The 46,405-nt window shown below is 70.7% G+C and carries 40 protein-coding genes and 1 pseudogene; 23 read left to right on the forward strand and 18 right to left on the reverse strand.

What is annotated here, in order from left to right; translation table 11 throughout:
• The first annotated feature begins 128 nt into the window (after window positions 1-128).
• Entirely contained in the window at window positions 129-749 is a 621-nt protein-coding gene (locus CRP55_RS49350) for a hypothetical protein (protein WP_097329049.1), read from the forward strand.
• Here CRP55_RS49350 and CRP55_RS49355 read toward each other — a convergent pair.
• A complete protein-coding gene (locus CRP55_RS49355) occupies window positions 742-2,256 on the reverse strand; it encodes a sensor domain-containing diguanylate cyclase (protein ID WP_097329050.1) in 1,515 nt (504 codons plus the stop codon). The two genes, CRP55_RS49350 and CRP55_RS49355, sit on opposite strands and share 8 nt — an antisense overlap.
• 184 nt (window positions 2,257-2,440) lie before the next feature.
• Between CRP55_RS49355 and CRP55_RS49360 the strand changes: the two genes are divergently transcribed.
• Window positions 2,441-4,879 carry a LamG-like jellyroll fold domain-containing protein gene (locus tag CRP55_RS49360; protein ID WP_179855691.1) on the forward strand — a complete coding sequence of 813 codons (2,439 nt, stop codon included), beginning with the start codon at window positions 2,441-2,443 and terminating at the stop codon, window positions 4,877-4,879.
• A 99-nt stretch (window positions 4,880-4,978) separates the two neighbouring features.
• Window positions 4,979-5,950, forward strand: a complete 972-nt coding sequence (locus tag CRP55_RS49365) for an endonuclease/exonuclease/phosphatase family protein (protein WP_218855184.1) — start codon at window positions 4,979-4,981, stop codon at window positions 5,948-5,950.
• On the opposite strand, the gene CRP55_RS49370 is transcribed toward CRP55_RS49365, so the two are convergent.
• The 3 genes from CRP55_RS49370 to CRP55_RS49380 form a co-directional block, all read right to left on the reverse strand.
• Window positions 5,943-9,266 carry an NACHT domain-containing protein gene (locus CRP55_RS49370; RefSeq protein ID WP_097329052.1) on the reverse strand — a complete coding sequence of 1,108 codons (3,324 nt, stop codon included), beginning with the start codon at window positions 9,264-9,266 and terminating at the stop codon, window positions 5,943-5,945. The genes CRP55_RS49365 and CRP55_RS49370 overlap by 8 nt on opposite strands.
• A gap of 154 nt (window positions 9,267-9,420) precedes the next feature.
• The gene (locus CRP55_RS49375) at window positions 9,421-10,182 is read right to left on the reverse strand and encodes a PP2C family protein-serine/threonine phosphatase (protein ID WP_097329053.1); all 762 of its coding nucleotides are present in this window, start codon (window positions 10,180-10,182) and stop codon (window positions 9,421-9,423) included.
• A gap of 101 nt (window positions 10,183-10,283) precedes the next feature.
• Window positions 10,284-12,044, reverse strand: a complete 1,761-nt coding sequence (locus CRP55_RS49380; RefSeq protein WP_097329054.1) for a glycoside hydrolase family 6 protein — start codon at window positions 12,042-12,044, stop codon at window positions 10,284-10,286.
• 189 nt (window positions 12,045-12,233) lie between these two features.
• On the opposite strand from CRP55_RS49380, the gene CRP55_RS49385 reads away from it, so the two are divergent.
• The gene (locus CRP55_RS49385; RefSeq protein WP_097329055.1) at window positions 12,234-12,839 is read left to right on the forward strand and encodes a hypothetical protein; all 606 of its coding nucleotides are present in this window, start codon (window positions 12,234-12,236) and stop codon (window positions 12,837-12,839) included.
• Window positions 12,840-13,091: 252 nt separating this feature from the next.
• Here the strand turns inward: CRP55_RS49385 and CRP55_RS49390 are convergent, their stop codons facing one another.
• Window positions 13,092-13,700 (reverse strand): hypothetical protein, encoded by a 609-nt coding sequence (locus CRP55_RS49390; protein ID WP_143235514.1) that lies wholly within the window; start codon window positions 13,698-13,700, stop codon window positions 13,092-13,094.
• A 106-nt stretch (window positions 13,701-13,806) separates the two neighbouring features.
• Between CRP55_RS49390 and CRP55_RS49395 the strand changes: the two genes are divergently transcribed.
• The gene (locus CRP55_RS49395) at window positions 13,807-14,004 is read left to right on the forward strand and encodes a hypothetical protein (RefSeq protein WP_143235517.1); all 198 of its coding nucleotides are present in this window, start codon (window positions 13,807-13,809) and stop codon (window positions 14,002-14,004) included.
• Window positions 14,005-14,058: 54 nt separating this feature from the next.
• On the opposite strand, the gene CRP55_RS49400 is transcribed toward CRP55_RS49395, so the two are convergent.
• Together CRP55_RS49400 and CRP55_RS49405 are read right to left on the reverse strand one after the other, a co-directional pair.
• On the reverse strand, window positions 14,059-14,568 hold the full coding sequence (locus tag CRP55_RS49400; protein WP_097329058.1) for a hypothetical protein: 510 nt from the start codon (window positions 14,566-14,568) through the stop codon (window positions 14,059-14,061).
• Window positions 14,569-14,654: 86 nt separating this feature from the next.
• A complete protein-coding gene (locus tag CRP55_RS49405) occupies window positions 14,655-15,440 on the reverse strand; it encodes a hypothetical protein (protein WP_143235518.1) in 786 nt (261 codons plus the stop codon).
• 470 nt (window positions 15,441-15,910) lie between these two features.
• Here CRP55_RS49405 and CRP55_RS49410 point away from each other — a divergent pair, with 470 nt between their 5' ends.
• From CRP55_RS49410 to CRP55_RS49425, 4 genes and pseudogenes are all read left to right on the forward strand, one after another.
• Window positions 15,911-17,473, forward strand: a complete 1,563-nt coding sequence (locus CRP55_RS49410; RefSeq protein ID WP_245923982.1) for a translation initiation factor III — start codon at window positions 15,911-15,913, stop codon at window positions 17,471-17,473.
• Window positions 17,470-18,939 (forward strand): NADH-quinone oxidoreductase subunit NuoF family protein, encoded by a 1,470-nt coding sequence (locus CRP55_RS49415; RefSeq protein ID WP_097329061.1) that lies wholly within the window; start codon window positions 17,470-17,472, stop codon window positions 18,937-18,939. Before CRP55_RS49410 ends, CRP55_RS49415 begins: the two co-directional genes overlap by 4 nt.
• A complete protein-coding gene (locus CRP55_RS49420; RefSeq protein ID WP_097329062.1) occupies window positions 18,936-19,454 on the forward strand; it encodes a TlpA family protein disulfide reductase in 519 nt (172 codons plus the stop codon). Before CRP55_RS49415 ends, CRP55_RS49420 begins: the two co-directional genes overlap by 4 nt.
• Window positions 19,455-19,457: 3 nt before the next feature.
• Window positions 19,458-20,318: pseudogene (locus tag CRP55_RS49425) on the forward strand (cytochrome c biogenesis CcdA family protein); the annotation flags it as partial.
• Here the strand turns inward: CRP55_RS49425 and CRP55_RS53745 are convergent.
• Window positions 20,226-20,471 (reverse strand): PspC domain-containing protein, encoded by a 246-nt coding sequence (locus CRP55_RS53745; protein WP_179855695.1) that lies wholly within the window; start codon window positions 20,469-20,471, stop codon window positions 20,226-20,228. The pseudogene CRP55_RS49425 and the gene CRP55_RS53745 sit on opposite strands and share 93 nt — an antisense overlap.
• Before the next feature lie 150 nt (window positions 20,472-20,621).
• On the opposite strand from CRP55_RS53745, the gene CRP55_RS49430 reads away from it, so the two are divergent.
• Complete coding sequence (locus tag CRP55_RS49430; protein WP_097329064.1) at window positions 20,622-21,185, forward strand: winged helix-turn-helix domain-containing protein; 564 nt, start codon at window positions 20,622-20,624, stop codon at window positions 21,183-21,185.
• A gap of 509 nt (window positions 21,186-21,694) precedes the next feature.
• On the forward strand, window positions 21,695-22,909 hold the full coding sequence (locus tag CRP55_RS49435) for an MFS transporter (protein WP_097329084.1): 1,215 nt from the start codon (window positions 21,695-21,697) through the stop codon (window positions 22,907-22,909).
• On the opposite strand, the gene CRP55_RS49440 is transcribed toward CRP55_RS49435, so the two are convergent.
• Window positions 22,896-23,615 (reverse strand): PP2C family protein-serine/threonine phosphatase, encoded by a 720-nt coding sequence (locus tag CRP55_RS49440; RefSeq protein ID WP_097329065.1) that lies wholly within the window; start codon window positions 23,613-23,615, stop codon window positions 22,896-22,898. The genes CRP55_RS49435 and CRP55_RS49440 overlap by 14 nt on opposite strands.
• 200 nt (window positions 23,616-23,815) lie before the next feature.
• Between CRP55_RS49440 and CRP55_RS49445 the strand changes: the two genes are divergently transcribed.
• Window positions 23,816-26,185 carry a Tex family protein gene (locus CRP55_RS49445; protein WP_245923986.1) on the forward strand — a complete coding sequence of 790 codons (2,370 nt, stop codon included), beginning with the start codon at window positions 23,816-23,818 and terminating at the stop codon, window positions 26,183-26,185.
• Here CRP55_RS49445 and CRP55_RS49450 read toward each other — a convergent pair.
• A complete protein-coding gene (locus CRP55_RS49450) occupies window positions 26,169-27,848 on the reverse strand; it encodes a serine/threonine protein kinase (RefSeq protein ID WP_097329066.1) in 1,680 nt (559 codons plus the stop codon). The two genes, CRP55_RS49445 and CRP55_RS49450, sit on opposite strands and share 17 nt — an antisense overlap.
• A gap of 55 nt (window positions 27,849-27,903) precedes the next feature.
• Here CRP55_RS49450 and CRP55_RS49455 point away from each other — a divergent pair, with 55 nt between their 5' ends.
• The 6 genes from CRP55_RS49455 (at window position 27,904) to CRP55_RS49480 (ending at window position 31,821) form a co-directional block, all read left to right on the forward strand.
• Window positions 27,904-28,440: a GNAT family N-acetyltransferase gene (locus CRP55_RS49455; protein ID WP_097329067.1), complete on the forward strand. Its 537-nt coding sequence runs from the start codon at window positions 27,904-27,906 to the stop codon at window positions 28,438-28,440.
• A 31-nt stretch (window positions 28,441-28,471) separates the two neighbouring features.
• Window positions 28,472-29,734 carry a hypothetical protein gene (locus tag CRP55_RS53750; protein WP_097329068.1) on the forward strand — a complete coding sequence of 421 codons (1,263 nt, stop codon included), beginning with the start codon at window positions 28,472-28,474 and terminating at the stop codon, window positions 29,732-29,734.
• Window positions 29,735-29,815: 81 nt separating this feature from the next.
• Window positions 29,816-30,247 carry an Rrf2 family transcriptional regulator gene (locus CRP55_RS49465; protein WP_097329069.1) on the forward strand — a complete coding sequence of 144 codons (432 nt, stop codon included), beginning with the start codon at window positions 29,816-29,818 and terminating at the stop codon, window positions 30,245-30,247.
• Window positions 30,244-30,873, forward strand: coding sequence for an NIPSNAP family protein (locus tag CRP55_RS49470; protein ID WP_097329070.1), 630 nt, complete (start codon window positions 30,244-30,246; stop codon window positions 30,871-30,873). The genes CRP55_RS49465 and CRP55_RS49470 overlap by 4 nt, the downstream gene beginning before the upstream one ends.
• 10 nt (window positions 30,874-30,883) lie before the next feature.
• Window positions 30,884-31,270 carry a VOC family protein gene (locus CRP55_RS49475; protein ID WP_097329071.1) on the forward strand — a complete coding sequence of 129 codons (387 nt, stop codon included), beginning with the start codon at window positions 30,884-30,886 and terminating at the stop codon, window positions 31,268-31,270.
• Between the two features lie 83 nt (window positions 31,271-31,353).
• A complete protein-coding gene (locus tag CRP55_RS49480; RefSeq protein WP_097329072.1) occupies window positions 31,354-31,821 on the forward strand; it encodes a PepSY domain-containing protein in 468 nt (155 codons plus the stop codon).
• A 49-nt stretch (window positions 31,822-31,870) separates the two neighbouring features.
• Here the strand turns inward: CRP55_RS49480 and CRP55_RS49485 are convergent, their stop codons facing one another.
• Together CRP55_RS49485 and CRP55_RS49490 are read right to left on the reverse strand one after the other, a co-directional pair.
• Window positions 31,871-33,121, reverse strand: a complete 1,251-nt coding sequence (locus tag CRP55_RS49485) for a HAMP domain-containing sensor histidine kinase (protein ID WP_097329073.1) — start codon at window positions 33,119-33,121, stop codon at window positions 31,871-31,873.
• A complete protein-coding gene (locus tag CRP55_RS49490; RefSeq protein ID WP_097329074.1) occupies window positions 33,118-33,798 on the reverse strand; it encodes a response regulator transcription factor in 681 nt (226 codons plus the stop codon). The genes CRP55_RS49485 and CRP55_RS49490 overlap by 4 nt, the downstream gene beginning before the upstream one ends.
• 102 nt (window positions 33,799-33,900) lie before the next feature.
• Here CRP55_RS49490 and CRP55_RS49495 point away from each other — a divergent pair, with 102 nt between their 5' ends.
• Complete coding sequence (locus CRP55_RS49495; protein ID WP_179855693.1) at window positions 33,901-34,320, forward strand: hypothetical protein; 420 nt, start codon at window positions 33,901-33,903, stop codon at window positions 34,318-34,320.
• Here the strand turns inward: CRP55_RS49495 and glgB are convergent.
• From glgB to CRP55_RS49515, 4 genes are all read right to left on the reverse strand, one after another.
• Window positions 34,317-36,422 carry a 1,4-alpha-glucan branching protein GlgB gene (glgB, locus tag CRP55_RS49500; protein ID WP_097329087.1) on the reverse strand — a complete coding sequence of 702 codons (2,106 nt, stop codon included), beginning with the start codon at window positions 36,420-36,422 and terminating at the stop codon, window positions 34,317-34,319. The two genes, CRP55_RS49495 and glgB, sit on opposite strands and share 4 nt — an antisense overlap.
• A 71-nt stretch (window positions 36,423-36,493) precedes the next feature.
• Window positions 36,494-37,804 (reverse strand): maltokinase N-terminal cap-like domain-containing protein, encoded by a 1,311-nt coding sequence (locus tag CRP55_RS49505; RefSeq protein WP_097329075.1) that lies wholly within the window; start codon window positions 37,802-37,804, stop codon window positions 36,494-36,496.
• Window positions 37,801-39,582 carry a maltose alpha-D-glucosyltransferase gene (gene treS / locus CRP55_RS49510; RefSeq protein WP_097329076.1) on the reverse strand — a complete coding sequence of 594 codons (1,782 nt, stop codon included), beginning with the start codon at window positions 39,580-39,582 and terminating at the stop codon, window positions 37,801-37,803. Before treS ends, CRP55_RS49505 begins: the two co-directional genes overlap by 4 nt.
• 40 nt (window positions 39,583-39,622) lie before the next feature.
• The gene (locus tag CRP55_RS49515; RefSeq protein ID WP_097329088.1) at window positions 39,623-41,590 is read right to left on the reverse strand and encodes an alpha-1,4-glucan--maltose-1-phosphate maltosyltransferase; all 1,968 of its coding nucleotides are present in this window, start codon (window positions 41,588-41,590) and stop codon (window positions 39,623-39,625) included.
• 358 nt (window positions 41,591-41,948) lie between these two features.
• Here CRP55_RS49515 and CRP55_RS49520 point away from each other — a divergent pair, with 358 nt between their 5' ends.
• The 3 genes from CRP55_RS49520 (at window position 41,949) to CRP55_RS49530 (ending at window position 44,022) form a co-directional block, all read left to right on the forward strand.
• Window positions 41,949-42,524, forward strand: a complete 576-nt coding sequence (locus tag CRP55_RS49520) for a hypothetical protein (RefSeq protein ID WP_097329077.1) — start codon at window positions 41,949-41,951, stop codon at window positions 42,522-42,524.
• 108 nt (window positions 42,525-42,632) lie between these two features.
• Window positions 42,633-43,136, forward strand: a complete 504-nt coding sequence (locus CRP55_RS49525; protein WP_097329078.1) for a sigma-70 family RNA polymerase sigma factor — start codon at window positions 42,633-42,635, stop codon at window positions 43,134-43,136.
• On the forward strand, window positions 43,126-44,022 hold the full coding sequence (locus tag CRP55_RS49530; protein WP_097329079.1) for a hypothetical protein: 897 nt from the start codon (window positions 43,126-43,128) through the stop codon (window positions 44,020-44,022). The genes CRP55_RS49525 and CRP55_RS49530 overlap by 11 nt, the downstream gene beginning before the upstream one ends.
• A 213-nt stretch (window positions 44,023-44,235) precedes the next feature.
• On the opposite strand, the gene CRP55_RS49535 is transcribed toward CRP55_RS49530, so the two are convergent.
• Together CRP55_RS49535 and ppgK are read right to left on the reverse strand one after the other, a co-directional pair.
• On the reverse strand, window positions 44,236-44,697 hold the full coding sequence (locus CRP55_RS49535) for a PPOX class F420-dependent oxidoreductase (protein ID WP_097329080.1): 462 nt from the start codon (window positions 44,695-44,697) through the stop codon (window positions 44,236-44,238).
• Window positions 44,697-45,491: a polyphosphate--glucose phosphotransferase gene (gene ppgK / locus CRP55_RS49540; RefSeq protein WP_097329081.1), complete on the reverse strand. Its 795-nt coding sequence runs from the start codon at window positions 45,489-45,491 to the stop codon at window positions 44,697-44,699. The genes CRP55_RS49535 and ppgK overlap by 1 nt, the downstream gene beginning before the upstream one ends.
• 222 nt (window positions 45,492-45,713) lie before the next feature.
• On the opposite strand from ppgK, the gene CRP55_RS49545 reads away from it, so the two are divergent.
• The coding region (locus tag CRP55_RS49545) for a SigB/SigF/SigG family RNA polymerase sigma factor (RefSeq protein WP_097329082.1) at window positions 45,714-46,405 on the forward strand (692 nt) is incomplete at its 3' end.

Below are 46,405 nucleotides of genomic sequence, written 5' to 3' on the forward strand. Positions count from 1 at the left end.
GCCCGCGCCGCCCCGCCCAGCCCGCGTCACCCCGCCCAGCCCGCGTCACCCCGCCCAGCCCGCGCGGGGCGCTGCACTCCGGGCGCATTTCACGAAATTTCGGGCGAAAGGCTGGCATCGTCGGCGGGGTGAAGGGACTCAGCCGGGCGGCGGCCACCCGCGGCGTCGAACAGCGCCTCGAAGCCACCCTGCACGCCCACGCCGGCCTGCGCCTGGTCCCGGTCCCGGCCGCCTTTCTGCGCCCGCCACCCGGCCCCGGCGCCCGCATCCTCCGCGGCGGCCACCTGCCCGACCTCGGCGACACCGCCGGCACCATCTTCGACGAGATCCGCCACTTCTGGGAGGAGTCCGGCTGCCGCGTCGAGGACGGCCCCGGCCCCGACGGCCGCGTCCTCGTCGTCCACGACCCCGCCGGCTACGTCATCACCCTGGCCCACCTGCCCGGCGACGCCGACCCGACCCTCACCGTCGCCTCGCCCCGCGTTCCCGCCGAAGTGATCGACCGCGGCCTCCTCGCCGGCCTGCTGGCCGGCATCGCGCTCGGCTGCGGCGGCCCGTGCCTGTGCTCGCTCGGCCCGATGACCGCTTTCCCGTCCCTGGCCGGCCTTTCCGCCCCCTATTGGGGTTGGGTCCCGCTCTATCTGCTCGTCGGCGCTTCCGCCTGGCTTCCCGAGACCCGCCGGTTCGGCTTCGGCTTCCTGGCCGCCGGCGCCATCGTCGGCGTCTCGGTGGCCGGCATCTTCAGCTGACCTGCGGGCGTGCCCGGCGCTTGCCGCCGCCGTACTTCTTGGTGTCTCGTTTGGCCTCGTACATCGCCGCGTCGGCGCCCTTCATCAGGGCCTCGTAATCCGTCGCGTCCTCGGGGAACAGCGCATATCCCACGCTGCCGCCCACTGTCACCTGCTGGCCTTCGATGGTGAAGGGCTCGCGGAGGCGGTCGCAGATGCGGTCGGCCACCGCCGCCGCCACCGTGTCGTCGGGGTCGCGGGTCAGCAGGATCGCGAACTCGTCCCCGCCCAGCCGGGAGACCACGTCGTCGTCGCGGACCGCGCCCAGCAGGCGCTTGGCCACCTGCTGGAGGAGCACGTCGCCGGCCTGGTGGCCTTCGGTGTCGTTGACCTGCTTGAAGCCGTTCAGGTCGAGCACCATCAGCGCCACCTGGCCGCCGTGCGACGCCGCGTCGGTGACCACCCGCTCGGCGCGGTCGATCAGGTAGCTGCGGTTCGGCAGGCCGGTCAGGGAGTCGTGGAACGCCTGGTGGCTCAGTTGCGCGACGTGCGCCTGGGCCGCCTGGCGCATACCGGCGCTGTCGACGATGAGGGTGCCCTCGACCGACAGCTGCTCGGCGAAGATGCGGTCGCGGAAGGTCCATTCCCGTGGGGCCGAGGAGTCGCCGCACAGGATCATGCCGACGGGTCCGCCGGTCGACATCAACGGCATGGCGATGTACGACTTCATGCCCATCGAGCGCACCGGGCCGTTCGGCAGCACGTTCGCCGTGGCGGCGTCGTTGACCAGGGAGACCTTGCCGTCCTTGATCGCCTGCCAGATCGGGGTCTGCGCGATCGCCTGGCCGAGCACGGTGGCGAGGGCGCTGTCGTCGCCGGGCAGGTTGACCCCGTGCACGTAATCGATCTTGCCCGCCGCGTCGATCAGGAAGACGGCGGCGTGCTCGGTGCGGAAGCCGTCGGCGGCGGCGCCGGCCAGGATGCGGCCGGCCGCCTCGACGCTGGTCGCGGCCATGCCCTCTTCGAACAGGCGGCGGATGATGGCGGTGTTGTGCGAGACCCACTGCCGCTGCTTCTCGGCGGCCAGGCCCTGCAGGGTGGTGGCGAAGTGCAGCGCGAGCACGGCGAGCACGTCGGGGCGCAGCTCGTCCAGGTTGCTTCCGGTCAGCAGCAGCACGCCGACGGTCTGCCCGCCGATGCGCAGCCGGATCGGCATCTGCTCTCCGGTGACCTTGGGGGCGGCGCCGGCGGCGAGGCGGAAGACCTTGCCCGCCGTGAGGGTGTCGCGCTTGCCGGGCTCGCCGAGCTGCGCGGTCGGGAAGAGCAGACCGGTCTCGGAGTCGAGTTCGAAGACCGTGGCCGCGGTCAGGCCGGCCGCCCGCTCGAGGTGGGTTCTGGTCAGGTCGAGGACGTGCTGCACCGACGGGGTGTCCTTGGTCATGAACGCGACCAGGGCAGCGAGCAGCGCCTCTTGCGGCTCGTCGACGGGCTCCGGCCCCAGAGGCCGGATTTCGCTGCTCACGCTCATGCCCTTATGAGTCGGCACCAAAGGGCGGGGCTTGATAGGCCGGGGGAGTGCGAGCCGGGTGCACCTCGGTTCCTGCCTCTTCGGGCAAACATCGACGCTCATGAGTCCTTGACGCTACCTGTGAAACATTGTTGAAATGTGTTGGCTCATGGCGTAACACGAGCGACCGAAGGGATCATCGCGCGTGAGAAGACATGCCCTGCTAGCCGCCCTCCTCATCACCGCCTCTCTCGGCCTGGCCGCCCCCGCCAGTGCCGCCCCCACCTGGCATCCCGGCATCCCGCCCCTGGCCACCCCCTGGACCAGCAAGGTCGGGCCCACCAACGCCCTGCCCGAATATCCCCGGCCGCAGCTCACCCGCGACAAGTGGCAGAACCTCAACGGCGTGTGGGAGTTCGCCAAGGCGGACGTCGGCCAGGCCGTGCCCGCGGGGCAGAGCCTCGGCGAGCGCGTTCTGGTGCCGTACCCCATCGAATCTGCCCTTAGTGGCATTCAGAGGCACGAAGACCGCATGTGGTACCGCCGGACCTTCACCGTGCCGGCGAACTGGAAGGTCGGGCAGGGCAACCGCCTGCGCCTGAATTTCGGGGCCGTCGACTACGACGCGAAGGTCTATGTGAACGGCACGCAGGTCGCCACGCACCGGGGCGGCTACGACGGCTTCGACGCCGACGTCACCGACGCGCTGATCGGCACCGGCCCGCAGGAGTTGATCGTCTGGGCCGAGGATCTCACCGACGCCACCGGCCAGCCGATCGGCAAGCAGCGCCGAACCGGCGACCGCGGCATCTTCTACCAGGGCAGTTCCGGCATCTGGCGCACGGTCTGGATGGAGCCGGTGCCCACCGCGAACATCACCGAGTTGGTCTCGACGCCATCTTTGTCGGCTTTGCGCCTCAAGGTGAACGCCACCGGGAGCGGCTTGACCGTCAAGGCGGTGGCGCGTGACGGCTCGCGCGTCGTCGGCACGGCGACGGGCGCCGCCGGCAGCGAGCTGACCCTGCCGATCACCAAACCAAAACTCTGGACCCCCGACAATCCTTTCCTGTACGACTTGACGGTCACCCTGCTCGACAACGGCCGCACGGTCGACACGGTCGGCTCGTACTTCGGCCTGCGCACGGTCGGCACCGCCAAGGGTGCCGACGGCAAGCTCCGGATCACCGTCAACGGCAAGATCCTGTTCAACATGGCCAACCTCGACCAGGGTTTCTGGCCGGACGGCCTGCACACCGCGCCGACCGACGCCGCCCTGAAGTGGGACCTCCAGCAGGACAAGGCGATGGGCTTCAACGCGGTCCGCAAGCACATCAAGGTCGAGCCGGACCGCTGGTACTACTGGGCCGACAAGCTGGGCCTGCTGGTCTGGCAGGACATGCCGTCGTCGAACACGGGCCCGATCCCGCCCGAGTGGCGCGACCAGTTCGAGGCGGAGCTGCACGAGATGGTCCGCGAGCATTCGTCGTGGACGTCGATCGTGGCCTGGGTGCCGTTCAACGAGGGCTGGGGCGAGTGGGACCGGGCCGCCACCGGCCGCATCGCCGACTCGGTCAAGGCTCAGGACCCGTCCCGCCTGGTCAACGCGCACAGCGGCGTGAACTGCTGCAACTCGAAGGGCGACTCCGGCCGCGGCGACGTGATCGACTTCCACCAGTACCTCGGCCCGGCCTCCCCGGCGCCGTCGGAGACCCGTGTGTCGATCGACGGCGAGCACGGCGGCTACGGCCTCAAGACGTCCAACCACATGTGGTTCGGCGACGGCCAGGCGTACGAGATGGAGCCCGACTCGGCAACCCTGACCGCCAAGTACGTCGGTAATCAGGAGGAAGTGCTCACTTCGGCGCAGTACTGCGGCATCAGCGCGGCCATCTACACGCAGCTTTCGGATGTGGAGGGCGAGCTCAACGGCTTCTTCACGTACGACCGGCAGGTCACCAAGATGGACCTGCGCAAGGTCAAGGCCATCAACCAGAAGATCATCCGCTCCGCCGACGGCTCGGGTGCTTCGGTGCCGCAGCCGCCGGCCGGCACGCCGGGTCTGACCGGGATCGCTTTCTGGCCGCTCGACGGCTCGTACGGCAGCCTGACGCCGGCCGGATCATTTGTTGACGGGCACAACGGGCAGGGTGTGGCGCTCAACGGCTCGTCGGAGTTCCTCGACGCCGGCGCGCCGCTGCTGAACACGGCCTCCGACTATTCGGCCGCCGCCTGGGTCAGGCTCGACAAGGCCGACGGCGCCTTCCAGACGGTGATCAGCCAGGACGGCCCGCAGAACAGCGACTTCTTCCTGCAGTACTCCGGCGCCGACCAGCGTTTCGCGATGAGTTTCGCCGGCGTCCGCGCGCTGGCGTCGTTCAAGCCGACGGTGGGCCAGTGGTACCACTTGGTCGGCGTCAGGGACACGGTCAAGGGCGAGTTGCGGTTGTACGTCGACGGCACGCTCGCCGGCTCGGTCAGCGCGTGCCTGCCCCAGGCCGCCCCGACCGGCAACACCGTGATCGGCCGCGGCAAGTACGGCGGCAACCCGGTCGACTACCTGGACGGCACCGTCGACCAGGTCCACCTGTACGACCGCGCCCTCTCGGCCGCTGAGATCACCTCCCTGTACGAATCCGGCAACTGACCCTGGCTCATGGAGGCGGGTCGCATCGACCCGCCTCCATGCTGGTGGATCTAGGACATTCACCTCCTGTTTTCGCAGCTCAAGGCCTAGATTCGGCCCATGCGCATCGCGACGTTCAACCTGGAGAACTTCGACGAGACCCCGGCCGGCGTCAGCCCGTCGCTCGCCGCCCGCATCGCCCTCATGCGCCCGCAGATCAAGCGGCTGCGCGCCGACATCGCCTGCTTCCAAGAGGTCCACGGCCAGGAACGCCCCGGCCAGCCCCGCGACCTGCACGCCCTGCGCGAGCTGCTGACCGGCACCAACCTCGAAGGCGCCGAACTGGTCAGCACCAAACCGAAGGACGACGGCGTCTACAACGAGCGCAACCTGGTGGTAGTCACCCACCTGCCGGTGCTGGCCCGCCACCAGCTCCGCAACGAGCTGGTCAAGGCCCCCACCTACCGCCGCCTGACGGCCAACCCACCCGACCAGTTCCCCATCGAGATCAACGTCGAGCGCCCCATCCTCCACGTGGAACTCAACGTCGGCGGCACCCCCCTCCACGTCATCAACGTCCACCTCAAAAGCAAGATCCCGTCAGACATCCCCGGCCAGACCATCGACGCCTACACCTGGCGCAGCGCCGACTCCTGGGCCGAGGGCAGTTTCATCTCCTCCATGAAGCGCATGGCCCAGGCCCTGGAGGTCCGCCGCCTGGTCGACCAGCTCCTGGACGCCAACCCCGACGCCCGCATCGTGGTGGCCGGCGACTTCAACGCCACCCCCGACGAGGTCCCCGTCCTGGCCATCCGGGGCCAAGTGGAGGACACCGGAAACGGCGCCCTGGCCGGCCGGGTCCTGGTACCCATCGAGACCTCCATCCCCGAGTCCTCCCGCTACACCCTCTTCCACCAGGGCAAGGGCGACATGCTCGACCACATGCTGGTCACCCGCAACATGCTGGCCCACTACCGAGGCTCAGAAATCCACAACGAACTCCTCCACGACGAGTCCCAGTCCTTCGCCACCGACACCAAGTTCCCCGAGTCCGACCACGCCCCCGTGGTCGCCACTTTCGACTTCAGCTGACCTCCCTCACCTCGGCGGAGTGATCCGTCCTCACCACGGCGGAGTGATCCGTCGAAATCGCGCGCTGCCAGCGCTCCGTCAGCTCGGGGAACGCGGCCCAGCCGGCACGGTTCCGCCGCCAGGCGACCGTGATCCCGCGCTCGGCCAGGAGCACCCAGGCCAGGGCGATCACCTCCGGATCGTCGGCGCTGGGGTCAGGCAGCAGAGGGGAGAGCAGCGCGGCGAGGCTCGCTCTGTCAGCCTCGCCGCCGTCTTCCGTCCGCATGAGGAAGGCGATGGCGCAGTTGGCGACGGCCGCGGGATCGGCCCGCCCGGCGAGCGTCACCTGCATCGAGTCGTACCGGCTCAGGACCTCCAGGGCCGTGGCCACGGTCGCCCGCGTGTCGGTGGCGAGCCGGTCGAAGATCAGCCGGAGATAGTCCGGCCGGGAGTCGGCCGTCAGCCGGGCGGCGGCGTCCATGCCGCACAGGTAGGCGTCCCGCCGCTCGTCCTCCGTCACGTCGAGCAGCGGAAGGGTCCACACTCGCATCAGCAGGTTGGCGGCGGAGACATAGCCCGTCTTCGGGAATCCCAGGTAGAGGTTCACCGTCTCGCCGAGGCGGTCGAACAGCGGCTCCACGGTGTGCATCAGCACGTCGTCCAGGTTTCCGCACTGGAGATACTCCTTGCGGATGAGCTGCGCGGCCCCGTGCTGCGCATAGACGTCCCGCCGGCCGTCGGTGTAGCGCAGCCCGTAGGTCCAGGCCGGGTCGACCGGCGGCGGGGCGATTTCTTCCCGCGCCAGCCCGAGCCGGAAGCCTCGCTGCTCGCCCTCCCACGTCCGTTCCAGGCCGAGGACTGTGCTGATGCCCGACCACTCGTCGCTGGTGAGCTGGGAGCGCCACAACAGCACTTCCTGGTGCCAGACCCCGACGGGGTCGGTGACCGGGCCGAGCAACTCGCGGGCGGTGAGGTCGCCCGACAGACAGGTGGCCAGCAGGACCAGGTTGGCGCCGTAGGCGGCGTGCCGGGCGGGAACGGACTGGTGGCGTGGCTGGTAGACCCCGTACGTGCGGGCGGGGCGGGGGAGATGCGCGGCCCGGAAGAGGCGGATGACCAGGCCGGCCAGGGGAACGCGCTGTTCCGGGGTGAGGGCGGCGGTGTTCTCGCCCAGGAAGGTGAGGATCGGCAAGCGGTTGGACAACGGGGCGAAGGACAGCAGCGCGTGCAGCCTGTCGTCGTCGGCGGGGGCGGCGCTCAACGAGAACTCCGAGACCGCCTCGCGGGCGGCTATCTCGCGGAGGGCCCGCCAGACGATCCAGGCGACCAGATATTCGCCGAAGGTGGCGTGGAGGAACTCGTAGGTGCGCAGGTCGGCGCCGTCGCGCGAAGCCTGCGAGTGATGGATGAAGAAGAAGCGGCCCAGTGCTTTCTCGGCGGCGGTCAGCGGGGCGCGCATGTCGGAGCGGCTCATCGGAGAGGACGGGACCAGCAGGGCGGCCAGGTCGGTCTCCAGCTCGGGCTCGGTGATCCACTGGGTGCCGCGGTTGAACATGGCCAGGCCCACGACCGCCAGCCGGTGCAGCTCCTCGTCGACGGCCCGGGCCAGGCCGCGATCGTCGAGGTCGGGACGGTGCTTGGTGACCTCGCGGGTGGCGAAGTTGCGCAGCAGGCGACCGTACAGCTCGCCCTGGCCCAGGTCGCCCGTCAGGCGCTGGAGGGCGTTGCCGTCGGCGTCGTACAGAGCCAGCATCAGCAACAGCAGAGGCTGGCCGGCCAGGTCGCGGTGGCGCAGGACCGTCGGCGCGGGCAGGGGAGCCAGGCCCCGGGTGGTCAGCCAGCCGGCGTTGGCGGCGTTCCACACCTGGAGCCAGGATTCCACCCGGGCGTCGTCGAAGGGCTCCAAGCGCAGTGCGACCGTGTCCTCGGGAGCGCGGGCGCGGTCGGCCACGCTGGTGCGGCTCGTGACCAGGACGGCCAGAGGCCGCCCCTGGTCGGCCTCGCGCCGCTGAAAGCGCGCGATGCGGACCAGATAGTCGGTCTGGCTGACGCCGGTGGCCTGGAGCAGCTCGTCGAAGCCGTCGAGGATCACCACCGGCAGGGTGTCGGGGCCGGAGCGGACCAGGGCCGGCCACTCGACGCGCTCGCCGGTGGCGGACCTGATGGCGTACTCGATCTGGTCCTGCAGTTCCGCGTCGGCCTGTACCTCGCGCAGGACGACGCGGACGGGCAGGAAATCGGCGGCGGGGAGGCGAGCGGCCATGACCTTGGTCAGCACCGACTTGCCGGAGCCGGGCTGGCCCAGGACCAGCAGCGGGGCGGTCACCGCCTCGGGGGAGGTCAGGTGGCCGGCGAGGAACTCGTCCATGTCGGCGCGCACGGCCTGGGCCGACCACCACTGCTCGTCGCTGGGCGGGGTGCCGGGCTGAACCCGCGCGACTCGGAAGAGCGGCTGGACGTAGGCCTCGGCGAGCGTCGGGATGCGCAGCCCGGGCGGGGCGTCGGACGACTCGACGATCGGGCGGTCGAGGGCCGCGCGATAGGCGCCGGCGACGGCGGCGCGGCGGTCGTCGGGGAGGCGGCCGGTGGAGATGTCGGTCAGCAGGCGCTGCATGCCGGACATCGCGGTGGCGAGCCCGCCGACCGCGGCGTGGGTGGCGGCATGCTGACGCCCGGCCGACCAGAGCGCGACCTCGGGGAAGTCGGCTGCCAGCCGCCGCCGCAGGTCGTCGTAGCGCTCGACGGCTTTGACCGGCAGCTCGTCGAGGACGTCGGCCGTGCGCTCCTGAGCGCGTTCGGGCAGGCGGGAGACGGCCGCCAGCCCCTGCACGAAGTCGAGCGTCGCCATCGAGAGATTCCGGTAGTACGCCGTGAGCCGGCGGCGGAACTCGTCGTCGGGCTCGTGGGGCGAGGGGAGGAGTACGGGACAGGCCAGGGTGTCGAAAGCGAGAATGTCCGCGGCCGAGCCGGGACTGCCGGCGGCCAGCGACTCCTGCTCGGCGCGGGTCAGCTCGAGGTCGGCGAAGCGGAACGGCAGGTCGGCGGCGGCCATCTCCTCGAAGAAGGCGGTCACCACCAAGATCGAGTGGGCCGCCTCGATCCGCTGGGTGCGGCTGTGGCGGGACAGGCCGCTGCGTTTCTCGGCGGCGCCACGGACCAGGTCGCGGCCGAGGCGGGCGAACTCGGCCTTGGCGTCGAACAGGCCGAGCACCGCGGGGAAGGCGGGCACGGCGGCCAGCAGCAGGCCGCCGGCGATGTTGTCGAGGGCCGTGACCAGCTTGCTGTCACCGCCGCCGAGCAGGCGGGCGGCGTCGGCGTAGCTGAGTGTCTTGCCCATCGATGAACTCCCTCGCTGAGGCGGCCGAGGGATCCATCATGGTCCAGGCGTTCGAGGCGCGCGTCCACCCGTGGTCTGACAACCCGAGGGCTGACGACGTGCCTGGCGCGGGCTGCGAGGCTTGGCGAGCGAGAAGGAGGGGAAAGTGGGATTCCTAGACAGTTCGTTCCACGCGGATCACGACCGCTGTCGCGTTGTCGGCGCCGCCCGCGGAGAGGGTGTCGTCGAGGAGGGTGGCCACCGCGGCGGCCGGGTCGTCGGTGGCCAGGATGCGGGTCAGGCGTTCGTAGGTCAGCTGGTCCGAGACGCCGTCGGTGCAGAGCAGGTAGACGTCGCCGGGGTGCAGGGTGACGTTGAGCAGGTCGGGCTCGGGGGCGTCGGGGTGGCCGGCGTACCGGGTCAGGCGGTAACGGGCGGCCGCAGCCTCGTCGGAGTCGGCGGCGAACCAGCCGTTCAGGATGCCCACCCAGGCGATGGTGTGGTCGATGGTGAGCAGGTCGAGCAGGCCGTCACGCAGGCGGTAGGCGCGGGAGTCGCCCAGTTGCACGATCCAGGCGTCGGCGTCGGGGCTGTCAGCGGCCGCGAAAGCCGTGAGCGTGCTGCCCGTCAGTTCGGGCAGGTTGCTTCCCGCGCTGCGCACGGCGTCCTGGGCCTGTGTCACCGCGGCCCGCAGCGCGGCCGGCTCGGGGGCGAGGACGGGCTCGCCCAGGGAGCGGACGAAGACCTCGACCGCCGTGTTGCCGGCGACGGTGCTGCCGGGGCCGTCGCCCATGCCGTCCGCCACCACCGCCAGCGGGTCGCCGGGGTCCAGGTGCAGGACGTCGTAGTTCTCGGTGTAGCGGTCGCCGACGACGGAGCCGGCCGCCGCGGTGAGGCGGCGGCCGGTGACGGTCCAGGCGACCTTGGTGATTTCCACCGTTCTTTCTTATCGGACTCTGGCGCCCAGGCGTGTGGAAAACACCGGGCCCCGCTCCTCGTGGGTTAGAGCGGGGCCCGGCGGTCTCAGTTACCCGTCACTCACAGCGCCGGGTAGGCGTTCGCCATCAGCTCGCGGAACTGCGCGGAGAACCACGCTCCGGAGATGGGGGCGTTGGGCAGGGCGCCGCTCAGGCTGTTGCCGTTGCGGGCGTTGCCGGTGTAGGTCGGGTCGCACATCCGGTCGAAGCCCTTGCCCTCGTCGTTCGGGATGAGGGAACTCGAGCCGTCCGACTCGCCCGGGGGCTTGACCCAGACGTAGGCGTCGATGCCGGTGGCCGGGGCCGCGGTCGGGCGCTCGCCGAGGCCGGCGCCGGACTGGTTGCACCAGTTGCCGGCGTGGATCCGACGGTCGATGCGGGACTCGTTGACGAAGGTGTCGACGTTGGTGGAGGTGCTGGCCGCGGTGGGCCGCTGCGAGCCGCCCCAGCCGTTGCGGGAGGTGTCGATCAGCATGCCGATGTTGGAGTTGAAGCCGATCGAGACCAGCTTCGTGCGGAAGGCCTGTGCGAAGGACAGCTCGTCGGTGTACTGGTTCCAGTCGACCCACTTGGACTGGCGGACGCTCTGGCCGTTGACCGAGGTGGTGGGCTGCACGAACGGCTCACGCAGGGCCGAGTAGTTGGCCGTGTTGGTGATGAAGCCGGTCACGTTGTTGACGCTGCCCGAGGCCTGGGCGGCCTGGAGCATGATGTCGGCGGTGGGGCCGAAGTTGGAGTCCCAGCCGATCCAGCCGTGGTGGGCGGCGTCGACGTAGTTGTAGGTGTTGCTGAGAGCGCCGAGCTTGTTCAGGGCGTATCCGATGCCCTGGACGTAGCCGCCGTTGGCCTTCATCGTGTCGCACATCGCGGTGCCGCCGGCCTGGCCGGACGTGTTGGTCACCAGGTTCGGCAGGGAGTCGATCTCGACGATGTTGATGATGCGGAGGTTCTTGTACTTCGCGTCGGCCTGGATCGCGGCGATCGGGTCGATGTACTCGGCCTTGTAGCGCGGCAGGTCGTTCGGGCCGAGCTCGCCGTTGGAGGCGAGAGCGGCGCAGTCGCGGCCGGGGAGGTTGTAGATGACGAACTGGATGTAACCGGCGCCCTGCGCGACAGCGGCGTCGAGGTGGTCACGCACGCCCATCGAGCCGTTGGAGCTGCTGTCGTCGGTGCCCTCGATCGCGGCGATCCGGTCGAGCCAGACCGCGGTCGGGTTGTTCGAGACGCGGCTGCCGCCGGGCTCGGCCTCGGCCTTGGCCTTCCACTCCGGGTTCACGTAACCCTTGGCCCCGGCGTACGGGTTGTCGACCTTGCTGCCGTTCGGCGGCGGGGTGGTCGTCGGGGGCGGTGTGGTCGGCGGAGGTGTCGTCGGAGGCGGGGTGGTCGTGGGCGGCGGCGAGGTCGGGGTCGTGCCGCCCGTGCAAGCCGTGCCGTTGAGCGAGAAGCTCGCCGGGTTGGTGTTGGTGCCCGAGTAATTGGCGTTGAACCCGAAGTTGACGCTCGCGTTGGTGCCGATCGTGGTCGACCAGGAGGGGTTGGTCGCCGTGACGTTCTGCCCGGACTGCGAGATGGTCGCGCTCCAGCCCTGGGTGATCTGCTGGTTGCCCGGGAAGGCCCAGGTGACACGCCAGCCGCCGGAGATCGGGTCGCCGAGGTTGGTCACGGTCACCGCGCCGGTGAACCCCGTGCTCCAACTGTTGGCGGTGTAGTCGACCCGGCAGCCGGCGGCCGCGCTCGCACTGGTCGCGACGGCGACGCCGAGACCGGAGACGAGCGTTGCTGCGGCAGCCGCGGTCAGGCCGCGGGTGAGGACAGGTCTCATGTGGTGGCTCCTCGAGACATGCGGTGGCGGGGATGGCCGGGAGAGGCATCGAGGGGCATCGCTCCCCGGCTGTCCCGACAGCATGGCATGGGAGCGCTCCCACCGCAACGTCCAAGTTATAGATCAGAAATGATGTGTTAACACCGGGCGGTTGGCCTGGTCATGGCACCCATGGCGTATAAACGGTGCGTGCAGGTTTTCGAGATCGTCGAGGCGCTGGGCGAGGTCCCGAACGCCGAAGTCGCCGTCCGCCGCGGTCTTCTCACCGTGCACATTCCGGCCCTCGGCGACACGGCTGAGCTCGATCCGGACGACGTGCTCGACGCGCAATCCGTCTTCGTGCCGACCAAGGCGCCGGCGGTGCAGCTCGACATCCGCCGGGGGCGCAAGTCGCTGCCGTTGATCGTGACCGTGGACGATGTGGTCTTCAATCCGGCGTATGCCGACGATCTGGTCGAGCCGGGCGCTCACCGGCGCCTGCCCGCGATGCCGGGGCTGATCGCCTACTCGGAGATGCACCGCGATGTGCGGGCCCTGGGCAAGGCGGTCGACGACCAGACGCTCGACCTCGACCCCGAGACCCTGGCCGCGACCCTGCTCGCCCACCGCTGCTTCATCGCCGGGGCGGTCGCGGTCGGCCTGTGGCCGGTGCGGGTCGCGGCCTGGTGGGAGTATTCGCACTCGCGCGTCGGTGGGCCGGCCGGCGTCGCCCCGCTGCGCGCCGACCCGGTCTGGGACGAGCTGATGGCCGACGTCCAGGAAGCCCGCCGCCAGACCGTGGTCCAACAGTTCTGAAAGCGCCGGCCGACGTTCGGGAAGCGCGCCCCCGGACCGTGGTCCAACAGGTCTAGAGCTTCGGGCCGAGGTCGCACAGGCGCGTGGCAGTTGGCCGGCAGACCAGCGAAGAGGCCCGCGACCAGGCGCCACGCAGGGGGTGCGCTAGCTCGGGGAGTCCCGGCCGGCGCTCGGGCGGGGCGCCGCGGTTCAAAGGTGGCTTCAGGAGCGCCGGCCGGGGGTTCGGGCGTGGTGCCGCGGTTCGAAGGCGGTTCAGGAGCGCCAGCCGATGTTCACGCGCGGTGGGCGGGGTGGTGGGGTGCCGGCCAGCAAGGTGTCCAGGCGGTCGTTGATGGTGGTCAAGGCCGTGGTCAGGCGGGGGTCGGCGCCGTAGCGGGCGCGCTGGTCGTGCAAGGTGTCGGTCAGTTCGCGGAGGAGTTGCGCGGCGGCCGGGTCGGATTTCTCGAAAGCGGTCAGTGCCTCGTCGATCTGGTCGTGGGCGGTGCTGAAGGCCGTGGTCAGCAGGGCGTCCAGGCGCTGCTCGGTCAAGCCCTGCAGCGACGACAGCGGGCCCGAAGGTTTCCACGACTGGAGCAGCTCGACCGGGTGGGACTTCTCGTCGTGGTCGATCGTCTTGCGGTGCGGGACGCACAACAGCAGCAGGTTGTCGAAGGAGTCGTACGACGAAGGGTCCGAGCCGGGTGTGTAGCGGGGGCCGTCCGGGTCGGCGCCGCGGATGCGGACCGGCTCGACGTTGACCTCGGGCTCGGTGCCCAGGAAGACCATCACGGGTGTGCGGCAGCCGGGGAAGTCGCAGCTGCCCTGGGAGAGCGCGACCAGGGCGGCGCGCGCCGCCGGGGTCATGCGCGAGGTTTCGTCCACGGTGTGCTCCGAGGAGAAGAAGGAGAAGGCGATGGGAAGGAGGACGATTGGTGTAAGCCGATCCGCCGGGGGGTACTCCAGCATCCCGGCCAGAGATGAGGTCGACATGTCATTTCACGAGATGATCTGCGAGGCGGAGAACGCCAACGAGGTGCTCTTCGTCTGCTCCGACGACTCGTGCGGCCGCCGCGTGGTGGTCGGCAAGTCCCGGCCCCGCCTGACGGTCATCGACCGCGGCGACTTCTCCGCGCGGCACGTCGGCTCGCTCGGTGGCATCAGCATCGAGGGCGTCGACGTCTCGTAAGGCGTGGGAAGACCGGCCGCCCGGACGCCGTTGTCCAGGCAGCCGGCCCGGCTCCTACTCGGGGTCCTCCACCTTGATGATGGGACCCTCGGCGTAGCCCATCATGTCGTAGCCGACCGGGCCCAGATCGGAGTCGAGGAACGTCGTGACGACGATCTTGTAGACGCCGGCCTGGATCGTGTTGCCCGGGTCGCCCTCGGGCAGCGTGAACGCGGGTACGGTCAGCTTGGCCTTGTACCTCTCGTCCTGGGTGAACAGCGGGCCGCGCACCGGCACGCGCACCTCGCCCAGGGAGACCTCGTCGCCGGGACCCTGCGACTCGGCGAAGGCCGTGACGACCCAGTCCTTCGTTCGGACGGACAGCGCCGTCAGCCACAGCGGCACGAGGTTGCCGAAGACGCGCCAGCGGACCTCGATGTCGAACGGCTTCGCGCGGTTGACGACGAGGTTGGACTTGCCGAGCGTGGGCCTCTCGGTGATGCCGACGATGCCGAGGAACTCGCCCTCGATGGCGGGGTCGGTCGGCCCGGCGGGTGGGATGTTGGGATCGAAGCGATCGGTCATGGCGATGCCCCCTTGCATCAGGAATAGATGCGAACGTAAGCCCACCTGGCCGCTACGGTCAGCCGGATCAGCGACACGATCCGTAACTATCGTCGACGTGGCGCCGTGTAGAAACCCGTCGGCAGTTCGGCCGCCAGGACCGCGTTGCGGCGGTTGCGGGCGCGCAGCCGCAACAGCATGCCGACGCCGAGGAAGACCATCAGCGCGCCGATGATGAGCCCGATGCCGAGCACGCTCGTGCTGCTCGACGCCGGCACCAGCGCGGCCGCCGACGGTTCGGGGTCCTCTGTGACGACGGCCTCGTCCTCGCCGGCGACCGGAGCCTGTTCGGTCGGCGAGGGTGACGGGGACGGCGAAGCGGACGGTGACGCGGAGGCGGCCACCGGGGTGACGACCTGCGCCGACGACCCGGTCGTGCTCAGCACCCGGCCGGTCGCGTCCAGCGCACGGGCCGTGAACGTGACCTCGCCGTCGTCGGGGCCGGTGAAGGCGACGGTCCACTGACCGGTCACCGTGCGGTCGCGGCACAGCTGGCCCGGGTCGAGACGCTCGTCGACGATCTGCGCCGCGTCGTTCTCGATCTGCGCCCGTACGCCGAAATCCTGGTTGTTCTCGACCCGGCCGACCCGGATCTGGTCGAGGCTGACGCCCTTCGTCTCGACGGTGAGTGCCCACCGCACCTTGAGGCAGCGCCGGCTCTCCCGTTCGGTCGAGACCACGGCCGTCAGCGTCTTCGCCGCCTTGCCGATGGTGAACGTCGCGGGCGCCTGGTCGAGCTTCACCGAGAAGCCGTCCACGTCGGCGCGCGCCGGCGTGGCGAAAAAGCCGATCGCGACCAGCGCGACGGCGCCGGATGCCGCCAGGTGTCGCATGCCGATCATCTCCTTCCGCACGGGCGTCGATACGCCCCGCGCGTAGGAGGGTTCGCAGGAGGGGGCCGAAAGGTTCACCGGGTGGGCCGGGTCACTCCGTACGGATAACTTAAATTTTTCTTAGGTCTTCGTTGCTTCGGCGTGTCTTCCCAGCTCAACGCCACTTTGCCAGATGTGACTGCAAAGTAGCCGACAAAATCGCCGCCCAGTGTTCATCCGAACCCGCGCCCCGCACGTAGATGGGGGATGGGCAGGGACCGGCGCGACACCGGCCGCTGCCCGAGACCAAGAGCACGGGGCACTCCCCACGGGTGCCGGCGTCCCACCGCCCACGGGACGTGACCGCTGCGGAGAACGAGGAGTCAATGGCCAAGACGAAGAACAAAGAGCGATCCGCCAATCGTGTGGCCGTCGATGTCGGAGCTACCGGTACGAAACCCGCCTCCCGGGGCGCGGTTCTCATACTCACCGTGAGCGTGCTCGCGGCGATCTGGGCGGTCGCGATGATGACCGCGCCGGGGCGCGTCGGCTACTACTACTTCTTCATCTACGCCGAGTTCTACATGGGCGTGGTGGCGCTGGTGTCGCTGTCCATCACGATCATGGTCGGCCTGGTCGCCACCGACCGGCTGGTGCTCTCGATCCGGCAACGGGTGCTGCTGCAATCGGCCCACCGCACCACCGGCGTGATCGCCGTGACCGCTCTCTTCGTCCACGTCTGGACCAAGGTCGTCGAGTCGCACATCAGCATCATCGACGCCTTCATCCCGTTCATGGCGGCGGGCAACAAGCTCTACGTCGGCCTCGGCACCATCTCCGGCTGGATCATGGTGCTGGTGATGTGGACCGGCATCGCCCGGTCGCGCTTCGTCGGCCACGGCAAGCCGTGGATGTGGCGCGCGATCCACGCGATCTCCTACCTGATGTGGCCGATCGCCCTGACGCACGGCCTCTCGGCCGGCCGCCCGGCGGCCACCTGGGTCGTCGTCAGCTACATCGTCTGCATCCTCGGCGTGCTCATCGGCCTGGCCGTGCGCCTGTCGGTCAGCCTCAACCGCAACAAGGACTTCGCCTCGCAGGCCGGCGCCGGCGGCCTGAAGCCGGTCGGCACGCTGGTGCCGACGAGCTCCCCGGCCATGAAGCGGCCGGGCCGCCGCGAGCGGGCGCCCGAGCCGGAGCCGCAGACGCTGGGCCCGGTCGCCGTGGTCGACACGTTCCGCCCGGTCACGCCGCCGCCCGCGCCGCCGGTGGAGGACCTGGTGGTCCCGGCCGCCCGCTTCGACGAGCCGACCGGGATGATGGCCCGCCCGGACTTCGAGGACGAGATGCCGCGGGGACGGCGCCGGGTCGAGGACGACATCGAGTACGACGAGCCGCTCGGCCGCCGCTACGCGGCCGAGGACACCGGCACCCGGATGCGCATGGAGGACACCGGCACCCGGATGCGCCGCCCCGACTACGAGGACACCGGCACCCGGATGCGGCGCGCGGACTACGAGGACACCGGCACGCGCATGCGCCGCGATGATCTCGAGGACACCGGCACCCGCATGCGGCGGGCCGAAAGGGACGACCGCGGCTACTACGACGAGCCGCCGGCGCCCCGGCAGCGCGGCCGCTACGCCGACGAGGACGACATGCCCCCGCCGCGCCGCTCCCGGCGCCAGGGCGACATGCCGCTGTCCGGCGGCCGCATCGATGACGACCGTGACTACGACGACGTGCCCCGGCAGCGTGGCCGGTACGCCGACGAGGAGCCGCCCGCCCGCCGGTCCCGGGGGCGGGGCGCCGATGTCGACCGGGCCGACTCCGGCCGGCACAGCCGCAGCGGCTTCGTCGAGTTCGCCGGCGACGACGAGACGCCGACCCTGGTCGACATGGCGTCCCGGCGCACCCGGCGCGGCGAGCGCGATGAGCAGGAACCCGTACGCGTCCAGGCGGGCCGGGGGGCCCGCCGCGACGGCCGCGGCCGGGCGGACGACGATGTGGCTGACGACGCGTACTGGTCGCAGCTGCGAGGGGAAGCGAATTGAGCGCGTCGCAGGTTCCGCCGGTCACCTCGATCGGCACGCCGCGGATCACCGCGGGTTTCGACGAGTACGGTCGTCTCGACCTGCTCGCCCACCAGGAGGTGCACGGCGGCTTCGCCGCGCTGTCCTCGGGCGAGCTGATCGGGCTGGCCGACCGGATCGAGCTGCGCGGTCGCGGCGGCGCGGGTTTCCCGTTCGCCCGCAAGGTCCGCGCGGTGCTCGACTCCTGCCGGCGGCAGGAACTGCCACCGGTGATCGTGGTCAACGCGACCGAGGGTGAGCCGCCGTCCTGGAAGGACAAGGCGATCCTGACCCGCGGCCCGCACCTGATCCTGGACGGCGCCGCCCTGGCCGCCGCCGCGCTGGACGCCGAGGAGATCGTCATCGGCATCGCCGACGACGGCATCGGGCAGGAGTCGCTCACCGCCGCCCTGGCCGAGCGGCGCATGCCGTGCCCGACCCGGATCGTCACCGTGCCGCACCGCTTCATCTCGGGTGAGGGCGGCGCGCTGGTCCGCGGCATCAACGGCGAGGCGCACATCCCGCCCGGCCGCAAGGTCCGCTCCAGCGACAACGGCGTGATGGGCCTGCCCACCCTGCTCTCCAACGCCGAGACGTACTCGCAGCTGGCGATCGCGGCCCGGCTCGGGCCGTGGGAGTACAACGCGGTCGGCATCCCGGAGGAGCCGGGCACGGTCATGCTGACCGTCGGCGGCGCGTCGTCGGCCCCGGCCGTGGTCGAGGCGCCCACCGGCACCCCGCTGATGGACGTGCTGAACATGTGCGGCGCCGACATCGGCCCGGGCCTGCTGGTCGGCGGCTACCACGGCAAGTGGATCACCGCCGAGGCCGCGAAGACGGTGACGATCTCGCGGAAGGGCTTCGCCGGCGTCGGCGGCACGCTCGGCGCGGGCATGCTCATCCCGATCGGCTCCAAGACCTGCCCGCTGGGCGAGGTCTCGCAGGTCGTGCAATATCTGGCCGGCGAGTCGGCCGGTCAGTGCGGCCCGTGCCGGCTGGGCCTGCCCGACCTGGCCCGCGCGGTCACGCTGGTCTCGCTCGGCGGCAACGCGGTCGAGAACGTGCGCCAGGCGGCCGGTGTGGTCAAGGGCCGAGGCGCGTGCAGCCACCCGGACGGCACGGCCCGGTTCGCACTGTCGGCGCTGGAGGTCTTCGCCAAGGACGTCGAGGCCCACACCAACGGTGAGGGTTGCGGCAAGCAGGTCCGCGGCATCCTGCCGCTGCCGTACACGGCCGAGCAGGGTGCCCGGAAGCTGGCCGTCGACTGGTCGCGCTGCGACGGTCACGGCCTCTGCTCGGCGGTCGCGCCCGAGATCATCCGGCTCGACTCGAACGGCTTCCCGGCCTTCCCGCAGACCCCGCTGCCGCCGTGGCTGGAGACGGGCGCCCGCAAGGCGGTAAACGTCTGCCCGGCGCTGGCCCTGCGGCTGACCGAGGCGACGAAGTGAGGCGGCGCGCCGTGCTGCTGGCGGCGGCTTCGGCCCTGCTCGCCACCGGGTGCGGCGCGCACGAGGAGACGACGGCGGCCTGGGATCCGCCGGACGCCGACGCCAAGGCGATTCCGGCCACGCTCTCCTTCTCGGGAAAGACCATCGAGGGCAAGCCGTACGACGGGAGCCTGCTGGCCGGTCTGCCCACGATCCTGTGGTTCTGGGCGCCCTGGTGCGCCACCTGCGCGAGCGAGGCGCAGAGCGTCCGCGATCTCGAGGAGCAGTACCGCGGGAAGATCAACTTCCTGGGCGTCGCGGGCATGGGCGACAACAAGGCCATGCGCGAGTTCGTCGACGACTTCGAGCTGCACACGGTCCCGCACCTCGACGACCAGGCCGGCGCGATCTGGAAGAAATTCAAGATCAACCAGCAGAGTTTGTACGTCGTACTGGACCAGAACGGCAAGGTCCGCAAGACCGGCTACATGGATGATCTCCAGCTGACCGCCGAGGTCAAGTCCCTGGCGGTGTGAGCGATGCTGCTGGCGCTGACCGCGGGAATGCTCGGCGCGGTCAACCCGTGCGGCTTCGCGCTGCTGCCGGCGTACCTCTCGGTGCTGATCGCGACCGGCGCCGAGCGGCCGGTCCGCCGGGCCCTGATGTGCAGCGCGGCCCTGACCGCGGGCTACGTTCTCGTCTTCGGCGCGTTCGGCCTGGTGCTGGCCCCGGTCGCCGGTGTGCTGCTGCCGCACCTGCCCTGGCTGACCGTGGTTCTGGGCCTGGCCCTGGCTGTTGTCGGCGGATGGCTGCTCGCCGGCCGCTCCCTGCCCGCACCGCGGGTCCGGTCGCCACTTCTGTCCGGATCGGTGGGCTCGACCCTCGTGTTCGGCATGGCGTACGCCGTGGCGTCGCTCGGCTGCGCGGTCGGTCCGTTCCTGGCGCTGGTCGTCTCGAGCCTGCGGGCCGGCTCGCTCGCTGAGGGTGTGCTGCTCTTCCTGGCGTACGGCCTGGGAATGGGTTTGATCGTCTCGGTGACCGCGGTGGCCGTGGCGCTGGCGCGCACCGGGCTGATCACGCGGACGCGCCGCCTGCTGGGCGTGGTGCCCCGGCTCGGCGGCGCGATCCTGATCGTCTCTGGTCTCTACGTGGCCTATTACGGCTGGTACGAGCTGCGGCTGGCCGGAAACCTCCGGCTGGCCGGCACCGATCCCGTGATCAACGCCGCCGGTGCGGTGCAGCGGTGGCTGAGTGATCTCGTAGCCGGCGCCGGCGTGGTGCCGTTCGCCGTCGCCCTCGTGCTGTTGTCAGGCAGCCGGGGGATACGGCGTCGCATAGGCGGGTTTCTCGGACGGCATCACGATCCACAGGATCGGGTAGACGAGGATCTGGCTGCCCGGGATGGCCAGCAGGACCACCACGAAGAGCAGGCGGGCCAGCCAGGCGTCGATGCCGAAGCGGCGGGCGAGTCCGGCGCACACGCCGCCAAGGATCCGGCCCTCCCGCGGACGGGTGAGGCCCTGACGGGACAGGCTGTCGTGCACGGCGTTCATTGATCTCTCACATTCCCCTCGAAGAGGTCGTCGATGTATCCATCGTCGGCCTTTTCTCGTCGGGCGGACATCCGGAAGTCCCCTGGGGCGACCCTGATCCACAACCCTGAGGGGTTGCTAGAGAAAGCTTTATAAAGCATTCTCTAGGATGTGAAGCTCGACGATCCCAAGAGCCTTCGGGCGTACGCGCATCCGCTGCGCCTCAAACTCATCGGCCTGCTCCGGTCCGAGGGGCCCAAGACGGCCACCCAGGCCGCCGCCGCGCTCGGCGACAACGTGCCGAACTGCTCGTTCCACCTGCGCCAGCTGGCCAAATACGGCTTCGCCGAGCGGGTGCCGGGCGCCGACGGGCGGGAGCGGCCCTGGCGGGCCACCGCGCCCGAGACGTCCTGGGACGACGACTCCGACGACCCGGACATGCGGGCGGCGGCCGACCAGCTCAACAGCGTGCTGCTCGGGTCGTACATCCAGCAGGCACAGAGCTACCTGGCCATCCGCGGCGACGAGCCGGCCGAGTGGCGCGCCGCGGCCGGCTTCGGCGACGCCCTGGTCCACGTCACGGCGGACGAGCTGCGCGAGCTCACCGAGCAGATGGAGGCGCTGTTCGAGCGCTTCGCCGACCGCTCGGCCGACCCGTCGGCGCGCCCGCCCGGCTCCCGGCTCATCCAGCTGATCCAGATGGCCGTCCCGCGCGAAACAGCGCCGAACTCATGACGGCGACCGAGAAGTCGATTCCAGCTGGAAAGTCGATTCCGGCCGGAGAGTCGATTCTGGCCGGAGAGTCGATTCCGGCCAGGAAATCGATTGCGGGCGGGCAGTCGATCGCGGCCGGGCAGTCGATCGCGGGCGGGGAGTCGCTTGCGGGCGGGGAGTCGATCGCGGGCGGGGAGTCGCTTGCGGGCGGGGAGTCGATCGCGGGCGGGGAGTCGCTCGCGGGCGGGCAGTCGATCGCGGGCGGGGAGTCGCTTGCGGGCGGGGAGTCGATCGCGGGCGGGGAGTCGATTCCGTCCGGGAAGTCGATTGCGGGCGGGAAGTCGATTGCGGGCGTGGAATCGACTTCGGCTGGGGAGTCGATTTGTGGGGGAGAATCGATTTCTGGCGGGGAATCGACTGCGGGCGGGGAATCGACTGCGGGCGGGGTGGCTGCGGGCGGGACCGTCGCGAGCGCGGAGCCTGCCGCTGGTGGGGGCTCGGGTGCGCGGGCCGCCGCCGGGTCGCGGGGGCTGCTGCGGGAGGCCGCTTTTCGGCGGTACTGGTCGGCGCAGACTGTGTCGCTCGTGGGGGACCAGATCACGATCATTGCGGTGCCGCTGGTGGCCGTGCTCGTGGTCGGGGCCGGGCCGGCCCAGATGGGCTTCCTGACCGCGGCCGCGCTGCTGCCCAACCTGTTCCTGTCGCTGCCGGCCGGGGCCTGGGTCGACCGGCGGCCCATCAAACGCCAGGTCATGATCGTGGCCGATCTGAGCCGGGCGGTGCTGCTGCTCGCCGTACCCCTGCTGTGGTGGGCCGATGCCCTCACCCTGCCCTTGCTGGCCGCCGTGGCCTTCGCGGTCGGCACGTTCTCGCTGCTCTTCGAGGTCGCGCACGCCAGCCTCTTCGCCTCGCTGGTCCGCCGCGAGGACTACGTCGACGCCAACACGCTGCTCAACGGCAGCCGGGCCGCCTCCTACGTGGTCGGGCCGTCGGCCGCCGGCGCCCTGGTGCAATGGCTCACCGCCCCGGTCGCCCTCCTGGTCGACGCGGCCAGCTATCTGTGGTCGGCCGCGTTCCTGCGCCGCGTCCAGGTTTCCGAGACTGCTTCGGCTCCCGCCGATAAGACCGGTATGACGGCTGGAGTCGGATTTGTCGCCCGATCGGCGGTGCTGCGGGCCGTGCTGCTCGGCGCCACCACGCTGAACCTGTTCAACTACATCTTCGCGGCCCTGTTCGTGCTCTACGTGACCACCTCGCTGCACATCGCACCGGGCACGCTCGGCCTCATCATCGGCATCGGCTCGATCGGCGGCCTGCTCGGCGCGGCCCTGGCCGGCCCGCTCAGCCGCCGCATCGGCATCGGCCCGGCCGTGATCGTGGGCTTCGTGCTCTTCCCGGCGCCGCTGATCCTGGTCCCGTGGGCCGAGGGGCCGCTCACCCTCGCCGCCCTGGTCACGGCCGAGTTCCTGGCCGCCGCCGGCGTCATGATCCTCGACATCGCCGTCGGCTCCGTGCAGACCGCCGCGACCCCGCCCACCATGCTGGCCGTCGTCTCCGGCCTCGAACGCACGGTCAACTACGGCATCCGGCCGATCGGCGCCCTGCTCGGCGGCGCGCTGGGCACGCTGATCGGCGTACGACCGGCCCTGTGGGTGGCGACCGTGGGCGCCCTGCTCGGCGTCCTGTGGGTCGTCTTCTCGCCGGTGCGCGGCCTGAAGGAGCTGCCCGAGGTCAGTCCTGCGTGACGTCGGCGACGATCACCGTGACGTTGTCGGGGGCGCCGTTCTCCAGCGTGCGGTGCACCAGCTCGGCCGCCGCCGTCTTGCGGTCGGCGTTGTCGAGCAGGGTCTGCCGGATCACCGCGTCCTCGACGTAGTCGCTCAGGCCGTCGCTGCACAGCAGGAAACGGTCACCCGCCTGCACCGGGATCATGCGGCCGGTGGGGCGGAACGGGCCGCCCTGCACCGCCTGGGTCACCAGCGCCCGCTGCGGGTGGCGGCGGGCGTCCTCGGCGCTGAGCACGCCCTGGTCGACCAGCGCCTGCACGTACGTGTCGTCGCGGGTGATCTGCTGCATCTCGCCGTCGCGGACCAGGTAGCAGCGGGAGTCGCCGACGTTGAGCGCGGCCACCCGGTCGCCGGACAGCATGATGGCGGTGACCGTCGTGCCCATGCCGTCGCGGGCGTCGTCGTCGGCGACCGCGGCCTCGATCCGGCCGTTGGCCGTCTGCAGGGCGGTCAGCAGATCCTGCAACGGCTCACCGTTGTCCGGACTGTCGTCGACGACGGCGAGGGCCTGCACGAGGATGTCGCTGGCCAACTCGCCGGCGGGGAGCCCACCCATGCCGTCGGCCACCACGAGGAGGCGGTTGCCCACGAAGACAGCGTCCTCGTTGTTGGACCGCACCAGACCCTGATCGGTGGCAGCGACCGCCCGGACTACAAGCGTCATGCCGATAAGACTGCCAAAGGCCGAAACGGATGTCTCTAGTACCTCCCACCAAGCCTGGATGACGATGGCCTAGTGTTGGATGATTTGCCCATCGCGTGGCGGTTCCTCCGCCGCTGTTGATGTCCCCCAGGAGCGGTACAGAGGGTGCGTCGTGCGGGGTGGCGAGACAGGCGATCCGGGCATCGGAGACAATCGTCGGCGTGACGACAGCGATCCATCAGCGCATTGCCTCCGAGCTCGGTGTCCGCGAGAGCCAGGTAACCGCGGCGGTCGAGCTCCTCGACGGCGGCGCCACCGTGCCGTTCATCGCCCGCTACCGCAAGGAGGTGACCGGCACCCTCGACGACACGCAGCTGCGCACGCTCGAGGAGCGGCTGGGCTACCTGCGGGAGCTGGAGGAGCGCCGTGCCGCCGTGCTCGAGTCGATCCGGCAGCAGGGCAAGCTCGACGACGCGCTGGAGCAGGCCATCCTCGCCGCCGACTCCAAGGCGCGGCTCGAGGACATCTACCTGCCGTACAAGCCGAAGCGCCGCACCAAGGCCCAGATCGCCCGCGAGGCCGGCCTGGAGCCGCTGGCCGACCAGCTGATCGGCGACCCGTCGCTCGACCCGCGGGCCACCGCGGCCGCCTTCGTCGACGCCGAGAAGGGTGTGGCCGACGAGAGCGCCGCCCTCGACGGCGCCCGGTCCATCCTGATCGAACGGTTCGCCGAGGACGCCGACCTCATCGGTGACCTGCGCGAGCGCATGTGGACCCGCGGCCGCCTGGTCGCCAAGGTGACCGAGGGCAAGCAGACCGAGGGCGCCAAGTTCAGCGACTACTTCGACTTCGCCGAGCCGTACGCCAAATTGCCCTCGCACCGGATCCTCGCGATGTTCCGCGGTGAGAAGGAGGGTGTGCTCGACCTGACGATGGAGCCCGAGCCGGAGGACGAGTCCACCTTCGAGCCGCGCATCGCCGCCCGCTTCGGCATCAGCGACCAGGGCCGCCCGGGCGACAAGTGGATGTCCGACACGGTCCGCTGGGCGTGGCGCACGCGCATCCTCATCCACCTCGGCGCTGACCTGCGCGTGCGGCTGTGGCAGGCGGCCGAGGACGAGGCCGTCCGGGTCTTCGCGGCCAACCTGCGCGACCTGCTGCTGGCGGCGCCGGCGGGCACGCGGTCGACGATGGGGCTCGACCCCGGATTCCGTACGGGCGTGAAGGTCGCCGTGGTCGACGGCACCGGCAAGGTGGTCGCCACCGACACGATCTACCCGCACGTGCCGCAGAACAAGTGGGACGAGTCGATCCACAGGCTGGCCGCCCTGGCCAGCAAGCACAACGTCGACCTGATCGCGATCGGCAACGGCACCGCCTCGCGCGAGACCGACAAGCTCGCGGCCGACCTGATCAAGCGGCACCCCGAGGCCAAGCTGACCAAGGTGATGGTCTCCGAGGCCGGCGCGTCGGTCTACTCGGCTTCCGCGTACGCGGCGTCGGAGCTGCCCGGCATGGACGTGTCGCTGCGCGGCGCGGTCTCCATCGCCCGCCGCCTCCAGGACCCGCTGGCCGAGCTCGTGAAGATCGACCCGCGCTCGATCGGCGTCGGGCAGTACCAGCACGATCTGTCCGAGGTGAAGCTGTCCCGCTCGCTCGACGCGGTCGTCGAGGACTGTGTGAACGCGGTCGGCGTCGACGTCAACACGGCCTCGGCGCCGCTGCTGACCCGCGTCTCCGGCATCGGCGCCACGCTGGCCGAGAACATCGTGATCCACCGCGACTCGAACGGCCCGTTCAAGAACCGCTCCGAGATCAAGAAGGTGCCGCGGCTCGGCCCGAAGGCGTTCGAGCAGTGCGCGGGCTTCCTGCGGATCCCCGACGGCGACGACCCGCTCGACTCGTCCAGCGTGCACCCCGAGTCGTACCCGGTGGTCCGCACGATCCTGTCGACCGTGGGCGCCGACCTCAAGAGCGTCATCGGCAACACCCAGGTGCTGCGCAAGGTCAAGCCGGAGCAGTTCGTCAGTGACAGCGTCGGCCTGCCGACGGTCACCGACATCCTCAAGGAGCTCGAGAAGCCCGGCCGCGACCCGCGTCCCGGCTTCACCACGGCCACCTTCGCCGAGGGCGTCGAGAAGATCGCCGACCTCAAGCCGGGCATGGTCCTCGAGGGCGTGGTGACCAACGTCGCCGCGTTCGGCGCGTTCGTCGACATCGGCGTCCACCAGGACGGTCTGGTGCACGTGTCGGCGCTGTCCAACACCTTCGTCAAAGACCCGCGCGAGGTCGTGAAGTCGGGCGACGTGGTCAAGGTGCGGGTGGTCGAGGTCGACGAGGTCCGCAAGCGGATCTCACTGACCATGCGCCTGACCGACGAGCCCGTCCGCAAGCCGCGCGACGACCGCGGCCCGCAGCAGGGCCAGCCGCGCCAGGGCCAGCCGCGTCAGCAGCGCCAGGGCGGTGGCGGCCAGCAGCGCCAGGGCGGCGGCCAGCAGCAGCGTCCCCGTCAGCAGGACCAGCGCAGCTTCAACGGCGGCGCGATGGCCGACGCCCTGCGCCGGGCCGGCCTGACTAAGGACTCGAAGTAATAGCGATGTGGTCGAAGGCCACCCGGAACGGGCCGTTCACCGGAGCGTCCCGGTCCGGGTAGACGCCGAGCAGCAGCCGCGCGCCCGCGATGTCGGGGTCGGCCAGGGGCGCCTGGCCGACCGTCTCGCCGTCGCGGGTGACCGTCACCGTGCCGTCGTCGACCCGCAACCCGAGCCGGGTGGCCGGCCCGTCGATCGGCAGCGGCCGGTCCAGCGGCATGGTGCGGGTGACGACCACGTCGGTGCCCTTGTGGGTGCCGACGTAGACGCTGTTCGCGCACGCCCGTACCAAATAACCTTTGTTGGCTCCGAAACGGAACCAGATCGCCGCGCACGAGTCCTCGCTGAGCAGCCGCACCCCGACCTCGGCGCTGATGTCGGCCGGCAACTGGTCTTGCGGGCCCGGGCATTTGTAGAGCCGCCGGCTGTCGACCCGCGCGACCAGCGAACCGCCGGTGAACTCGCAGGCCGAGTGCCCGTCCGGCTCGGTCTTGGCCAGCCAGTAGCGGGCGGTGGTCAGGTCGTCCTTGATGATCATCGGCTGGTCGGCCGGCGGCGGCGGTTCCGCCGACGTCTCCGCCGGCTCCCGCCCGAAGATCACCATCATCGCGCCGGCGATCACCGCCAGCACCAGGAACGCCACGGCGACCGGCATGAACCAGCGCCGCTTGGCCTCCGGCTCCTCCTCCACCGGGCCGGCCGCCGAGATCGGCACCGTGATGATCGAGTCTTCCTCGTAGCCCTTGGGCATCAGGCCGGTCACCGACTGCGCCTTGGCCGCGGCCACCCGCAGATCGGGCTGGTCGTCGAGCGCGGCCTTCGTCGCCGCGGGCCTCGTCGGCCCCGCCACCAGCAGATCAAGCAATTCGCGGGCGGTCGGCCGGTTCTTCGGGTCCTTCTCCAAGGTGTACGCGACCAGGTCGCGCAGAGGACCACTGAGGCCCTCCAGATCGGGCGGGCTGGTCAGGATGCGCCCGGCCGTGGCCGGCGGCGAGTCACCGCCGAACGGGGTCTTTCCGATTCCGGCGTACGCGACCACGCTGCCCCACGAGAACACGTCGGCCGCCGCCGTGATCGGCACGTCGGCGTCACCGAACCGCTCCGGCGCCATGTAGGCCACGGTGCCGACCATCTGCGACGCGGCCGTGTTGTCACTCGGCGCGCCCATGGCCCGCGCGATCCCGAAGTCGATCACCTTGGGGCTGCCCGGCGCGAGCAGCACGTTGCGCGGCTTCAGATCGCGGTGGATCACCCCGGCGCCGTGGATGGCGGTCAGCGCGGTCGCCACCCCGATCGCCACGCTGTGCAGGTTGGCCGCGGTCAGCGGGCCGCGCTCCTCGACCACCTCGGCCAGGGTCGGCCCGTCCACGTACTCGCAGACCAGATAGGGATGCTCGGCGTCCGGGTCGGCGTCGAGCACCTCGGCCGTGCAGAACGGCGGCACCTGCCGCACCCGGGCCACCTCGGAACGGAAGCGGCGCCGGAACTCGTCGTCGTGCGCCAGGTCGGCGCGCACCACCTTGACCGCCACCAGCACTCCCGCCGGTGACGTGGCCAGATAGACGGTGCCCATGCCACCCTCGCCGAGCCGGCCGACCAGCTCGTAGGAGCCCAGTCGCGCCGGGTCGCGAGGACGCAACGCCTCCGTATGCTCCCCAGGCATGTGAGCACTGTATAGGGCGCGGTCGCTGCGTTACCCGGCCGGATAACCTCGTCCCATGCTGATCGCGACGGAACGGCTCATCCTGCGGCGCTTCCGCCCCACGGACGCGCCCGTGCTGGCCGGGTACCGCTCCGATCCGGCGGTCGCGCGCTACCAGTCGTGGGACGCGCCGTTCCCGCTGTTGCGGGCCGAGACGGCCGTCGCCAACTTCATGGCCTCCGACCCCGACAAGCCCGGCTGGTTCCAGTACGCGATCGAGCGCGCCGCCGAGCGCGACCTCATCGGCGACGTCGCGGTGCACCTGCACGACAACGCCCAGCAGGCCGAGATCGGCTTCACCCTGGCTTCGCAACATCAAAAACAGGGCTACGCCACGGAGGCCGTACGGGCCGTGCTGGACCGCCTTTTCCGCGTGCAGGGCCTGCACAAGGTGGCGGGGGAGTGCGACGCCCGTAACGTCGCCTCGGCCTCGCTCATGGAACGGCTCGGCTTCACCCGCGAGGGCCTGCTGCGCCAGCAGACGTTCATCAAGGGCGAGTGGACCGACGACCTGATCTACGGCCTCCTGGCCTCGGAATGGCTCCTGGATTGATCAACTAAGCCTTGATCCGTACAGTGCCCGCGTGACACAGCCCCTCCCGCCGAAACCGGCGACCGTCCGGGTCGCCTTCTCCTTCCAGCTCGCCGTCGTCGCGATGCTGCTCCTGTTCGTCGGCGCGGCCATCGCCAAGGCCGTCCACTACGACGGGCTGATCACCGAGGCCGCCCTGGCCCCCGGCACCGACCCGGCCGACGTGGCGAGCGAGCGCTCGTTCAACATGTCGGACACGCTGTTCCCGGCGATCCCCGCGCTGATCCTGGCCATCTGGCTGGGGGTGACGGCGTTCCTGGTCCGGCGGGGCAACAACGTCGGCCGCATCCTGACGTTCGTCGGCATGGGCGCCCCGGTGGCGCTGTTCCTGGCCGGCTGCCTGGTCGGCGGCATGGGCTTGTTCGTCTTCTTCGGCGGCCTGGCCGCCGGCGGCATCGACGAGGAGGACCCGTTCGCCGACGAGCCCTTCCCGGACGACACGGACTACTACTCGGGTACGTATCCCGGCGATGCCTTCTACGACCGCTTGTCCGCCCTCGACTCGACCGGCTGGAGCATCGCCTACGAGGTGATCAGCTTCTCCGCCCTGGCCTTGGCCCTGGCCTGCGCCATCGTCACAGTGGTCCTGCTCCTGGTCGGCCCGTCCAGCCGCTTCTTCCGCCCGGCCCGCCCCGGCGCTCCCGGCCCGCTCCACCCCTACGGCTACGGCATGCCGCCCGCCTACCCCGCCCCGTCCTACCCAGCGCCGCCGTTCCCCGGCCCGCCGTTCCCCAGCCCGCCGTTCCCCAGCGCGCCGTTCCCCGGCCCAGCGTTTCCCGGCCAGGCGTTCCCCGCGCCCACGCGCCCGGGCCCGGCGCCGGCCGCTCCCACCTATCCAGGCCATGCCTTCCCGGCACCCGGCTACCCCAGCGCGGCGTTCCCCGCGCCCACCTACCCCGGCTCGGCCTTCCCCCAGCCTTCGACGCCGTTCCCGCAACCGCCGGCGCCTTTCACCGAGCCTTCCCCCTACGCTCCACCGCCCCCGGCCTCCCCGGCCCAGGATCAGCCCGGCCCCACGTCGGCCTCCCCGGCCCAGGACGAGAACCAGTCCGGTCCTGCCCAGGCCTCCCCGGCCACGGATCAGCCGGGCTCCTCGGCGGCCTTCCCGGTCGAGAACCAGCCCGGCCCCGCCTTGGCTTCACCGGTCATGGATCAGCCCGGCCCCGCGCCGGTCCCCGCGCCCGCGGATTCGCCCGGCCTTTCAACCGCGCCGCTCACGAACCCGCCCGCGCCGCCTTCGTCTCCTTCGGCCTGAGCGCTGTTCGGCGGCTTCCGCATCGATACTGCTTGACGTCCTTCTCGCTGTAACCGAAGCTGTTACAGCGAGGAGGCATCGATGGCCGCGAACAGCCGTTTGACCATCGCCGTGCACGCGCTGGCCTGGCTGGCCCTGGCGCATCGGCGCGGCCGCGACGTGCTCACCTCCGACGAGGTGGCCGCCAGCATCAACGTCAACCCGGTGATCGCGCGCCGCAGCCTCGGCGACCTGCGCCGGGCCGGTCTGGTGGCTGTCCGGCACGGCACCGGCGCCGGCTGGCACCTCGCCCGCCCACCCGCCGAGATCCCTCTCAGCGACGTCCACGAGGCCGTCGAGGGCCCACCGATCTTCGCGCTGCACCACACCGAGCCCAACCTCGACTGCCCTGTCGGCCGCGGCATCCGCCCCGCCCTCAGCGACGTCTACGCCGGCGCCGAGCAGGCGCTGCACCGCGAGCTGGCCCGCACCTCGATAGCCGACGTCCTGCACCGCTCCCTGGAGGCACGATGATCGTCGAACTCCGCCAGTACTCCCTGCGTCCCGGCCGCCGCGACGACCTGATCGCCCTCTTCGACCGGGAGTTCGTCCACACCCAGGAAGCCGCCGGCATGCGGGTGATCGGCCAGTTCCGCGACCTGGACGACCCCGACCGCTTCGTCTGGCTGCGCGCTTTCCCCGACATGCCGTCCCGCGCGGCCGCCTTGACCGCCTTCTACACCGGCCCCACCTGGATGGCCCATCGAGCCGAGGCCAACGCCACGATGCTCGACAGCGACAACGTCCTCCTCCTGCGCCCCGCGACCGCCACCCCACCGTTCCCCACCGCTCCGGATAGCGGGGGCCCTTTCCTGGCCACGCTTCACTTCGGCGAACGGCCCTTCGGCGATGACTTCGCCGGGCTGGTCGCGGCGCGGGCCGCCGAGTTCGGAGTCGCCCCTCTGGCCCTGCTCACCACCGAGTACGCCGAGAACACCTTCCCGGCCCTCCCGGTACGCACGGGCGAGCACGTTTTCGCCTGGTTCGCCGGTTTTCCCGACGAGGATGCTCTCGCTGACCACTTGAAACGGTTCCCGCGCCTGACAGACTCGACGCGTCATCTGCGCCTGAGTCCTACCGCGGGTTCCCGCCTGCGCTGACCCGAACGAGGTGAGCCGCGTGCCGGTCGGACGCCTTCACCACCTGATCGTCGACTGCCCCGACCCCGGCGCTTCGGCGCGGTTCTGGAGCGAGGTGCTCGGTCAGCCCGTCACCTACGACGACGGCGACTTCGCGGTCGTCTCGGCCGACACCGCCACCTCCGGGCTCGCCTTTCAGCGGTCGCCCGATCAGCGGCCGGCGACCTGGCCCGACCCGGCCGTCCCGCAGCAGATGCACCTGGACGTCATGGTCGACGACCAGCCCGCGGCCGCCGAGGCCGTCCGGGCGCTCGGCGCGCGGCAACTGGACGGCGACTACGTCTTCGCCGATCCGGCCGGGCATCCGTTCTGCCTGATCCCGCGCCCGGGCTGGGCGCCGCCCGTGAATCAGGCTTAGGACTCCTTTAACGCCGGCACAGCGTGCCCATAGGCGATCTCCCGCGATCGTAGGACCGTCCGAAACGACTGGGAGGTCAACTGATGAAGAGCACTCGCACCGTCGTGGTGGCCGGCGTCGGCGTCCTGGCGGCCCTGGGCATCGCCGGTACCGCGCTGGCCGCCACCCGCGGCGAGAGCCCGGCCCGGGTCGCCGCCGCCCTGGCCGAGACACCGTCGGCCACGCCGAGCGACACCACCAGCCCCGCCCCGAGCGCCTCGACCCCGAGCGGCGGGGCGACCTCGAGCGGCTCCGCCGACCCGGCCGCGCCGGCCGGCGCCACCGTCGACGCGAACGGGGCGCGGGAGATCGCGTTGCGCGCGGTGCCGGGTGGCCAGGTCCACGAGGTGGAACTCGACGACGACGACAACGACCGCCAGGTCTGGGACGTCGACGTGCACGTCGGCGACGTCGAACACGAGATCGAGATCGACCCGGCCAGCGGAAAGGTCGTCCAGCACGAGACCGGCGACCGGGACGACGACCGCGGCGACGACAACGACGACGACTGACGAACGCCTTCACCCGGCCCGGCCACCCGTATGCGGGTGGCCGGGCTTCTCATGTGGGCGGGGCGGCCAGCTGAAGGCGCACCGAGGCGCCGCCGCCGGGACGGGCGCCGACGTCGAAGGTGGTGGCGACCTGGCGGGCGATGTCGAGGCCCAGGCCGGTGGAGCCGACGGCCGAGACGCCCCGCCGGGCCACCTCGAGGGTGAAGCCGGGGCCCTCGTCGGTCACCGTGAGGACGGCACCTGCGGGGGCGGCCGCCAGGCGTACCTCGAAAGCAGTTCCGTCCGGTGTGTGGGCGAAGACGTTGCCCAGCAGGGCGTCGAGGGCCGCGCCCAGCTCGTCGGGCGCCACGGCCACCGGCAGTGGGCCGGGTGGGATCTCCTGGGTGAGGGCGCGGCCGGTGTCCTCGGCCAGGACGGCCCAGAACGCCACCCGGTCGCGGACCACGGCCGCGGCGTCGCAATGGGGCGGGCCGGCCGGCTCGTCGCGGCGGCGGGCCTGCTGGATCAGGGCCGTCACCGCGCGCGCCACCTCGTCGGTGGCGGCCGAGACGCGGGCCGCCTCCTCGGGGTCGCGCAGGGACTCCGTCTCCAGGCGCAGGGCGGTCAGCGGGGTGCGGACCCGGTGGGACAGGTCGGCGACGCGTTCGCGCTCGGCGCTCAGCAGGACCTGGATGCGGTCGGCCAGGTGGTTGAGGGCGCCGGCGACCTCCCGCAGCTCGGCCGGGCCGGACGGGCTGGCCCGCACGGTCAGCTCGGCCCGGGCCAGGCGGTGGGAGACGGCCGAGAGCTCGGTGATCGGCGCCGTGATGGCCCGGGCCAGGCGGTCGGCCACCAGCAGGCTGAGCAAGACCAGGACGAGGCCCAGGCCGGTCAGGGTGAACCACGCGCGGCCCACGCCGTGACGCAGGTCGTCGTCGCTGACCACCGTGCTGACGACCGCGGTGCCGGACGCGCCGACCACCGGGACGACGATCTCGCGGTCGTCGTCCACGGCCACGGTCAGGGCTTCGCCGCGCGCGGCCGACAGGCGTACGGCCGGGCTGGGGTCTGTCTCGTGACCCAGAACGCTGCCGTCGGGGAAGAAGACCGACACGGGGACGGACTGGGCCGTGACCGCCAGCCGGATCGCGTCGCGGTCGCCGGAGCCGGCCAGCGGCACCACCGTGCGCAGCACGTCGTCGGCGCGGCTCATCGCCCGGTCCTCCGCCACCTGGCGCACCAGCAGGGCCAGCGGCACCAGGAAGGCCAGCAGCACGAGCACGGTGGTGGCGCCCACCAGCAGGGTCAGCCGGGCCCTCACGCGGGCCCGCTCAGCTTGACGCCGACACCCCGGACCGTGTGCAGGTAGCGCGGCTCCTGTGCCGTCTCGCCGAGCTTGCGGCGCAGCCAGGAGAGGTGGACGTCGACGGTCTTGTCGGCTCCGCCGTACGGCACCTGCCACACCTCGGTGAGCAGCTCGCGCTTGGTGACGACCTGGCCGGCACGCTGGGCCAGATGGTGCAGCAGCTCGAACTCGCGCGGGGTGAGCTCGACCGTCGCGCCGTCGAGGGTGACCACGCGGGCCGACGGGTCGATGCGCAGGCCGCCCACGGCCAGCACCGAGGGCGTCTCGCCGGGGGAGAAGCGGCGCAGCACGGCCCGGACGCGGGCGTCGAGCTGCGCCGCGGTGAACGGTTTGACCACGTAGTCGTCGGCGCCGGCGTCGAGCAGCCGGACCATCTCGCGCTCCTCGTCGCGGGCGGTGGCCACGATGACCGGGACCTGACTGATGGCCCGCAGCATGCGCAGCAGCTCGCGGCCGTCGAGGTCGGGCAGGCCCAGGTCGAGCACGATCAGGTCGGGCCGGTCGGCCAGGGCGGCCTGCAGGCCCTCCATCGCGGTGGGGGAGGCGGCCACGGCATGGCCCCGCTCGCGCAGGGCGCGCAGCAGGGTGGACCGGATCGCCGGGTCGTCCTCGATCAGCAGGAGTCTCGCCACGGATGAACGCTATCCGCTGGATCTGACGAAACCCGGCGCTCTTAACCGTCCCTTAGCGTTGCGCGGCGCCAGGCTTAGCCGGGCGGCGGGCATAGTTCCCTCATGCGCTTTCTCGACCGGACCTCGGTGATCGTCGCCGGCTGGACCGCCGCGGCGATCCTGGCCGTGCTGGTCGGCGTGGTCGGCATCGGCCTCGTCGGCTCGGGCCTGACCTCGGAGCGGGCCGCCACCGTGCTGCCGGAGGACGAGGTCGAGCGCGCCCTCGGCTCCGCACCGACGACGAATCCGACAAATCCGAAATCGGCGCCGGCGTCGAACGCGGCGAAAGGCCAAACCTTCAACACCATTGGGGGTACGGTCGTAGCCGCCTGCGACCGGATCATCTCGATGGCGCCCGCGCAGGGCTGGGCCGTGCACGACCAGGACCAGCGGGAGGGCGAGTTCCGCAACGGCCGCGACCGGGTAGAGGTCGAGCTGAGCTGCGTGAACGGCGCCCCCCGGCTGGAGGTCTCGAACGATTAGGCCTCGTGGCGCAGCCAGACCGCGCCCAGCGGCGGCACGCGCAGCGACACCGAGTGGTCGAAGCCGTGCCAGGGCATCTCGTCGGTGTGGACCTCGCCGAGGTTGCCCACGCCCGACCCCCCGTACGACTCACTGTCGGTGTTGATGACCTCGGCCCAGCGGCCCGGCCGCGGCAGGCCGATCCGGTAGCCCTCCTGCGGCACCGCCGCGAAGTTGACCACGCAGGCCATCGCGTCGCCGTTGGGCGCGAACCGGACGAACGAGAACGTGTTGTGCTGCGAGTCCTCGCTGGTGATCCAGCGGAAGCCGCTCGGCTCGGTGTCCTGCGACCAGATCGCCGGAGTGTCCCGGTAAACGTGGTTCAGGTCTTTGACCAGCGTCTTGATGCCGCCGAACTGCGGGTCGTCGAGCAGGTCCCAGTCGAGGCCGCGCTCCTCGCTCCACTCGCGCAGGTCACCCATCTCGCCGCCCATGAACAGCAGCTGCTTGCCGGTGAAGGCCCACATGAAGCCGAGCAGGGCCCGCGTGTTGGCCAGTTTCTGCCACAGGTCGCCGGGCATCTTGCCGGTCAGCGAGCCCTTGCCGTGCACGACCTCGTCGTGGCTGATCGGCAGGATGTAGTTCTCGCTCCACGCGTAGACCGTCGCGAAGGTCATCTGGTGGTGGTGCCACTGCCGGTGGATCGGCTCGTGCTCCATGTAGGACAGGGTGTCGTTCATCCAGCCCATGTTCCATTTGAAGCCGAAACCGAGCCCGCCGAGGTGGGTCGGGCGGGTGACGCCGGGCCACGCCGTCGACTCCTCGGCGACCGTGACGACGCCGGGGTTGTTCTTGTAGACGGTCGCGTTCATCTCCTGCAGGAAGCTGATCGCGTCGAGGTTCTCCCGGCCGCCGTACTGGTTCGGGGTCCACTCGCCGTCCTTGCGCGAGTAGTCGAGGTACAGCATCGAGGCGACCGCGTCGACCCGCAGGCCGTCGGCGTGGAACTCCTCGCACCAGTAGAGCGCGTTGGCCACCAGGAAGTTGCGGACCTCCTTGCGGCCGAAGTCGAAGACGTACGTACCCCAGTCGGGGTGTTCGCCGCGGCGCCAGTCGCCGTGCTCGTAGAGCGGGGTGCCGTCGAAGCGGGCGAGGGCCCACTCGTCCTTGGGGAAGTGCGCCGGCACCCAGTCGAGGATGACGCCGATGCCGGCCTGGTGCAGCTTGTCGACCAGGAACCGGAACTCGTCGGGGTTGCCGAAGCGCGACGTCGGCGCGAAGTATCCGGTGACCTGGTAGCCCCAGGACCCGCCGAAGGGGTGCTCCATGACCGGCATGAGCTCGACGTGCGTGAAGCCCATCTCCACGACGTAATCAACGAGCTCGGAAGCCAATTCGGTGTACGAGAGACCCGGCCGCCACGATCCAAGGTGCACCTCGTAGACGCTGGCCGGTTCCTGGTGCCACGTCTTGGAGGCCCGCGCGGTCATCCACTCGTCGTCGGCCCACTCGTAGGACGACGCGTACACGACGGAGGCGGTCGCCGGCGGGACCTCGGTGTGCTGCGCGAGCGGGTCGGCGTGCTCACGCCAGACGCCGTCCCGGCCGAGGATCTTGAACTTGTACTTGCTTCCGGTGTGCGCCTCCGGGACGTACACCTCCCAGACCCCGCTGCTGCCCAGCGAGCGCATCGGCCAGCCGTCGTACGGCCCCCAGCCGACGAAGTCGCCGATGACCTGCACACCGCGGGCCGACGGAGCCCACACCGCGAAGCCGACGCCGTCGCCCTTCGGCTGCGCGCCGAGCACCTTCCACAGCTTCTCGTGCCGGCCCTCGCCGATCAGGTGCAGGTCGAGCTCGCCCAGGGTCGGCAGGTGACGGTACGGGTCGTCGACCGTCGTCCCGTCCACGTCCAGCCGGTAGTCGAGCACCGTGCCCGGCAGCTCGGCGGCGAAGACGCCGTCCGGGTGCACCTTGGTCATCTCGGTGCGCTCGCCGTCGACCACGACGGCGACCGCCTTGGCGCCTTTGCGCAGGGTCCGGATGATCGTGTTGCCGCCGCCGGGGTGGGCGCCGAGCGTCGCGTGCGGGTCGTGGGTGTCGCCGGCCACCACGCTGTTCAGGGCGCGCTGGTCCGCGGCGAGCGAGGAGGAAACGGTCTGGCCGGTCACGGGAAGCTCCTTAGTCGAAAAGATCAGCCGACGAGCCGCGCGATGGACCGCAGGGGGATCCGCAGCCATCCGGGCCGGTGCCGGGCCTCGTACGCGGCCTCGTAGACCGCCTTGTCCAGCTCGTACGCCGACAGCAGCGACCCGAGCGAGCGCGGATCGACGCCGGAGGCGTGCGCGTATCCATCGCAGAACGCGGCCCGGTTACGGTCGATCCACTCACGGGCGCGGGCCGCCAGCGGCTCGTCGTCGTCCTGGTCGACCAGCAGCTGGTAGGCCGCGTACTCGTACGAGCGCAGGACACCGGCGACGTCGCGCAGCGGCGAGTCGGGCAGCCGCCGCTCGTCGAGGGGCTGCCCGGGCTCGCCCTCGAAATCGATCAGCAGCCAGCCCTCGGGAACGCGCAGCACCTGACCGAGGTGCAGGTCGCCGTGCACGCGCTGCACCTCGACCTGCTCGCCGGTGAGCCCGCGGAACTCGTCCTCGATCGCCGGCACGTACTGCTGGATCTCGGAGACCGAGTTGGCCGCCGTCCGCAGCCGGGCCAGCATGGCGTCGACCGGGAACGGCGACGGGCCCGAGCCGAGCTCGCGGGCCAGGTCGGCGTGCACCGAGGCGACGGCCTCACCGAGCCGGTACGACTCGCCCTGGAAGTCGCCGCCGACCTCGTCGGCGCCGTACTCGGAGTCGGCGAACAGGTCACGGGCCGACGCGGTCGCCATCGCCCAGCCCTCGGCCGAGTTCGCCGCGTACTGCGTCACCATGCCCAGCGGGCTCGGCTCGCCGCTCTCGGTCGTCTGGAACGAACCGAGCAGCTTGGCCACGTGCACGTTGCCGACGCGGCCGAGCACCCGGTTGAGCTCGATGTCGGGGTTGATGCCGGCCGAGACCCGGCGGAACACCTTGAGGATGGCGTCCTGCTCGAAGATGACGCTGGTGTTGCTCTGCTCGGCGTCGAAGACCCGCGGCCACGAGTCGACCGGGAACTCGGCACCCGGCTCCGGCTCGAAGATCACGTCGCCCCGGGTGCCGCCGGCCGCGATCAGCGCGAGCAGCTTGCGGGCCATGTTCGGGTCGTAGAGGGCGTCGTAGCCGGTGCGGTTGCCGGCCGTGCCGATCGTCGCGACCTCGCTGTACTCGACGATCGGGCCGGAGTCCCAGGCCACGATCACCTGGTACCGCTCGGAGCTGCCGTCGGTGTACTCCACGTCGATCAGCACCAGGTCGAGGTTGTCGTCGAGCGCCGTCGACGACGCTTCCTTGACCGACGACAAGGTGCGTGCTTTACCGGCGTACCACCTCTGCTGCGGCAGCCACTCGGCGAAAGGCAGCGTCATTGCTTCTCCTCGGACCCGCACAGCTGGAACCAGTAGAAGCCGTGCCCGGGGAGCGTCAGAAGGTACGGCAGCTGGCCGATGCGCGGGAAGTTCACGTGCCCGGTCAGTTCCACGGGTGTGTACCCGTTCCAGTGCTGCAGGTTCAGCTCGATCGGTTGCGGGAAGCGCGACAGGTTGTTCACGCACAGGACGACGTCGTCGCCGTCCTCGCGCAGGTACGCCAGCACCGACGGGTTCGATCCGCCCAACTCGCGGAACGTGCCGACGGCGAACGCTTCGTGGCGGCGTCGCACCGCCAGCATCGTACGCGTCCAGTTCAGCAACGACGTGGAACTGTCGCGCTGGGCCTCGACGTTCACCGCCTGGTAGCCGTAGACCGGGTCCTGGTTGGCCGGCAGGTACAGCCGCCCGGGGTTCGCCGTGGAGAAGCCGGCGTTGCGGTCGGGCGTCCACTGCATCGGCGTACGGACGCCGTCGCGGTCGCCCAGCCAGATGTTGTCGCCCATGCCGATCTCGTCGCCGTAATAGAGGACCGGCGAGCCGGGCAGCGACAACAGCAGCGCGGTGAACAGCTCCATCTGGTTGCGGTCGTTCTCCAGCAGGGGCGCCAGCCGCCGCCGGATGCCGACGTTGGCCTTCATCCGCGGATCCTTGGCGTACTCGCCGTACATGTAGTCGCGTTCTTCGTCGGTGACCATCTCGAGCGTGAGCTCGTCGTGGTTGCGCAGGAAGATGCCCCACTGGCAGTTGTCCGGGATGGCCGGTGTCTGTGCCAGGATCTCCGAGATCGGGAAACGGGACTCACGCCGTACGGCCATGAAGATCCGCGGCATCAGCGGGAAGTGGAATGCCATGTGGCACTCGTCGCCGCCGGTCTTCGGATCGCCGAAGTACTCGACGACGTCGGCCGGCCACTGGTTGGCCTCGGCCAGTAGCACCCGGCCCGGGAACTCGTCGTCGATCACCTTGCGGCAGTGCTTGAGGAACGCGTGCGTCTCGGGCAGGTTCTCGCCGTTGGTGCCCTCACGCTCGTACAGGTAAGGCACCGCGTCCAGCCGGAAGCCGTCGATGCCGAGGTCGAGCCAGAAGCGCAGGACGTCGAGCATCGCCTCCTGCACGGCCGGGTTGTCGTAGTTGAGGTCGGGCTGGTGCGAGAAGAACCGGTGCCAGAAGAACTGCCGGCGCACCGGGTCGAACGTCCAGTTGGACTCCTCGGTGTCGACGAAGATGACCCGGGCGTCGGGGTACTTGTCGCTGGTGTCGCTCCAGACGTAGAAGTCGCCGTACGGCCCGTCGGGGTCACGCCGGGACTCCTGGAACCACAGGTGCTGGTCGCTGGTGTGGTTCATTACCAGGTCGGTGATGACCCGGATGCCGCGCTTGTGCGCCGCCTCGAGCAGGGCCACGAAGTCCTCGACCGTGCCGAACTCCGGCAGCACCTTGTAGAAGTCGCTGATGTCGTAGCCGCCGTCGCGCAGCGGCGACTGGTAGAACGGCGGCAGCCACAGGCAGTCGACGCCCAGCCACTGCAGATAGTCGAGCCGCTCGATCAGGCCGCGCAGGTCGCCGGAGCCGTCCGCGCTCGAGTCGTAGAACGCCCGGACCAGGACCTCGTAGAAGACGGCGCGCTGGAACCACGTCCGGTCGGCCGGAAGGGCCCGTGCGTGACCGAAGTCCTCCGCGCTCGGGTGCTCGACCACGCCGTCCTCGACGTGGCTGCCTTCCGTGGGATCGAGACCCTCCGCCGGATCAAGGTCGAGATCGTTTTTCTGGTCCATCAGGTTCCCCACCTACCCACCCGCAGGTATTTGAATCTTGTTACTGCGCCGGTTGTACGACGAAGACGTGCGCCGGCTCCACGTACGGATCGATGCGTACCGCGTTGTGCTGACCCCATTCGTAGGTCGCGCCGGTGATCTGGTCGACGACCGTGAACCGCTCGTGCCAGTCCTTGCCCAGAGCCGGCATGTCCAGCACGGTGTTGCCCCACTGCACGTTCGCCGAGTCGAACGTGACGACCACCAGAACGGTGTTGCCGGTGTCGGGGTCACGCTTGGAGAAACAGAGCAGGTTGCTGTTGTCGATCTCGTGGAAGCGCAGGTTGCGCAGCCAGTGCAGGGCCGGGTTCTCGTCGCGGATCTGATTGAGGCGGCCGATGTACGGAGCCAGCGAGCGGCCCGCTTTCTCGGCGCCGGCCCAGTCGCGCGGCTTGAGCTCGAACTTCTCGTTGTCGATGTACTCCTCGGCGCCCGGCCGGGCCACGTGCTCGAAGAGCTCGAACCCGGAGTACATGCCCCAGGACGGCGTGAGCATGCTGGCCAGCACCGAACGGATCTTGAACATCGGCGGGCCGCCGTGCTGCAGCGACTCGTGCAGGATGTCGGGAGTGTTCGGCCAGAAGTTGGGCCGCATCCAGTCGATCGTGGTCAGCAGCTGCTCCATGTACTGCCGCATCTCCCAGGCCGTGGTGCGCCAGGTGAAGTACGTGTACGACTGGGTGAAGCCGATCTTGCCGAGCCCGTTCATCATGGCCGGCCGGGTGAACGCCTCGGCCAGGAACAGCACGTCCGGGTCGGACTCCTTGACCTTGGCGATCAGCCACTGCCAGAAGTTCAGCGCCTTGGTGTGCGGGTTGTCGACCCGGAAGATCTTGACGCCGTTCCCGACCCAGTGCATGACCACGCGGTAGACCTCGTCGCGCAGGCCCTTGTAGTCGTTGTCCCAGTTCAGCGGGTAGATGTCCTGGTACTTCTTGGGCGGGTTCTCGGCGAAGGCGATGGTGCCGTCGGCCCGGGTCGTGAAGAACTCGGGGTGCTCACGGACCCACGGGTGGTCGGGCGCGGCCTGCAGCGCCAGGTCCATGGCGACCTCCATGCCGTGGTCCTGAGCGACGCCGATGAACCGGCGGAAGTCCTCGAGGGTGCCCAGCTGCGGGTGGATCGCGTCGTGGCCGCCCTCGTCGGAGCCGATCGCCCACGGCGAGCCGACATCCTCGGGCCGGGCCACCAGGGTGTTGTTGCGGCCCTTGCGGTTGACCTTGCCGATCGGGTGGATCGGCGGCAGGTAGAGCACGTTGAAGCCGAGCGCGGCCACGGCCGGGATCCGCTCGGCGGCGGTGGCGAACGTGCCGTGCTTGATCGGGGTGGCCTCGGGGCCGATCTCGGCGCCCTCGGAGCGCGGGAAGAACTCGTACCAGGCCGAGTAGAGGGCGCGCTTGCGGTCGACCCAGATGGCGTACGACCGGGTGGTCGTGACCAGCTGGCGCACCGGGTTGTGCCAGAGCAGCTCTTCGAGGTCGAGCGCGGGGGAGACCCGGGCGAACAGTGAGCGCTGCTCGTCGCGCAGGGCCGAGGCGGCGTCGCGGACCCGGTCCTCGTCGTGACCCGGGACGATCTTGGCGGCCAGGTCGAGCACCTCGGCGCCCTCGTAGAGGTCGTTCGCGAGGTCCTCCAGGCCCTGCCCGGCGCCGATCTTCTTCACCACGGCGTCGCGCCACGTCCGGTAAGGATCGTCGAACGCCTCCACGGTGAACGTCCACCGGCCGACCCGGTCGGGACGGATGGTGCCGTGCCACTGGTCGAGGCCGGGCTCGCCGGGCCGCATGCGGGTGAACGGCTCGGTCTCGCCGTCGGGACCACGCCATACCACGTTCACGCCGAGCGCGTGGTGTCCTTCGCGATAGGACACAGCGGAGACCGGCACGAGCTCGCCGACGACCGCCTTTGCCGGGTAGCGGCCACAGGACACCGAGGGCGTGACGTCCTCGATGGGAAAACGACCGGTCATGATCTCCACCGTAGTCAGAAGGGCGCGGGCGGGGTCGGCGAAACCAAGACCGCCGTCAGGGCATACTTCTCCGCTGTGGAGGCGCCGCAAACGGTCACGTGCCGATGCGACTCAACCTACCGGAGCCGGACCCGGCAGGCTCATCCTGCTCCCCTCCGCTCATGCTTACCGACTTTGATCATCGGGACGTTACCGGGGAGCAAAATCAAATTTCCCACGCGTCTCATCGGGAGTGCGTTGGTTGCCGACCGGTCCCACTCCGGTCACCCCGCTCAAACCGGCCCGCCCGCCCGCCGAGAAGAACCCCGTGACGCCACATCGCCCTGATGCCGGCGCCGTTAACGGAGGAGCACCCCACGTGGCCGGACCGTCTGTCGAGCTGTCGCCCGTCATCGCGGCCAGCACCCACTGGTTGTCCCGGGCCTACCCCGCCGGTAGCCCCGACACCATCGCCCACACGCTGTCGGAGCTCCAGGCCCGGCAGGCCGTGACGGTTGCCGCGTGGTTGCGATACCCGACCGAGGTCGACGCCGCGCTGGTCGCGATCGCCGGCCCGGGCGGCTCGGCGGTGCTGGACTGGCGCGTCGGCAGCGAGCCCGAGGACGAGGAGGCCGAGGAGGAGGGCTGGCGCACCTGGGTCGACGAGGTCGTCGTCAGCTGGGCCGCCTGCCTGCTGGCCGACCCGGCCCTGGCCCGCCGCGCGGTCGACGCGGTCGCCGCGGCCGTCCCGCTGAGCGAGGACCGGCCGCTGCCGTTCCCGCGCCGGGCCGGCGGCACCCCGAACGAGTTCCGCCGCCTGCTCGAGCCCGACCAGCGCGACCGTGACGCGGCCGTCCTGCTGCGCCACCCCGACCTGCTCGAGCCGGTGGCCGAGATGCACCGCGACACCCTGCTCTACCTGCTCGATGCGGAGCGGACCACGCCTGTCGTCTGACCGCCGGCACCCCTTCGGGGGTGCCGGCCTTTTTTGTTTGCAGCATTCTGGGCAGGCGGGCCGTTAGGGGTGCATAGCTCACTTCATTGAGGGAAGCAGGGTGCGCGGATGCGGGACGCGGACGGCTTCGACGAGTTCTACCGGGACACCTCGGCGCGCATGCTGCGCTACGGCTACGCGATGACCGGTGACCTCGCCGAAGCGCAGGATGTGGTGCAGGAGGCGTACACGAGGGCCTGGCGCAACTGGCGCACGGTCGCCGCCCACCCGGCCCCCGAGGGCTGGCTGCGCCTGGTCGTGGCCCGGCTCGCCACCGACCGCTGGAGGCGGCTCTCCGGCTGGCGGGCGGCGGTCAGACGGGCGGGCCCGCCGGAACCGGTGGCCCCGCCGAGCGAGGACGCGGTGATCCTGACCGCGGCCCTGCGCCGCCTGTCGCCGAACCTGCGCCAGGCGGTCGCCCTGCACTACCTGTTCGTCCTGCCGGTGTCGGCGATAGCGGCCGAGACCGGCGCCGCCGTCGGCACGGTCACGTCCTGGCTGCACCGGGGCCGGGCCGAGCTGGCCGGCATCCTCGCTTCCACCCGCCTGCCGGAGGCCACCGATGTCGAATGAGCTGGAGAACGCCTTCGCGGCCCTGTCCAGGGACGCGAGCCGGGGCCGCCTGCTGCCCGCGGCCGAGGTGCGCCACCAGTCCGACCGCCGGGCCGTGCGCCGGGGGGTCCTCACGGTCACCGCGGCGGCGGTGGTGATCGCCGGGGCCTTCGGGACGGGCTGGGCCCTGGGCGGCGACGACCATGGTCAGCGCCTGATCCTCCCGGCCGTCTCGCCTTCGCCTTCGCCTGCGCTGCCTTCGCCGGCGCCGTCGGTCTTGCCTTCTCCACCGGCCAAGCCGGTGTCCACGCCGCCCTCGACCGTCTCCCGGACCTCCAGCCCGCCGCCCGCCCTGCCGAAGTCGATCCCCGCGCGGGCGATGCTGAGCAAGGCGGACGGGGAGTTCTCACGCCTCACGGAGATCTGGGACCCCACCCGCCTCTGCGGCGAGGCGCGCTTCCCCAGCGCGGCCGTGCGCGCCTCGGTGCGGGTGGTCTACAAACGTCCCGGGCTGGGCGCCGAGCACGTCCCCGACGACGTCGTCTACAACACGGTCTCGGTCTACCGGGGGAGCGGAGCCGAGGACTTCCTCGACGAGCTCCGCGACGCCGTACGCCGATGCCCCACCGGCGGCGAGGGAACCCCGCCGCCGAAGTACCGCTCGCTCGGCTCCCCAGGCCTGGGCGAGGAGTCCCTGATGATCGAGCGCTCGGCGGTGGGCCGCACCGGCACGGGCGAACCCGACCCGAACGCCGAACCCCAGCTCACCTACATCGTCGCCATCCGCTCCGGCGACGCCGTAACGCTCCTGGACACCACAGGCTGGGAGAACTTCAGCTCCATCCGCTCCTCGGTCGACACCCTGGCCGAAACCGCCGCCGACCGCCTCACCGCCTGGCGTCCCTGAGCCCTGACACTCGTTCCTTTAGCCCGTTCTCCTCGCCCCACCTTCCCTCGACCGCGCGGCCTTACCTTGACCGCGCGGCCCTACCTCGTACCGCGCAACTTCGTTCAACCGCGCGGCCTTCGTTCAACCGCGCGGCCTTCCGCCAACCGCGCGGCCTTCCTTCAAACCGCGCGGCTGTTCCCGACCGCGCGGACAAATCGGTCTTCCGAGCAATTAAGCCAGGCGGGCCGGGAAGCCTCCGGTGGCGATCGGGCCCCAGCGGTCGATCGTGACCCGGATCAGCGATTTGCCCTGGTCACGCATGGCCTGCCGGTATTCGTCCCAGTTCGGGTGTTCGCCCGAGATCACGCGGAAGTACTCGACCAGCGGCTCCACCGAATCCGGCAGATCGATCACCTCGGCCGTGCCGTCGACCTGCACCCACGCCCCGTTGAACTCGTCGGACTCCACCAGGACCGACACGAGCGGGTTGCGCCGGATGTTCAGCGCCTTGGCCCGCTCCGGATAGGTCGAGATGACGATGCGGCCCTCGGCGTCGACCCCGCACGTGTTCGGCGAGGCCTGCGGCCGGCCGTCGCGGCGGGTCGTCATCAGAATGGCCTTGTGGCGCGGCCGCAGGAACTCGAGCAGCTCCTCGCGGCTCACCTTGGTGTTGGTGGCGATCGTGCGGGCCATCAGCCGGCCACCCGGGCGCCGGCCTCGTGCGGCGTCACGCCGCCCGGGGAGGCCGCCTTGGCGTCGGTCTCGGCGGTCACCGCGGCGCCGATGATGCCGGCGTTGTTGAGCAGCGTGGCCGGCACCATCGGCGTCCGGATGTCGATCAGCGGCAGGAACCGGTCGGCCTTCTTGCTGACGCCGCCGCCGATGATGAACAGCCGCGGCGAGAGCAGCATCTCGACGTGGCGGAGGTAGTTGCCGACCCGGTTGGCCCACTTTTCCCAGCTCAGGTCCTCGGTCTCGCGGGCCCGGTCGGAGGCGCGGCTCTCGGCGTCGTGCCCGTCGAGCTCGAGGTGGCCGAACTCGGTGTTCGGGATCAGGGTGCCGTCGAGGAACAGGGCGCTGCCGATGCCCGTACCGAAAGTCAGCATCATGACCAGACCGGCCTGGTCCTTGCCGGCGCCGAAGGCGACCTCGGCCGCGCCCGCCGCGTCGGCGTCGTTGAGCACGCTGACCGGCATGCCGAGCCGGTCGCTGAACAGCTGGGCCGCCGGCGCGTCGAGCCACGACTTGTCCACGTTCGCCGCGGTGCGGGTGACGCCGTCGACCACGACGCCGGGGAAGGTGACGCCGACCCGGTCGAATCCGTCGAACTGCGCCGCCACCTGGGCGACCGCCTCGACGACGCTGGTGACGTCGGAAGGCTGCGGAGTGGGCACGCGGAACCGCTCCGCGAGCAGCTCGCCCCTGACGGTGTCGACCGGCGCGCCCTTGACTCCGGAGCCGCCGATGTCGATGCCGAGAATGGCCATCCCTGTTTCCCGTCTGGAGACTTCGTGTGTTTCCCGTTGTTTACCACGGGGGACCGACATTAAATCCCCGCCGCGTCACCCGCTTGGCGCTCGGGGGCCGGGGTTGTCGAGCGTCACTCGGACGTTCGGCTAGGCAACCCTCCCCTCATCGGCTAGCGTGGAATAACTGAACGGTCGCCGCTAGCGGGCACGGCTCTCTGCCCGTGATGGAGGACCAAACCCATGCTTTTGTCGTACGCAGACCAGGCAGTTGCCCAGGAGACCGCGGCCGACCTGCTGGCCGCCATGTCGGCGCTCCCCACTGACCACCCCGGCCGAGCACATGCCCGCGACCGGGCGATCGAGGCCTGGCTGCCGCTGGCCCGCCACCTCGCCCACCGCTACTCCGGCCGCGGCGAGCCCACCGACGACCTCGTGCAGACCGCCAACGTCGGCCTGATCAAGGCGATCGACAAGTTCGACCCCGAGCGCGGCGTCGACTTCGCCGGCTACGCGATCCCCACCATCATCGGTGAGATCAAGCGCCACTTCCGCGACCGCACCTGGTCCGTCCGCGTCCCGCGCCGCCTGCAGGAACTGCGCCTGGCCATCACCGAGGCCAACAGCACCCTGACCCACAGCCTCGGCCGCTCCCCGACCGTCGCCGACGTCGCCGCCCACCTGGGCGTCACCGAGGAAGACGTCCTGGAAGGCCTCGAAGGCGCCCGCGCCTACAACGCCACCTCCCTGTCGACCCCGATCTCGGCCGACGGCACCACCGAGCTCGGCGACACCCTCGGCGGCGAGGACACCGAGTTCGAACTCGCCGAGACCCGCGTCGCCCTCGGCCCCGCCCTGGCCACCCTCGACGAGCGCGAGCAGAAGATCCTCACCCTGCGCTTCTACGGCAACCTGACCCAGTCGCAGATCGCCGA

This window comes from Paractinoplanes atraurantiacus (assembly GCF_900215205.1).
Classification (GTDB): domain Bacteria; phylum Actinomycetota; class Actinomycetes; order Mycobacteriales; family Micromonosporaceae; genus Actinoplanes; species Actinoplanes atraurantiacus.

Coding starts and splice junctions, on each gene's coding strand:
- CRP55_RS49355 (WP_097329050.1), bottom strand. CDS start 2,256: ATGAGCGTGAGCAGCGAAATCCGGCCTCTGGGGCCGGAGCCCGTCGAC.
- CRP55_RS49365 (WP_218855184.1), top strand. CDS start 4,979: ATGCGCATCGCGACGTTCAACCTGGAGAACTTCGACGAGACCCCGGCC.
- CRP55_RS49370 (WP_097329052.1), bottom strand. CDS start 9,266: ATGGGCAAGACACTCAGCTACGCCGACGCCGCCCGCCTGCTCGGCGGC.
- CRP55_RS49380 (WP_097329054.1), bottom strand. CDS start 12,044: ATGAGACCTGTCCTCACCCGCGGCCTGACCGCGGCTGCCGCAGCAACG.
- CRP55_RS49395 (WP_143235517.1), top strand. CDS start 13,807: ATGTCATTTCACGAGATGATCTGCGAGGCGGAGAACGCCAACGAGGTG.
- CRP55_RS49400 (WP_097329058.1), bottom strand. CDS start 14,568: ATGACCGATCGCTTCGATCCCAACATCCCACCCGCCGGGCCGACCGAC.
- CRP55_RS49405 (WP_143235518.1), bottom strand. CDS start 15,440: ATGCGACACCTGGCGGCATCCGGCGCCGTCGCGCTGGTCGCGATCGGC.
- CRP55_RS53745 (WP_179855695.1), bottom strand. CDS start 20,471: ATGAACGCCGTGCACGACAGCCTGTCCCGTCAGGGCCTCACCCGTCCG.
- CRP55_RS49440 (WP_097329065.1), bottom strand. CDS start 23,615: ATGACGCTTGTAGTCCGGGCGGTCGCTGCCACCGATCAGGGTCTGGTG.
- CRP55_RS49450 (WP_097329066.1), bottom strand. CDS start 27,848: ATGCCTGGGGAGCATACGGAGGCGTTGCGTCCTCGCGACCCGGCGCGA.
- CRP55_RS49455 (WP_097329067.1), top strand. CDS start 27,904: ATGCTGATCGCGACGGAACGGCTCATCCTGCGGCGCTTCCGCCCCACG.
- CRP55_RS49465 (WP_097329069.1), top strand. CDS start 29,816: ATGGCCGCGAACAGCCGTTTGACCATCGCCGTGCACGCGCTGGCCTGG.
- CRP55_RS49470 (WP_097329070.1), top strand. CDS start 30,244: ATGATCGTCGAACTCCGCCAGTACTCCCTGCGTCCCGGCCGCCGCGAC.
- CRP55_RS49480 (WP_097329072.1), top strand. CDS start 31,354: ATGAAGAGCACTCGCACCGTCGTGGTGGCCGGCGTCGGCGTCCTGGCG.
- CRP55_RS49495 (WP_179855693.1), top strand. CDS start 33,901: ATGCGCTTTCTCGACCGGACCTCGGTGATCGTCGCCGGCTGGACCGCC.
- CRP55_RS49505 (WP_097329075.1), bottom strand. CDS start 37,804: ATGACGCTGCCTTTCGCCGAGTGGCTGCCGCAGCAGAGGTGGTACGCC.
- treS (WP_097329076.1), bottom strand. CDS start 39,582: ATGGACCAGAAAAACGATCTCGACCTTGATCCGGCGGAGGGTCTCGAT.
- CRP55_RS49515 (WP_097329088.1), bottom strand. CDS start 41,590: ATGACCGGTCGTTTTCCCATCGAGGACGTCACGCCCTCGGTGTCCTGT.
- CRP55_RS49525 (WP_097329078.1), top strand. CDS start 42,633: ATGCGGGACGCGGACGGCTTCGACGAGTTCTACCGGGACACCTCGGCG.
- CRP55_RS49530 (WP_097329079.1), top strand. CDS start 43,126: ATGTCGAATGAGCTGGAGAACGCCTTCGCGGCCCTGTCCAGGGACGCG.
- CRP55_RS49535 (WP_097329080.1), bottom strand. CDS start 44,697: ATGGCCCGCACGATCGCCACCAACACCAAGGTGAGCCGCGAGGAGCTG.
- ppgK (WP_097329081.1), bottom strand. CDS start 45,491: ATGGCCATTCTCGGCATCGACATCGGCGGCTCCGGAGTCAAGGGCGCG.